General features: G+C 65.2%; 51 protein-coding genes, 2 tRNA genes and 1 riboswitch (2 of these 54 cut by a window edge). Of the genes, 21 read left to right on the top strand and 32 right to left on the bottom strand.

Going from position 1 to position 56,358, the window contains the following annotated elements; genetic code table 11:
* Nucleotides 1–389 carry the 5' portion of a L,D-transpeptidase family protein gene (locus tag K408_RS0111155; RefSeq protein WP_035698006.1) on the bottom strand. It extends 181 nt beyond the left edge of the window, so only the first 389 of its 570 coding nucleotides appear in the window; its start codon is at nt 387–389; its stop codon lies off the left edge, out of view.
* A 203-nt stretch (nt 390–592) separates the two neighbouring features.
* Here K408_RS0111155 and K408_RS0111150 point away from each other — a divergent pair, with 203 nt between their 5' ends.
* Together K408_RS0111150 and K408_RS0111145 are read left to right on the top strand one after the other, a co-directional pair.
* Nucleotides 593–1,279, top strand: coding sequence for a response regulator transcription factor (locus tag K408_RS0111150; protein ID WP_024338712.1), 687 nt, complete (start codon nt 593–595; stop codon nt 1,277–1,279).
* 60 nt (nt 1,280–1,339) lie between these two features.
* Complete coding sequence (locus K408_RS0111145) at nt 1,340–1,783, top strand: cyclic nucleotide-binding domain-containing protein (protein ID WP_024338713.1); 444 nt, start codon at nt 1,340–1,342, stop codon at nt 1,781–1,783.
* 58 nt (nt 1,784–1,841) lie between these two features.
* Here K408_RS0111145 and xth read toward each other — a convergent pair whose 3' ends face one another.
* The 8 genes from xth to K408_RS0111105 all read right to left on the bottom strand — a co-directional run bounded on the left by xth (nt 1,842) and on the right by K408_RS0111105 (nt 11,608).
* Nucleotides 1,842–2,657: an exodeoxyribonuclease III gene (gene xth / locus K408_RS0111140; RefSeq protein ID WP_024338714.1), complete on the bottom strand. Its 816-nt coding sequence runs from the start codon at nt 2,655–2,657 to the stop codon at nt 1,842–1,844.
* 130 nt (nt 2,658–2,787) lie between these two features.
* Nucleotides 2,788–3,543, bottom strand: a complete 756-nt coding sequence (locus tag K408_RS0111135; protein WP_024338715.1) for an outer membrane lipoprotein carrier protein LolA — start codon at nt 3,541–3,543, stop codon at nt 2,788–2,790.
* 152 nt (nt 3,544–3,695) lie between these two features.
* Nucleotides 3,696–6,167, bottom strand: coding sequence for a DNA translocase FtsK (locus K408_RS0111130; protein WP_024338716.1), 2,472 nt, complete (start codon nt 6,165–6,167; stop codon nt 3,696–3,698).
* 8 nt (nt 6,168–6,175) lie between these two features.
* On the bottom strand, nt 6,176–7,390 hold the full coding sequence (locus K408_RS0111125) for an aminotransferase class I/II-fold pyridoxal phosphate-dependent enzyme (protein WP_024338717.1): 1,215 nt from the start codon (nt 7,388–7,390) through the stop codon (nt 6,176–6,178).
* 311 nt (nt 7,391–7,701) lie between these two features.
* On the bottom strand, nt 7,702–9,150 hold the full coding sequence (locus K408_RS0111120) for an ammonium transporter (RefSeq protein ID WP_024338718.1): 1,449 nt from the start codon (nt 9,148–9,150) through the stop codon (nt 7,702–7,704).
* 37 nt (nt 9,151–9,187) lie between these two features.
* Nucleotides 9,188–9,526, bottom strand: coding sequence for a P-II family nitrogen regulator (locus tag K408_RS0111115; protein ID WP_008142813.1), 339 nt, complete (start codon nt 9,524–9,526; stop codon nt 9,188–9,190).
* 307 nt (nt 9,527–9,833) lie between these two features.
* On the bottom strand, nt 9,834–11,135 hold the full coding sequence (locus K408_RS0111110) for an ammonium transporter (RefSeq protein ID WP_024338719.1): 1,302 nt from the start codon (nt 11,133–11,135) through the stop codon (nt 9,834–9,836).
* 134 nt (nt 11,136–11,269) lie between these two features.
* A complete protein-coding gene (locus K408_RS0111105) occupies nt 11,270–11,608 on the bottom strand; it encodes a P-II family nitrogen regulator (RefSeq protein WP_024338720.1) in 339 nt (112 codons plus the stop codon).
* Nucleotides 11,609–11,846: 238 nt separating this feature from the next.
* Between K408_RS0111105 and K408_RS0111100 the strand changes: the two genes are divergently transcribed.
* Nucleotides 11,847–12,749: a DUF4339 domain-containing protein gene (locus K408_RS0111100; protein WP_024338721.1), complete on the top strand. Its 903-nt coding sequence runs from the start codon at nt 11,847–11,849 to the stop codon at nt 12,747–12,749.
* 83 nt (nt 12,750–12,832) lie between these two features.
* Here the strand turns inward: K408_RS0111100 and tesB are convergent, their stop codons facing one another.
* A complete protein-coding gene (gene tesB, locus K408_RS0111095) occupies nt 12,833–13,696 on the bottom strand; it encodes an acyl-CoA thioesterase II (protein WP_024338722.1) in 864 nt (287 codons plus the stop codon).
* A gap of 203 nt (nt 13,697–13,899) precedes the next feature.
* Here tesB and K408_RS0111090 point away from each other — a divergent pair, with 203 nt between their 5' ends.
* Nucleotides 13,900–15,120 (top strand): ubiquinone biosynthesis hydroxylase, encoded by a 1,221-nt coding sequence (locus tag K408_RS0111090; protein WP_024338723.1) that lies wholly within the window; start codon nt 13,900–13,902, stop codon nt 15,118–15,120.
* A 70-nt stretch (nt 15,121–15,190) separates the two neighbouring features.
* Here K408_RS0111090 and K408_RS0111085 read toward each other — a convergent pair whose 3' ends face one another.
* From K408_RS0111085 to trxA, 3 genes are all read right to left on the bottom strand, one after another.
* The gene (locus K408_RS0111085; RefSeq protein WP_024338724.1) at nt 15,191–15,388 is read right to left on the bottom strand and encodes a Trm112 family protein; all 198 of its coding nucleotides are present in this window, start codon (nt 15,386–15,388) and stop codon (nt 15,191–15,193) included.
* Between the two features lie 106 nt (nt 15,389–15,494).
* Nucleotides 15,495–16,172, bottom strand: a complete 678-nt coding sequence (locus K408_RS0111080) for an LON peptidase substrate-binding domain-containing protein (RefSeq protein ID WP_024338725.1) — start codon at nt 16,170–16,172, stop codon at nt 15,495–15,497.
* Nucleotides 16,173–16,206: 34 nt separating this feature from the next.
* Nucleotides 16,207–17,130, bottom strand: a complete 924-nt coding sequence (trxA, locus tag K408_RS0111075; protein ID WP_024338726.1) for a thioredoxin — start codon at nt 17,128–17,130, stop codon at nt 16,207–16,209.
* A 271-nt stretch (nt 17,131–17,401) separates the two neighbouring features.
* Here trxA and K408_RS0111070 point away from each other — a divergent pair.
* From K408_RS0111070 to K408_RS0111055, 4 genes are all read left to right on the top strand, one after another.
* A tRNA-Gly gene (locus tag K408_RS0111070) sits at nt 17,402–17,476 on the top strand.
* A 78-nt stretch (nt 17,477–17,554) separates the two neighbouring features.
* Nucleotides 17,555–18,541, top strand: a complete 987-nt coding sequence (locus K408_RS0111065) for an NAD-dependent epimerase/dehydratase family protein (protein ID WP_024338727.1) — start codon at nt 17,555–17,557, stop codon at nt 18,539–18,541.
* A 380-nt stretch (nt 18,542–18,921) separates the two neighbouring features.
* Nucleotides 18,922–20,196 carry a PQQ-dependent sugar dehydrogenase gene (locus K408_RS0111060; protein ID WP_024338728.1) on the top strand — a complete coding sequence of 425 codons (1,275 nt, stop codon included), beginning with the start codon at nt 18,922–18,924 and terminating at the stop codon, nt 20,194–20,196.
* Nucleotides 20,197–20,386: 190 nt separating this feature from the next.
* Nucleotides 20,387–20,980 (top strand): c-type cytochrome, encoded by a 594-nt coding sequence (locus K408_RS0111055; RefSeq protein ID WP_024338729.1) that lies wholly within the window; start codon nt 20,387–20,389, stop codon nt 20,978–20,980.
* A 78-nt stretch (nt 20,981–21,058) separates the two neighbouring features.
* Here the strand turns inward: K408_RS0111055 and panE are convergent, their stop codons facing one another.
* The 4 genes from panE to K408_RS0111035 form a co-directional block, all read right to left on the bottom strand.
* Nucleotides 21,059–21,982, bottom strand: a complete 924-nt coding sequence (panE, locus tag K408_RS0111050) for a 2-dehydropantoate 2-reductase (protein ID WP_024338730.1) — start codon at nt 21,980–21,982, stop codon at nt 21,059–21,061.
* 98 nt (nt 21,983–22,080) lie between these two features.
* Nucleotides 22,081–22,689 carry a 2-hydroxychromene-2-carboxylate isomerase gene (locus tag K408_RS0111045; RefSeq protein WP_024338731.1) on the bottom strand — a complete coding sequence of 203 codons (609 nt, stop codon included), beginning with the start codon at nt 22,687–22,689 and terminating at the stop codon, nt 22,081–22,083.
* 89 nt (nt 22,690–22,778) lie between these two features.
* Nucleotides 22,779–24,128, bottom strand: a complete 1,350-nt coding sequence (locus K408_RS0111040) for an MATE family efflux transporter (protein ID WP_024338732.1) — start codon at nt 24,126–24,128, stop codon at nt 22,779–22,781.
* 87 nt (nt 24,129–24,215) lie between these two features.
* Nucleotides 24,216–24,794, bottom strand: a complete 579-nt coding sequence (locus K408_RS0111035) for a DUF2239 family protein (protein WP_028145866.1) — start codon at nt 24,792–24,794, stop codon at nt 24,216–24,218.
* Between the two features lie 166 nt (nt 24,795–24,960).
* Between K408_RS0111035 and K408_RS0111030 the strand changes: the two genes are divergently transcribed.
* Nucleotides 24,961–25,626: a glutathione S-transferase family protein gene (locus K408_RS0111030; RefSeq protein ID WP_024338734.1), complete on the top strand. Its 666-nt coding sequence runs from the start codon at nt 24,961–24,963 to the stop codon at nt 25,624–25,626.
* 118 nt (nt 25,627–25,744) lie between these two features.
* On the opposite strand, the gene K408_RS0111025 is transcribed toward K408_RS0111030, so the two are convergent.
* Entirely contained in the window at nt 25,745–27,040 is a 1,296-nt protein-coding gene (locus K408_RS0111025) for an MFS transporter (RefSeq protein WP_024338735.1), read from the bottom strand.
* Nucleotides 27,041–27,137: 97 nt separating this feature from the next.
* Nucleotides 27,138–28,886, bottom strand: coding sequence for a gamma-glutamyltransferase (gene ggt, locus K408_RS0111020; RefSeq protein WP_024338736.1), 1,749 nt, complete (start codon nt 28,884–28,886; stop codon nt 27,138–27,140).
* Nucleotides 28,887–29,015: 129 nt separating this feature from the next.
* On the opposite strand from ggt, the gene K408_RS0111015 reads away from it, so the two are divergent.
* Nucleotides 29,016–30,374, top strand: coding sequence for an MFS transporter (locus K408_RS0111015; protein ID WP_028145865.1), 1,359 nt, complete (start codon nt 29,016–29,018; stop codon nt 30,372–30,374).
* A gap of 154 nt (nt 30,375–30,528) precedes the next feature.
* Here the strand turns inward: K408_RS0111015 and purH are convergent, their stop codons facing one another.
* The 3 genes from purH to K408_RS0111000 form a co-directional block, all read right to left on the bottom strand.
* Nucleotides 30,529–32,121, bottom strand: a complete 1,593-nt coding sequence (purH, locus tag K408_RS0111010) for a bifunctional phosphoribosylaminoimidazolecarboxamide formyltransferase/IMP cyclohydrolase (protein ID WP_024338738.1) — start codon at nt 32,119–32,121, stop codon at nt 30,529–30,531.
* 24 nt (nt 32,122–32,145) lie between these two features.
* Nucleotides 32,146–32,227: riboswitch (ZMP/ZTP riboswitch) on the bottom strand.
* Between the two features lie 56 nt (nt 32,228–32,283).
* Nucleotides 32,284–34,002 (bottom strand): heparinase II/III family protein, encoded by a 1,719-nt coding sequence (locus K408_RS0111005; RefSeq protein ID WP_024338739.1) that lies wholly within the window; start codon nt 34,000–34,002, stop codon nt 32,284–32,286.
* 156 nt (nt 34,003–34,158) lie between these two features.
* On the bottom strand, nt 34,159–35,505 hold the full coding sequence (locus K408_RS0111000; protein WP_024338740.1) for an RsmB/NOP family class I SAM-dependent RNA methyltransferase: 1,347 nt from the start codon (nt 35,503–35,505) through the stop codon (nt 34,159–34,161).
* Nucleotides 35,506–35,694: 189 nt separating this feature from the next.
* Here K408_RS0111000 and K408_RS0110995 point away from each other — a divergent pair, with 189 nt between their 5' ends.
* Nucleotides 35,695–35,898 carry a DUF1674 domain-containing protein gene (locus K408_RS0110995; RefSeq protein WP_024338741.1) on the top strand — a complete coding sequence of 68 codons (204 nt, stop codon included), beginning with the start codon at nt 35,695–35,697 and terminating at the stop codon, nt 35,896–35,898.
* Nucleotides 35,899–35,945: 47 nt separating this feature from the next.
* Here the strand turns inward: K408_RS0110995 and cysN are convergent, their stop codons facing one another.
* From cysN to K408_RS0110975, 4 genes are all read right to left on the bottom strand, one after another.
* The gene (gene cysN / locus K408_RS0110990) at nt 35,946–37,841 is read right to left on the bottom strand and encodes a sulfate adenylyltransferase subunit CysN (protein WP_024338742.1); all 1,896 of its coding nucleotides are present in this window, start codon (nt 37,839–37,841) and stop codon (nt 35,946–35,948) included.
* Nucleotides 37,841–38,803 (bottom strand): sulfate adenylyltransferase subunit CysD, encoded by a 963-nt coding sequence (gene cysD / locus K408_RS0110985; RefSeq protein WP_028145864.1) that lies wholly within the window; start codon nt 38,801–38,803, stop codon nt 37,841–37,843. Before cysD ends, cysN begins: the two co-directional genes overlap by 1 nt.
* A 5-nt stretch (nt 38,804–38,808) precedes the next feature.
* Complete coding sequence (locus K408_RS0110980; protein ID WP_024338744.1) at nt 38,809–39,828, bottom strand: sulfotransferase family protein; 1,020 nt, start codon at nt 39,826–39,828, stop codon at nt 38,809–38,811.
* Nucleotides 39,829–39,982: 154 nt separating this feature from the next.
* On the bottom strand, nt 39,983–41,701 hold the full coding sequence (locus tag K408_RS0110975; protein WP_028145863.1) for a methyl-accepting chemotaxis protein: 1,719 nt from the start codon (nt 41,699–41,701) through the stop codon (nt 39,983–39,985).
* Nucleotides 41,702–41,951: 250 nt separating this feature from the next.
* Here K408_RS0110975 and K408_RS0110970 point away from each other — a divergent pair, with 250 nt between their 5' ends.
* Nucleotides 41,952–42,545: a thermonuclease family protein gene (locus K408_RS0110970; RefSeq protein WP_024338746.1), complete on the top strand. Its 594-nt coding sequence runs from the start codon at nt 41,952–41,954 to the stop codon at nt 42,543–42,545.
* Nucleotides 42,546–42,594: 49 nt separating this feature from the next.
* Here the strand turns inward: K408_RS0110970 and K408_RS0110965 are convergent, their stop codons facing one another.
* Together K408_RS0110965 and acs are read right to left on the bottom strand one after the other, a co-directional pair.
* Nucleotides 42,595–43,110, bottom strand: a complete 516-nt coding sequence (locus K408_RS0110965; protein ID WP_024338747.1) for a L,D-transpeptidase — start codon at nt 43,108–43,110, stop codon at nt 42,595–42,597.
* A 337-nt stretch (nt 43,111–43,447) separates the two neighbouring features.
* Nucleotides 43,448–45,394, bottom strand: a complete 1,947-nt coding sequence (gene acs, locus K408_RS0110960) for an acetate--CoA ligase (RefSeq protein ID WP_024338748.1) — start codon at nt 45,392–45,394, stop codon at nt 43,448–43,450.
* 398 nt (nt 45,395–45,792) lie between these two features.
* On the opposite strand from acs, the gene K408_RS0110955 reads away from it, so the two are divergent.
* On the top strand, nt 45,793–46,959 hold the full coding sequence (locus tag K408_RS0110955) for a DNA topoisomerase IB (protein ID WP_024338749.1): 1,167 nt from the start codon (nt 45,793–45,795) through the stop codon (nt 46,957–46,959).
* Nucleotides 46,960–47,087: 128 nt separating this feature from the next.
* On the opposite strand, the gene K408_RS0110950 is transcribed toward K408_RS0110955, so the two are convergent.
* The 3 genes from K408_RS0110950 to tsaD are packed head-to-tail and all read right to left on the bottom strand — an operon-like array spanning nt 47,088 to nt 49,560.
* Entirely contained in the window at nt 47,088–47,501 is a 414-nt protein-coding gene (locus K408_RS0110950) for an EVE domain-containing protein (protein ID WP_024338750.1), read from the bottom strand.
* 2 nt (nt 47,502–47,503) lie between these two features.
* Nucleotides 47,504–48,484, bottom strand: coding sequence for an NAD(P)H-dependent glycerol-3-phosphate dehydrogenase (locus K408_RS0110945; protein ID WP_024338751.1), 981 nt, complete (start codon nt 48,482–48,484; stop codon nt 47,504–47,506).
* Nucleotides 48,485–48,486: 2 nt separating this feature from the next.
* On the bottom strand, nt 48,487–49,560 hold the full coding sequence (gene tsaD / locus K408_RS0110940; RefSeq protein ID WP_024338752.1) for a tRNA (adenosine(37)-N6)-threonylcarbamoyltransferase complex transferase subunit TsaD: 1,074 nt from the start codon (nt 49,558–49,560) through the stop codon (nt 48,487–48,489).
* 152 nt (nt 49,561–49,712) lie between these two features.
* On the opposite strand from tsaD, the gene K408_RS0110935 reads away from it, so the two are divergent.
* From K408_RS0110935 to K408_RS0110910, 6 genes are all read left to right on the top strand, one after another.
* Nucleotides 49,713–50,459 (top strand): uroporphyrinogen-III synthase, encoded by a 747-nt coding sequence (locus K408_RS0110935; protein WP_024338753.1) that lies wholly within the window; start codon nt 49,713–49,715, stop codon nt 50,457–50,459.
* 77 nt (nt 50,460–50,536) lie between these two features.
* Entirely contained in the window at nt 50,537–51,799 is a 1,263-nt protein-coding gene (locus K408_RS0110930; protein WP_024338754.1) for a COG4223 family protein, read from the top strand.
* A gap of 36 nt (nt 51,800–51,835) precedes the next feature.
* Nucleotides 51,836–53,599, top strand: coding sequence for a heme biosynthesis protein HemY (locus tag K408_RS0110925; RefSeq protein WP_024338755.1), 1,764 nt, complete (start codon nt 51,836–51,838; stop codon nt 53,597–53,599).
* Between the two features lie 99 nt (nt 53,600–53,698).
* Nucleotides 53,699–53,774, top strand: a tRNA-Thr gene (locus K408_RS0110920).
* A 51-nt stretch (nt 53,775–53,825) separates the two neighbouring features.
* Nucleotides 53,826–53,951: a hypothetical protein gene (locus tag K408_RS43880; RefSeq protein ID WP_283805268.1), complete on the top strand. Its 126-nt coding sequence runs from the start codon at nt 53,826–53,828 to the stop codon at nt 53,949–53,951.
* Between the two features lie 52 nt (nt 53,952–54,003).
* Complete coding sequence (locus K408_RS0110910; RefSeq protein WP_024338756.1) at nt 54,004–54,399, top strand: hypothetical protein; 396 nt, start codon at nt 54,004–54,006, stop codon at nt 54,397–54,399.
* 134 nt (nt 54,400–54,533) lie between these two features.
* Here the strand turns inward: K408_RS0110910 and K408_RS0110905 are convergent, their stop codons facing one another.
* Entirely contained in the window at nt 54,534–55,589 is a 1,056-nt protein-coding gene (locus tag K408_RS0110905) for a polysaccharide deacetylase family protein (RefSeq protein WP_024338757.1), read from the bottom strand.
* A 253-nt stretch (nt 55,590–55,842) separates the two neighbouring features.
* Between K408_RS0110905 and K408_RS0110900 the strand changes: the two genes are divergently transcribed.
* Nucleotides 55,843–56,136 (top strand): hypothetical protein, encoded by a 294-nt coding sequence (locus tag K408_RS0110900; RefSeq protein WP_024338758.1) that lies wholly within the window; start codon nt 55,843–55,845, stop codon nt 56,134–56,136.
* A gap of 170 nt (nt 56,137–56,306) precedes the next feature.
* Nucleotides 56,307–56,358 carry the 5' end (the start) of a cysteine rich repeat-containing protein gene (locus K408_RS0110895; RefSeq protein WP_024338759.1) on the top strand. Its footprint extends 161 nt past the window's final position, so the window shows 52 of its 213 coding nt (coding positions 1–52); its start codon is at nt 56,307–56,309; its stop codon lies off the right edge, out of view.

The raw sequence follows: 56,358 nt of genomic DNA, 5'->3' as shown, positions 1-56,358 counted from the left end.
TCGTAGAGATGGTCGGCCCGCTTGAGCCGGTCACCGCCCTGTCCCTCGCCGAGCCGGATGCTCTGGTTGTAGTGACGGTCGCCTGGATCCTCGCACCAGGCATCCGCCGCTGTGATCATCCGGGTCGGCAGGAATGTCTGGGGGCGGCTGTGCCGGTCGCCCCGCCACCACAGCCGCCTGGGACGGAAGCTGCCTCTCGGGGTGCCGCCATCGCCCTCGCGCTTGTTGGCGAGAATACCGCCCCGCCCCAGCGCAACCGGGATGGTCAACGCTCCGGCCGTCAGCCAGCCCCGGCGCGGATTACCTGCAGCAGGCCTAACACGGATCGCAGAGAGCGGCCCAGCGCTGCGAGTCTCGTTGTAACCAACTGAAACTGCTTTATTTTTCATGTGAACGTGCAATGTCGAATTCATTACAGGACATTCATCAAAACGGCCTGCTATTCTGAGTTAGAGTAGTTCTGGCTTGTGAATCGGTAACAGCCCACTACTTCAACACGAACAACAAAAATAACGGCGACCCCTAAACTTCCCCTCGCGGCTGGGCGCGGCATGGATGCGCGCCGAGCCGGACTCCAAAAGGATGACTTCCCATGCCCAACGCCCGCAAGATCCTGATCGTGGATGACGATACCGATCTGCGCGACACGCTGGTGGAGCAATTATCGCTGCACGAAGAATTCGAAGCCTCCGCCGTGGATACCGGCGCGAAGGGCGCGAGCGCCGCGAAGGCGAATTCTCCCGATCTCGTCCTGATGGACGTCGGCCTGCCCGACACCGATGGCCGCGAAGTGGTCCGCTCCCTGCGCAAGGGCGGCTTCAAGGCCCCGATCATCATGCTGACCGGGCACGACACCGATTCCGATACGATCTTGGGGCTGGAATCCGGCGCCAACGACTATGTGGCCAAGCCCTTCCGCTTCGCGGTTCTGTTGGCCCGCATCCGCGCGCAGCTCCGCCAGCACGAAGCCAGCGAGGACGCGGTGTTCTCGGTCGGCCCCTACTCCTTCCGTCCCGGCTCCAAGATGCTGACCGCGGCCAATGCGCGCAAGGTCCGGCTCACCGAGAAGGAGACCGCGATTCTCCGCTTCCTCTACCGCGCCGGCCAGATGCCGGTGTCGCGTGAGACCCTGCTCCAGGAGGTCTGGGGCTATAATTCCGGCGTCACCACCCACACGCTGGAAACCCACATCTACCGCCTGCGCCAGAAGATCGAGAAGGACGCGGCCAACCCGGAAATCCTGGTCACCGAAGCCGGTGGATACAAGCTGGTGCCGTGATACGTTCCGGAAACGCGCGATTCGTCGTAAATTGGCGCGTTCCTCGAGCCACGGACCGGAATGTCAATCGACGACGACGTAGCGCTTCTCGAGCGTGTCCCGACACTGCGCCTGTTGGGGGACGCCTCGTTGCGCATGCTGGCGATCGGCTCCGAGCAGCGCGACTTCGTCCGCGGTGACGTCCTCTTCAATCTCGGCGATGACGCCGATGCCGGCTTCGTGGTCCAGCGCGGCGCCTTCAGGGTCGAAGACGGTGCCGGTGCCGAGATGATCGCCGGGCCCGGCGCACTGATCGGCGAGCTCGCGCTGGTGGTGCCGATGAAGCGGCCATCGAGCGCAATCGCGCTGGAGCACGCCTCCGTCATCCGCATCGCACGCAGCCTGTTCCAGCGCGTGCTCGAAAGCGACCCTGCCGCTGCGGTTCGCCTTCGCGACGAGTTCGCGGTGCGTTCGAGTCAAATCGCGAGTGATATCCTCATGGCCGGTGCGAAGCTGACGTCCTGAGTGTCTCTGTTGTCATTCCGGGCTCGCGCTGCGCGCGCCCCGGAATGACAGGTGACGGTCATAGATCGAGCGTCACCGTGACCGGGACATGGTCCGACGGCCGCTCCCAGCTCCGCGCATCACGCAGAATTCTAAAATCCTGCACCGAGTCCTTCAGCGCCCGCGAGACCCAGATGTGGTCGAGCCGGCGGCCGCGGTCGCCGACGGTCCAGTCGGGGGAGCGGTAGCTCCACCACGTATAGACCTTCTCCGACATCGGGATGCGCTCCCGCGCGACATCGACCCATTCGCCCGCCTCGAGTGCCGCCTTCAGCTTCTCGGTTTCGACAGGCGTGTGCGAGACGACCTTCAGAAGCTGCTTGTGCGACCAGACGTCGTTCTCGTGCGGGGCAACGTTGAGGTCGCCGACCAGGATGTGACGGTCCTCGCCGCGCGGATGCAGCGGCTCGCACGCCTTCATCTCGTCGAGGAAGCGAAGCTTGTGATCGAACTTCTCGTTCAGCACGGGATCGGGAATGTCGCCGCCGGCGGGCACGTAGAAATTATGCAGCACCAGCGGCTTTGCGATGCCGGCCTTCTCGCCGAACGACACCGAGATGTGACGCGAATCAACCTTGTCGCAGAAGGTGCGGATGTCCTTCGTCTCGAACGGGATCTTCGAGACGATGGCAACGCCGTGATAGCCCTTCTGCCCGTTCAGCGCCACGTGCTCATAGCCGAGCCGCTTGAATCGCTTTAGCGGAAAGGCGTCATCGATGCACTTGGTCTCCTGCAGGCACAGCACCTCCGGCCGCGCGCTCTTCAAGAATTTCGCGACCAGGTCGATGCGCAGCCGCACCGAATTGATGTTCCAGGTGGTCAGGGAAAGTCGCATGGCGACGGTCTAACAAACTCCATCAGTCATGGCCGGGCTTCACCCGGCCATCCACGCCTTTTTATAAGGCCCAAGACGTGGATGCCCGGGCAAGCCCGGGCATGACGACCGTCGCAGACGCCATCAGCCATCAACCCGGCGATGGTCCGTAATTGGTGAAATCGATCTTGAACATGCCGGGGTCGAGCTTCTTGCTCGAGTCCAGATTGTAGACCGCGATCGTGGTGTCGTAGCCCTGCGGGTCGGTGACGGTCCACTGCTTGAGCTGGCCGTCCTTGGCGCCGAACATCAGGAGCAGCCGGCTGGTGCCGACCAGCGCCTGCTTCTCCTCGATGGTGACGCTGACATAGACGTCGTCGGCCGAGACGTTGACGACGTTGGTGTCCTTCATCAGGTCGATACGGTCGGACAGCAGGAAGCGCAGCGGCGTCTGCGACAGCGGATAGACGTCCTGGGTCGCGAGCTTGCGGTCGCGCACCACGAGCGAGGATCCGTCCGCGACGATGTCGATCGGGCTCGGCGCGTCATATTCGAAGCGCACCTTGCCGGGCTTCTGGATGTAGAATTCTCCCTGCGTCTTGCTGCCGTCGGGGCCGACCTGGACGAAATTCCCGACCAGCGTCTGAAGCGACGACAGATAGGCGCTGACCTTGGCGGCCTGCGCCTTCTGATTGGCGTCGAAGGTCTGGAAGATGCTGCTCGGCACGTTGCGACGCGGATCGGGGATGACCGGGTTCGGCGGCGTCTGCATCGCGCCGGTGACGGTTGGCCCACCGCCGGCTGGAGCACCTTCGCGGCCTTTCGGTGCGGGCTTCGGCACCGGCACGGTTTGCGCGAACGATGCAGCGGTCACCATCGCGGCGGTGACGAGAAGCACGCCGGCCACGCGCGCGCTTCGCGCAGCGATGGAGGCAGCGTATCGAGTGTCCGGATGTCTGATCAACGCCTCGTCCTGTATTGCTGGGCGCCCTTTTAGCGTGATTTCGGGCAAAAGCAGATATCGATTCTGCGTGAAATGATGTTCAGAGGCGCCTCGCCTCACATATGGCTGTCTTCTTCCTCGACCAGGATCTCGCGCTTGCCGGCGTGGTTGGCGGGACCGACGATGCCCTCCAGTTCCATGCGCTCCATCAGCGATGCGGCGCGGTTGTAGCCGATCTGCAGGCGGCGCTGGATGTAGCTGGTCGAAGCCTTGCGATCGCGCTTGACGATGGCAACCGCCTGCTGGAACAGATCGCCGCCGCCATCGCCGCCCATGCCGGTGGCGTCGAACACGGCGCCATCCTCGTCCTCGGTGGGCTCTTCGGCCGTAACCGCCTCGAGATATTCCGGCTGTCCCTGCGTCTTGAGATGACGCACCACCTTCTCGACTTCCTCGTCGGAGGCAAACGGTCCGTGCACGCGGCTGATGCGGCCACCGCCCGCCATGTAGAGCATGTCGCCCTGACCGAGCAGCTGCTCGGCGCCCATCTCGCCGAGGATGGTGCGGCTGTCGATCTTGGAGGTGACCTGGAAGGCGATGCGGGTCGGGAAGTTCGCCTTGATGGTGCCGGTGATGACGTCGACCGACGGGCGCTGCGTGGCGAGGATGACGTGCAGGCCGGCGGCGCGCGCCATCTGCGCCAGACGCTGCACCGCGCCTTCGATGTCCTTGCCGGCGACCATCATCAGGTCGGCCATCTCGTCGACGATGATGACGATATAGGGCAGCGGGTCGAGCGAGAGCTTCTCTTCCTCGTAGATCGCCTTGCCGGTTTCCTTGTCGAAGCCGGTATGGACCGTGCGTGTCGGCTCCTCGCCCTTGGCCTTCAATTCGAGCAGGCGCGTGTTGTAGCCGTCGATGTTGCGGACGCCGAGCTTGGCCATGTTCTTGTAACGCTCTTCCATCTCGCGCACGGCCCATTTCAGCGCGACAACCGCCTTCTTCGGATCGGTCACGACGGGCGTGAGCAGATGGGGAATGCCGTCATAGACGGAGAGCTCGAGCATCTTCGGATCGACCATGATCAGCCGGCACTGGTCCGGACGCAGCCGGTAGACCAGGCTGAGGATCATGGTGTTGATGGCAACCGACTTGCCCGAGCCGGTGGTGCCGGCGATCAGCATGTGCGGCGTGCGCGCGAGGTCGATGATGACGGGGTCGCCGCCGATGGTCTTGCCGAGGCACAGCGGCAGCTTTGCCACCGTGTCGGTCGCCTCCTTTGCGACGAGCAATTCGCGCAGATAGACCTTCTCGCGATGCGCGTTCGGCAGCTCGATGCCGATCGCGTTGCGGCCGGGCACGACGGCGACGCGCGCGGACAGCGCGCTCATCGAGCGGGCGATGTCGTCGGCAAGCCCGATCACGCGCGAGGACTTGATGCCGGGCGCCGGCTCCAGTTCGTACAGCGTGACCACGGGGCCCGGATTGGCCTTCACGATCTCGCCGCGCACGCCGAAATCCTGCAGCACGCCTTCGAGCGAACGGGAATTGGCCTCAAGCTCGGCCTTGCTGAGCGGCTGGCGATCGCCGGCCTTCGGAGCGGCCAGCATGGAGACGGACGGAAGGTCGAACTTGTCGGAGGACTTCTTGGCCGCAGTCTTCGGCGCCGCCTTCTTGCGCGGGGCGCGCGCGGCGGGCTGCTCCTCCTCCTCGCCTTCCTCCTCTTCGTGCTCGTCCTCGGTGTCCTCGTCTTCGGACTGCGGCGAGATGGAAGGCGCGGCGCGGCCACCGCCCAGATTGGGCTCCTGGCGGCTGAACTGCGTGGCCTTGGTCTTCGGTCCACTCGATACCAGTGAGCGGTACGCGGCGCCAAGCAGCCAGCCCAGCCGAGCCTTGGTGCTCATCAGGGCATGGAACAGCCAGCCCAGCGACACCGAGCCACGATCGCTCTCCTCGTCTTCGTCGAGCGGCTTGTCCTCGTCCTCGATCGCCGAGAGCTCTTCGTCACGCTCGCGCGCGCCGAGACCGCAGGCGATCAGGAAGGTCGCCGTCATCGCGACGAACAGGATCGTGCCCAGCACGATGCGGTAGATGGTGCCGGCCGGCCCGAAGATCACCGCCGGTGCGCGCACCAGCGCGTCGCCGACCACGCCGCCGAGTCCGGTCGGCAGCGGCCAGGCGCCGCCATGCCGCCAGCAGCTGGCGAAGCCCGCTGCGATCACCGTGCAGAGAATCCAGGAACCGAGCCGCAACGCCTCGCGGTCGAACGGGCGATGCGTCATCATCCGCCAGCCCCAGACCGCGACGGTCAGGACCAGCATGATCGCGCCGAGCCCGAGGATCTGCATGGCAAGATCGGCGCCGATCGCGCCGGCATAGCCGAGGATGTTCCGGATTGGCCGCGAGGTGGCATGGCTGAGGCTGGGATCCTGCACCGACCATGTCATCAGCGCGGCCGAGGCGACGCCTGCCAGCGCGATCAGGCCGAGCCCGGTGAGCTCGCGCATGCGACGCGCCAGCCCCTCTCGGATCGAGGGCGGCAGATGCCCGACCAGTGGAATGACACGTTCGATTGCCGACATGCTCATGGGCCCGCCTAACCCAGAGTCTCGACCAGGCGGTGCAGCGCCTGCGCCGTGGTCTCGCCGTCCTGCACCAGCGCGAGCCGGATGTAGCCCGCACCTGGATTGAAGCCGTCGGGCTGAACGCGGGCCAGATAGCTGCCGGGCACCACGCGCACGCCTGCTTCCTTGAAGAGTCTCAGCGTCACCGACACGTCGTCGCCGACTGCGGATGTGTTGAGCCAGACGCAGAAGCCGGCGTCGGGCCGGCGGTAGCCGTAACGATTGCCGATGATCTGGTCGGCGAGATCGAACTTGATCCGATAGAGCCTGCGGTTCTCCTCCACATGCGCCTCGTCGCCATAGGCGACGGTCGCCACGTGCTGGAGCGGCACCGGCACCTGGGGCGCTGCGATGTTACGCAGCTCGAGGAACATGCCGATGAACCTCTTGTCGCCGGCGGCGAAGCCGACGCGCAGGCCCGGCAGGTTGGAGCGCTTCGACAGCGACTGGAACGCGACCACGCGGGTGTAGTCGGGGCCGGCGCATTCCAGCGCGCTGCCCGGGGCCTCGCGCGTGTAGATCTCGGAATAGCACTCGTCGCTGAGAATCACGAAGCCGTAGCGGTCGGCGAGCTGCTTCAAGCGCCTGAAATAGTCAGGCTTGGCGACCGAGCCTTGCGGATTTGCGGGCGAGGCCAGGTAGATCGCGACCGTGCGCGCCAGCGTCGTCTCGTCGATGGCGTCGAGGTCGGGCAGGAAGCCGTTCTCGACCGTGGTCGGCAGATGAACCGGCTCGCAAGCCGCTGCGAGGGCGCCTGCGCCATAGACCGGATAGAACGGGTTCGGCATCAGGATGGCGGGCTTGCCGGGACGCGGGCCGACATATCGCGCAGCCGCGATCGCAGCGAGGAACAGGCCTTCGCGGCTGCCATTGAGGACGAGAATCTCGTCCTCTGGGTCGAGCGGTCGCGGCAGCTTGAAGCGCGACGACAGCCAGGCGCCTGCAGCCTTGCGGAACGGGTCGGTGCCCTTGTTCGCGGGGTAACGGCCGAAATCTGCGATGTGCTTGGCCAGGACCGGGCCGACGAAGTCGGGCACGGGATGCTGGGGTTCGCCGACCGCGAGCGAAATCAAAGGCTTGCCGGGCTGATGCGGCGCCAGCAGCTCGTTCAGCCGGACGAAGGGCGAGCGTTCGCTGTCGGAGCTTCCACTGGCCTGCGGCGCACGGGATGAAGCGGTCATGACCATTCTGGGCGCCAGCACTCTTGGAACAGCCGGTCGCGCGAAGGCACCGGCGGGAAGCGGTTCAGTTCACCATAGATAGGGCGAGGTTAAGACGCGATTAACCATCGGCCGGCGCCTGCGTCCAGAGCAGGAATAATGAAGCCGGATAACAGCGGGTGCACGGCCGTTCAACCTCTCCCCCGCAAGGGAACCGACCAAAAGAAAGGGGCTCCAGCTTGCGCTGGAGCCCCTCAACGGTCAGGGCATTGCCGGGTATGTGCCCGAACCGTAGTTGTGGACGCGGTTTCCGGGGAGACCGCGCCCGGGAGGAGGGCTTACATGTTGTAGGCGCGCTCGGTGTGCTCGGTGATGTCGAGGCCTTCGCGCTCACTCTCGATGTTGGTGCGCAGACCGACGATCACATCGACCACCTTGTAGAGGATCGCCGAACCGATGCCCGACCACACCAGCGTGGTGACGACGGCCTTGATCTGGGCGAGCATCTGCGTGGCGAAGTCGTAATCGGCGACCTTCGGCGGGATGGCCGAGTAGTCGATGATGCCGGCGCCGCCGAGCGCGGGGTTGACGAGAATGCCGGTGCCGATGGCGCCGACGATGCCGCCGACGCAGTGCACGCCGAACACGTCGAGCGAGTCATCGTAGCCGAGCGCGTTCTTCACGACGGTGCAGAAGAACAGGCAGACCACGCCGGCCACGAGGCCGAGCACGATTGCTCCCATGATCCCGGAGAAGCCCGCTGCAGGGGTGACGGCAACGAGGCCCGCGACCGCGCCGGAAATGACGCCGAGCACGGAAGGATGACCCTTGACGATCCACTCCGCGAACATCCACGACAGCGCGGCGGCTGCGGTGGCGACGAAGGAGTTGGTCATGGCGAGTGCAGCGCCGCCGCTGGCTTCGAGGTTGGAGCCGGCGTTGAAGCCGAACCAGCCGACCCAGAGCAGCGAGGCGCCGATCATCGACATGGTCAGCGAGTGCGGGGCCATCAGCTCCTTGCCGTAACCGACGCGCTTGCCGATCAGGAGAGCGCCGACGAGGCCCGCGATGCCGGCGTTGATGTGCACCACGGTGCCGCCCGCGAAGTCGATCGCGCCCATCTTGAAGATCCAGCCGGCGTCGGCATTGAGCTCGTCGAGCTTGGCCTGCGCCGCGGTCTTTGCCGCCGCGTCAGTGGCGGCAGCGAGCGCCTTGGCCGCATCCTGGATCAGGTCCGGACCCTGCCAGTACCAGACCATGTGCGCGATCGGGAAATACACCAGCGTGACCCAGAGGGGGACGAACAGCGCGATCGCGGCGAACTTCATGCGCTCGGCGAAGGCGCCGACGATGAGGGCGGGCGTGATCGCCGCGAAGGTCATCTGGAAGCACACATAGATGAGCTCCGTGATGTTGGTGTCGACCGAGAAGGTCGCAGCCTTCGTCTCGGGGGTGACGCCCATCATGAACGCCTTGGAGAAGCCGCCAATGAAGTCGGAGCCGCCGGTGAAGGTCAGGCTGTAGCCGTACACGGCCCAGATCACGGTGACGACGCAGACGGTGTAGAACACCTGCATCAGGACGGAGAGCATGTTCTTGGAACGGACGAGACCGCCGTAGAACAGCGCGAGGCCGGGGATCGTCATCAACAGCACCAGCACTGTCGATGTCATCATCCAGGCGTTGTCTCCCTTGTTGACCGTTGGCTCGGCATAGGCCGCGGTCGCAGCGAACAGGCCGACTGCGAGAGCCGCCAATCCCGCGCCATGGGGACGCTTGAACGTCATATCATTCACTCCTGATTGGATAAGGTTGAGCGCGAAATCAAAGGGCCGCGGCATCGGCCTCGCCGGTGCGGATGCGCACCGCATGGTCGAGGTTGATGACGAAGATCTTGCCGTCGCCGATCTGTCCGGTTTTCGCCGCGGACGTGATGGCGTCGATGGTCTTGTCGACCTGGTCGGATGCGACAGCGACCTCGATCTTGATCTTGGGCAGAAAGCTCACGGCGTATTCGGCGCCGCGATAGATTTCCGTATGGCCCTTCTGGCGGCCATATCCCTTGACTTCCGTCACCGTGAGACCGTGAACGCCGATGGCGGTCAGGGCGTCACGGACTTCTTCCAGCTTGAATGGCTTGATGATCGCCATAACAATTTTCATGGGTCCTATCCCCGCTTGGGCCCGGTCCGGACGTGGCCGGGCGTTCTCGACTGGTTCGCCACGAGGGAGAGTTCACTACGCGGGCACAGCCAGGACCCTTAGAATCAAATGCCGTGCCAGATCGGCATATTGCCTAATGGACTATGAAACCGCGGGTTTTCACGTCGGGCGGGTACTGCGGTGCGGTGCGCTATTCCGTCGCGCCCAAATCGTGACCATGTCTGCCCAAAATACGGGCATGACAGGCTGCCGACACAATGTTGCTCACGTGTCGGGCAGGATAGTGGTAATTCAGTAGTGTGTGCGCCTATTGCAGCGCTTCTCCGTGCTGCGAAATATCCAGCCCCTCGAGCTCCTGCTCACGGGATACGCGCAGCGGCACGAACAGGCCGACGAGCTTGAGCAGGATGAAACTGACGCCCGCCGACCAGACGAAGGTGACCGCAACACCGTAGAGCTGGATCAGGAGCTGTTGAGGATTGCCCTCCAGCAGGCCGGCGGTGCCGCCGATGGCGCTGGTCGCGAACACGCCGCCAAGCAGGGTGCCGGTCAGGCCGCCGATGCCGTGGACGCCGAACACGTCGAGCGAATCGTCATAGTTGAAGCGGTGCTTCAGCCAGGTGCAGGCCCAATAGCAGACCGCCCCGGCGACGATGCCGATGACGATGCCATGCCAGGGCGCGACGAAGCCCGAGGCTGGCGTGATGGTGCCGAGGCCCGCGACCGCGCCGGAGATCATGCCGAGCACCGAGGGCTTGCGCCGCGTCGACCATTCGATCACGGCCCAGGTCAGCGCGCCGGCGCAGGCCGCAAGATGGGTCGCGGTGATCGCCATCACTGCGCGTGAGTTCGCCGCCAGCGCCGAGCCGCCGTTGAAGCCGAACCAGCCGACCCACAACAGGCCGGTGCCCATCACCGCGAGCGAGAGGTCGAACGGCGAGAGATTCTCGGTGCCGTAGCCGTGACGGCGTCCCAGCACCTTGGCCGCAACCAGGCCGCCGGTGCCGGCCGACAGATGCACCACGAGGCCGCCGGCGAAATCCAGGACGCCCATGCTGGCGAGGAAGCCGCCGCCCCACACCCAATGCGCCAGCGGAATGTAGACGAAGATGAACCAGGCGACCGAGAACAGGAGATAGGCGGAGAACCGCATCCGATCGGCCACCGAGCCCGCGACCAGCGCCACCGTGATGATGGCAAAGGTCATCTGGTACAGCATGAACAGCGATTCCGGGATGGTCTTCGCAGCCGGATTGACGCTGTCCATGGTCATGCCGGCGAGAAACCAGCGATCGAGCGTGCCGATCCATGGGCCATCGCCGACGAAGCATAGCGAATAGCCGAACGCCACCCAGAGAATGGAGATCAGCGCCACCGCGGCAAGGCTCTGCGCCATGGTCGCAAGCACGTTCTTCTTGCGCACCATGCCGGAGTAGAACAGCGCAAGTCCCGGGATCGTCATCATCAGGACCAGCGCCGTGGCAACGATCATCCAGGCGGTGTCCGCGGTGTTGATCTCGGAGCCTGCGGCGTACGCCGACGATGTTGCAGCCGACGCAAATCCGATTCCCGCAGCCATGGCAGCTGCGCGGCGCAAATATCCCGCCATCTCGTTTCCCCCAGCGTAGAAATTACGTCGCACGCTGTGGCGTATTGCCCGGTGCGATCGACGAAGACGTTATCGGAGCGCTTTCGAGCGGAGTGGATACCCGGCTCGCGGCAAGAAAGCGCGTCAAACCAAGCCTAGAGCGCGTCGCTGTCGGTTTCGCCGGTGCGGATGCGCAGCGCATGATCGATCGGCGTGACGAAGATCTTGCCGTCGCCGATCTGCCCGGTGCGCGCGGTCGCGGTGATCACGCTGACGGCCTTGTCGGCGAGGTCGGAGGCGACCGCGATCTCGATGCGGAGCTTCGGCAGGAAATTCACGACATATTCGGCGCCGCGATAGATCTCGGTGTGGCCCTTCTGGCGGCCGTAGCCCTTCACCTCGGTCACGGTCATGCCGTGGATGCCGATTGCGGTCAGGGCCTGGCGGACCTCATCGAGCTTGAAGGGTTTGATGATCGCGACGACGAGTTTCATGGTCAGCCCTATTCCCCGGGATGCGCTGCGGCGTATGTCCCCGGCGCAGCGTCAATCTGGCATCTTTCCGGGCAGATGGCATAAAAAAGTTGCAGATTGAAGCGGAAAAACACCTGACCACGTCAACGGGCGCCTCTGTACAGGGCAACCGTTCATCCTTCACAATGCATTTTTGGCATGGATGCGGTGAACCCAGGCGTTCCGGCTGGTACAAAAGTATGTTTGAGGGGGACTCTACATGGCGAGTTGGTTCTACGCATCCGAGGGCAAGCAGCAGGGGCCCTTTCCGGAAGGGCAATTCCGCGACCTGATCGCCCAAGGGGTCGTGCGCCCGGACACCCTGGTCTGGACCGAAGGCATGGTCGGCTGGCAAAAGGCTGCCGAAATCCCCGGCCTGATCGGAGGCGGCGGCGCCCCGCCGATGATGCCTGGCGGCCCGCCGATGATGGGCTCGGGCGGTTATGCCGGCGCGGGCGGCTATGGCGGCCCGGGTGGAGCATCGCTCGCGGTCGATTTCGGCATCCTCGAGTTCACCTGGCGCACGCTCGCGCTGGTGATCGGCTCGTTCTTCATCATCCCGGTGCCGTGGCTGTTCGTCTGGTACACGCAATGGATCGTGTCCTGCGTGAAGGTCCCGGGCCGGCCGAATCTCAGCTTCACCGGCAATGCAATGACGTTGGTGCCCTGGTTTTTCGGCTTCATCGTTCTGGCGATCGCGATCGGCTATATCGGCAGCGAGATCCTGAGCAATCTGCTGTTCATCGTGCAGATCGTTCTCTACTGGCTCCTGATCAAATGGATGATTGCGAACCTCGCCTCCAACGGTCAGCCGCTGGGCCTGAGCTTCACCGGCTCGATCTGGGCCTATATCGGCTGGAATCTGCTGTTTGCGATCTCCATCATCACCATCATCGGCTGGGCCTGGGTGGCCGCGGCGCAGATGCGCTGGTTCTGCCGCAGCATCGAAGGGACCCGGCGCGAGATCGTGTTCAAGGGCAGCGGTCTCGACATTCTCTGGCGGGGTATCGTGGCCGTGATCCTGTGCAGCCTGATCATCCCGATCCCGTGGGTGTATCGCTGGATCATGAACTGGTTCGCCTCGCAAACCGAGCTCGTTGCGCGAGGCTCCGTTACAGCGTGACCTGAAGGCTCCTGTTGCGCGATGAGATCAGGATGATGTTCATCGCGCCTTCGGCCGTTGTTTGCCCGGTGCGCCTGGAGCGATCAGGACTTCCGCTCGCGCACAGAACCTTCCTGTGCGACGGAGGCGACCAGCGTGCCGTCGGGCTTGAAGATCGAGCCGCGCGTCAGGCCGCGGCCGCCGCGCGCGCTCGGCGAATCCTGCGCATAGAGCAGCCATTCGTCGGCGCGGAACGGGCGGTGAAACCACATCGCGTGGTCGAGGCTCGCCGGCATCATGCGCTTGTCGAACAGCGTGCGGCCGTAGCGCGCCATGATCGCATCGAGCAGCGAAAAGTCCGAGGCGTAGGCGAGCGCGCACATGTGCAGGGCCGGATCGTCCGGCAGCGTCGCTGCCGTCTTGATCCAGACGTGAATGCGGCCATCGTCGATCTTCTGGCCGAAGTAGCGTCCCAGCTCGACCGGACGCAATTCGATCGGACGATCGGATTCATAATACCGGCGGATGAACTCCGGCATTTCCTTGAACATCGGCTGCTTCGCCACCTCCTCCGCCGTCAGCTTCTCCGGCGGCGGCACGTCGGGCATCGTATCCTGATGATCAAACGCGCTCTCTTCCTCGGTGTGGAAGGACACCATGATCGAGAAGATCGCGTTGCCGTGCTGGATCGCGGTGACGCGCCGTGTCGAATAGCTCTTGCCGTCGCGCAGGCGCTCGACCTGGTAGATGATCGGGATCTGCGGATCGCCCGGCAGGATGAAATAGCAATGCAGCGAATGCGGCAGCCGTCCCTCGACGGTGCGGCAGGCCGCAACCATCGCCTGCCCGATCACCTGACCGCCAAACACGCGCTGCCAGCTCGTCTTCGGGCTGTTGCCGCGGAACAGGTTCACCTCGAGCTGCTCGAGCTCGAGGATCGCAATGAGGTCGATCAGGCTTTTGGACATGATGGTGCTTTCGAGATCTCGTCATTCCGGGGCATCGCGATAGCGATGAACCCGGAATCCCGAGCTGACAACCTCTGGATTCCGGGTTCGCGCGTCGCGACCCCGGAATGACGGAACGAGGGGCTAGCCGCCCTTGTTTCACCGCACTGTTTCGCCCAGCTCAAGTCTGCTAGCAAGACCGAGAATTGGCCGGGAAACTTGGTATGTCGGTACAGGGTAGCATTGTCATCGGCGGCGGCGCATTTGCGGGCCTGGCCCTGGCCCTGGCATTGCGCCAGGGGCTCGGGCCCGAGATCCCCGTCATCGTCGCCGACCCCGCGCTTGGCGCACGGCCGAGCCGCGATCCTCGCGCCACCGCGATCGTGGCTGCCTGCCGCCGCCTGTTCGAGGTGATCGGCGCCTGGGACGCCGTTAGGGGCGAAGCACAGCCGATCCTCGACATGGTCGTGACTGATTCCAGGCTGGAGGACGCCACCCGTCCGGTGTTCCTGAACTTCGCCGGCGACGTCGCGCCGGGCGAGCCCTTTGCACACATGGTCGAGAACCGCCGCCTGATCGATGCACTGGTGGCACGCGCGGAAGCCGAGGGCATCGATCTCCGCGCCACCACCGTTGCGTCCTACGACGCGCGTTCCGAAGGCATCGACGTGACGCTCGGCGACGGCAGCGTGATCGCCGCGAGCCTCTTGGTCGCCGCCGACGGCGCGCGCTCGAAGCTGCGCGAGCGCGCGGGCATCGCTACCCATGGCTGGGAGTACGACCAGTCCGGCATCGTCGTCACCGTCGGCCATGAGCGCGATCACGAGGGCCGCGCCGAGGAGCACTTCCTGCCGGCCGGCCCGTTCGCGATCCTGCCGCTTTCGGGCAGGCGTTCCTCGCTGGTGTGGACCGAGCGCCGGGCCGAAGCCGCGCGCATCGTCGCGCTCAGTGACGAGGAGTTTCACGCCGAGCTCGAGCGGCGTTTCGGCCTGCATCTCGGCGAGGTCAAGGCGCTCGACAAGCCGCGCGCGTTTCCGCTGTCCTATTTCGTTGCGCGCTCCTTTATCGCAGAGCGCCTCGCGCTGGTCGGCGATGCCGCCCACGTCATCCATCCGATCGCGGGCCAGGGCCTGAACATGGGGCTGAAGGACGTCGCAGCGCTGGCCGAAGTGGTGGTCGATGCTGCACGGCTTGGCATGGACATCGGCGGGGCGGACGTGCTCGAACGCTATCAGCGCTGGCGTCGCTTCGACACGATGGCGATGGGGGTTGCCACCAACTCGCTGAACTTCCTGTTCTCCAACGAATCGACGCTGCTGCGCACGGTGCGCGACATCGGTCTCGGCCTCGTCGACCGTGCCCCGCCGCTGAAGAATCTCTTCATCCGCCAGGCAGCGGGGCTCACGGGCGAGGTGCCGCGGCTGTTGAAGGGCGAGGCTCTGTGAGGGACGAATGGTGAGTAGCGAACAGCGAGTGATTTTCCATTCGCCATTCGCCGCTCCCTACTCGCCATCCTCAATCGATCTTGCGCGCTTCTTCCGGCAGCATGATCGGGATGCCGTCGCGGATGGGATAGGCCAGCTTGGCGCTGCGCGAGATCAGCTCCTGCTTGGCGGAATCGAACTCCAGCGGACCCTTGGTCAGCGGGCAGACCAGAATCTCCAGCAATTTGGGATCGACGCTGGCTTCGGGACGTTCGGTGGCGGCGTTCATTGAAGTCTCCGGCAATGCCTTGCCTGTAGCACAGAAATTCCCGGCTGCCATCGCGGGGCGGATGCGGGGGAAGAGGGACGCAGGGTCCTCGCGGAAGCCTGCTCCCTCACTGCAGCGGCGGATCGCCGCTGGTGCGCTTCTTGGCGAGATCCATCTCGGTGACGGCGATAAGGATCTCGGCCCGGGTCTTCAGGTCAGGCGCCTCCAGCATGGCCTGCTTCTCCGCCGGGCCATAGGGTGACATCATCGCCAGCGCGTTGACGAGTGCCTCGTTGGGCGCGCTTTCGACGCCTTCCCAGTCGACCTTGAGATTGTTGGCTTTGAGGAAGTCAGCCAGCACCGCCAGCAGCGCCTCGCGGTCGACGTCGTCCTCGCCCATCCGCGCGGTGAAGTCGTCGACGAAGGCGAAGAAATCCACCTTGCACTGCCGATAGGGGGTGAGCACCTCGAGCTCCTCGACCACCTTGAAGCGCGACACGCCGGTGAGCTCGAGGATGTAGCGGCCGTCGCCGGACTCGGCGAGCTGGGTGATGCGGCCGACGCAGCCGACCCGAAACAGCGCCGGCTTGTCGGAATTCTTCGGCGTGTGCGCCACGTCGGGCTGGATCATGCCGATCAGGCGATGTCCGTCGCGGAAGGAATCGTCGACCATCGCGAGATAGCGCGGCTCGAAGATGTTGAGCGGCATCTGGCCGCGGGGCAGCAGCAGCGCGCCCGGCAACGGAAAGACCGGAATGATCTCCGGGAGGTCGGCGGGCCCGCGATATTCGATGTTGATTGGCATCTGCCCGGTCCCCTTGGCGTCGCCAGCAAGTCCCTTATGAAAATAGGATCGTCGACAAACGCTTGCGTCCCTCGACGGTTGCATCATCCGTGCCGCCCCAGGCCTCGAAGAATTGCACCAGCTGCTTGCGGGCGCCATCATCGTTCCATTTGCGGTCGCGCTTGATGATCTCGAGCAGCTGCTCGGTCGCCGCCGCGCGATTGCCTTGCGCGTTGAGCGCGGTGGCGAGGTCGAATCGGGCCTGATGATCGAGCGGGTTTGCGGCGACTTTCTGTTCCAGCTCGGCGACCGGTCCGAGCGATTTTGCCTGCTCGGCGAGATCGATCGCGGTCTGCACCGCCTTCACGGCAGGGTCATTGCGCTTGGATTCCGGCACCATGGCCAGCGTCTGCTTGGCCTGCTCCATCGCCCCGGAGACGGCGTAGCACTTCGCGAGGCCCGCAAGTGCCGCGATATTGGTCGACTCGTGCTGCAGCGCCTCGGCATAGATCTGCGCCGCTGCCGCCGCGTCGCCCTCGGCGAGCACCGCTTCGGCCTCCTGCACGATCTCGGCGACGTTGACCTCGCCCGGCGCGGTGACGCCCTTGGTCAGCCGCTCGATGAAGGCATTGACCTGGCTCTCCGGCACCGCACCCATGAAGCCGTCGGCCGGCTGGCCGTTGACGAAGGCGATCACGGCGGGGATCGACTGGATGCCCATCTGGCCCGGGATCGCCGGATGGTGGTCGATGTTCATCTTGACCAGCTTGACCTTGCCCTTGGCCGCCTTCACCGCCTTTTCCAGCACGGGGGTGAGCTGCTTGCAGGGGCCGCACCACTCCGCCCAGAAATCGATCAGCACCGGCTGGCGCTTCGATTCCTCGATCACGTCCTTCACGAAGGCTTGGGTGGTGGTGTCCTTGATCAGGTCGGCCGCAACCGGGCCCGCCGCTCCGTTACCCTGGTCGATGATCGTCACGGGATCCCCTCGTCATGTCTGGAATGGCGGCTCTTAGCACGCCGCCATATCATATGCTTGCTGTTGGCTCCTAAATTGGGCCGAATGGGCCGAATTTCAATCCAGGCGACCCGATTCGCCGGTTCCGGGGCACTTTCGCGCGGTTTGGCCGCATCCGGGGTCCATATAGGGCCTCCGATTGCGCATTGATGCCGCCGGTAGCTGTTGCATTCCCTGTCCGCTTTTGGCATACGACAGCCGTTGCCGGCGCGTCACGCGACCGACACAGGATGCGGGTGTAGCTCAGTGGTAGAGCACGACCTTGCCAAGGTCGGGGTCGAGGGTTCGAGCCCCTTCGCCCGCTCCAGTTTTTCCCAAGCGTCCAGCTAAGCCAGGGTCGGGCCGTGGTTTCCACGCCGCTGACGGCTGAATTGTTGGGTTCGACATGACCATTTTGATCACCGGCAGCGCCGGCCACCTCGGGGAGGCCATCCTGCGGACGCTCCGTGAGCGCGGGTCGCCTGCCCGCGGGATCGATCTAAAGCCCTCCCCCTTCACTGATGCTGTCGGCTCCATCGTCGATCCCGCCTTCATGCGGCGCCAGATGGACGGCGTCACCGCCGTCATCCACACCGCGACGCTGCACAAGCCGCATGTGGCGACGCACTCCAAGCAGGACTTTGTCGACACTAACGTCACGGGCACGCTCAACCTGCTTGAGGCGGCCGCGGCGGCGGGCGTGAGGAGCTTCGTCTTCACCAGCACCACCAGCGCGTTCGGTTCGCAGCTTCGTCCCGAGGCGGGAGAGGCGGCCGTGTGGGTTACCGAGGACCTGGCGCCGGTGCCGAAGAACATCTACGGCACGACCAAGCTGATGGCCGAGACTCTCTGCGAGCTGTTCTTTCGCGAACGCCGCTTGCCCGTCGTCGTGTTGCGGACCTCGCGCTTCTTCCCCGAGGAGGACGACGATCCTTTGATGCGGTCGGCCTACGCGCTCGATAACGCGCAGGCCAACGAGCTGCTCTATCGCCGGCTCGATATCGCGGATGCGGTGAGCGCGCATCTGCTCGCCGTCGAGCGCGCACCGAAGATCGGCTTTGGCCGCTACATCGTCTCGGCGACGAGCCCGTTCGAGCAACGTCATCTGGCGGCGCTGGCGCGCGATGCGGCGAGCGTCGTGCGCGAGCTCCATCCGGAGTGCGCGCGGCTCTACGCGGCGCGTGGCTGGCGCCTCTTCCCCGCGATCGACCGCGTCTATGTCAACGACCGCGCGCGGCGCGAGCTCGGCTGGCGGCCTGAATTCGACTTCGCGCATGTGCTGCGCAGCCTGCGGGATGACCGCGATTTCCGCAGCGCACTGGCGCGCGAGGTCGGATCGAAAGGCTATCACGACAGGCTGTTTGACGGCGGGCCCTACCCCGTCGCCCCGTGAGCCCGCGCTCGTCATTTCTCTCGGTGCATCAAGTGTCTGTCCGGCGTCACCGCGCGCGGAGCGGCCTGCGCCGTTCTACTGTGCATGGGGTTGTTTTCGCAGTTTGGGTGTTGGCCCCTCTCTTGCGCTGTCCGAAGGCGAGCTCCTGTCCGTCGGATTCCGCGTTGCAGCGAGAGCGCTGCCGACGCGGTGCTCGTGCCTCATCGACACTCCGTCTCAATTTTGAACGAGCGCAACTGCAGCACACGCGATGCTCTTCTCAGCGCTCGCAGATGTGCTAGCCTTTTTGCGTCTGCCTCCAGCAGACTCCGAACCTCGCCTCTCGACTAGCAAAACAAGATAAATCGCAGCCTTGCCGGCTGCCTTAGGGGAGTGACGCGATGACATCGATGTTCCATCGATCCGTGTTGGCGCTTGCGGCCGTGGCCATTCTCGCCGGGACCAGCGCCGGCAATGCGCAACAGCAGGACAAGAACCGGGCGCTGAAGAAATACGAATCCGGCACCAAGGAATTCTGGACCCATCCGCCGGACGATTGGTTTCTCGGCGACGAGACCGAGGCGCAGAAGGGCCTCGCTCCGCCCTCGGGCCCGCCGACCGGCGCCTCCGACGCCGAGCTCGCCAACATCGTCAAGAAGATCAAGCTGCCGTCCGGCTTCAAGATCGAGGTCTACGCCTCGGGCGTGCTGGCGGCGCGGCAGATGGCCTGGGGTGACAAGGGCACGCTGTTCGTCGGCTCGTTCGGCCTCGGCAACGTCTATGCCATCAAGGACAACAACGGGAAGAAGGAGGTCAAGACCGTCCTCAAGGGCCTCAACATGCCCACCGGTCTCGCCTTCAGGGACGGCGCGCTCTACGTCATCGCCGTCGACAAGCTGATCCGCTACGACAACGCCGAAGCCAATCTCGACAATCTCGGGCAAGGCAAGGTCGTCTATGACGACATGCCCTCCTATGCCGCGCATGGCTGGAAATACATTGCGGTCGACAAGGAAGGCTGGTTCTTCCTGCCGTTCGGACCGCCGTTCAACATCGGCATTCCGCCGACCAGCGTGTCGCAGATCCGCCGCGTCGATCCCAAGACCGGCAACGCCGAAATCTGGGCGCTTGGCGTCCGCAACTCGGTCGGCGGCGACGTCGATCCGCGCACCGGCAAGCTCTGGTTCACCGAGAATGCCCGCGACTGGATCAGCGACGATCTGCCCTCGGACAAGCTGAACATGATCAACCGGATCGGCGAGCATTTCGGCTATCCCTATTGCCACCAGGGCAATTTGCCCGACGACAAGTTTGCGATGGGCCACAAGTGCTCGGAGTTCACGCCCCCCGTGCTGAATCTCGGCGCGCACGTCGCTCCGCTCGGCATGAAATTCTACACCGGCGATCAATTCCCCGCCGAGTACAAGAACAATATCCTCATCGCCGAGCACGGCTCCTGGAATCGTCACAAGTACCAGGGCGCGCGCATCGTGCGCGTGATCGTCGGGCCCGACGGCAAGAATCCCAAGCGGGAGATCTTCGCCTCCGGTTGGCTCGAGGGTGACCAGGGCTATCTCGGCCGTCCCAACGACATCATCATCGCCAAGGACGGCTCGATCCTGGTCGCCGACGATTGGGCCGGCGCGATCTATCGCATCAGCTACAGCAAGAAGTAGCGCGTACGACATGGGGCTGCGGTGGCCGCAAGGCGCTGCAGCCCCTTCCGTCTGATTCATTGTCGTTCCGGATTGCGCCACTTGCGCGCAAGTCCGGAACCCATAGCCGCGATCCGTGGTTATGGAGTCCCGGCCAGCGCCAAGGGCGCGCCCCCGGAATGACGACATCGCTAGATCGGAATCTTCCCTCATGCGCCGACAAGTCCTCTCGCACGCAATGGGCGCGGTTGCGCTCCTGGCGCTCGGCGCATTCTCCGCGAGCGGCGCCGACAATGCCGCGATCAAGGAGAAAGCCTCCGCCTGCGCCGGCTGCCACGGCGCGAACGGCATCTCGCAGACGGAGAACATTCCCTCGCTCGCCGGCCAGCCCGATCAATTCCTGCAGTGGCAGCTGGTGTTCTTCCGCGCCGGTGCGCGCAAGAACGAGCAGATGCAGCCGATCGTCGAGCAGATGACCAACGAGGATATCCGCAATTTCGGCGCTTACTTCTCGCAGCTCACGCCGCCGAAAGGTCCGGAGGACAAGGATCCGGACCTGTCGAAAAAGGGCGCGCAGGTGGCTGCCGGTCGCCGCTGCGCCTCATGCCACACGGACAGCTATGCCGGCACCAAGGGCGTCGCCCGGCTCGCCGGCCAGCGCCAGGAATATCTCGTCAAGGCATTGCACGACTACAAGGCCGGCCAGCGCATCGGCAACGGCGTCGCTGCGATGGTCGATGTGGCCTATCGCATGAGCGACGAGGAGATCACTGCCGTCTCGCACTATCTCGCTCATCTGAAATAGCAGCTGAGCTGCTGCCGCAAACTCCATTGTTGTCCCGGACAGGCGAGGCGCCGATCCGGACGACATTGGAGAATGAGATCAGCTCCCCCGCTGCCTCTCATACGCCTTCAGATGCGTATAGGCGATGCGCAGCTTCGGCACGGGCACCTTGGCGGCATCGGCGCGCGCAATGAGATCGCCGATCACGTGGTCGGCCTCGACCGGCAGGCCTGCCTTGATGTCGCGGAACATCGAGGCCGTCATCGGCGAGCCCTCGGCGGTGAGGTTGCCTTTCACGCGTTCGAAGAAAGGGCCACCCGGCGGATAACCCGACGCGGTGGCGACCGCGCTGGTCTCGTCCAGCATGCCGAGCAGGAAATCCCGGCCACCGGGAGCGGCAAGGATGTCGCCGACCGAGGCGCGCATGAGGCTGGTGGATGCCGCGAGCGAGGAGAGGAACACCCACTTCTCCCACATGTCCTGCATGATGTTCTCGCTCGCGGTGGCGCCAGTGATGCCGCTCTTGAAGGCCTCGTCGATCGCCTTCACCCGGTCCGACATCTTGCCGTCGCGCTCGCCGTAATTGATCGACTGCATCGGCTGCAGCTGCACCACCTCGCGCTTCTCGTTCAAGGTTGCGGCGATGGCGCAGAGGCCGCCGAGCACGCGCTCCGAACCGAACCTCGCGTCCAGCGTATCGAGATGCCTCATGCCGTTGAGCATGGGGATGATCGCGGTGTTCGGCCCGACCGCCGCGGCGAACGACTTGATGGCGTCGTCGAGGTCGAACGCCTTGCAGCTCAAGAGCACCACGTCGAACTTGTCCTTGAGCGCGTCCGCCTGCACGGTCGGTGGGTTTTTCAGGGTCACATCGCCATTCGGGCTTTTGATGACGAGGCCCGCGCTCGCAAGCTCGTTGGCGCGCCGTGGTCGGACCAGGAAGGTGACATCGCGGCCGGCCTGCAACAGCCTGCCGCCAAAATAGCCGCCGATGGCGCCGGCGCCGACGACGAGGATACGCATGGAAATGCTCCGTTCCATTCCTGGCGAGTGGTGAACAGGGAGTAGCGAATAGCAGGCCCGATTTCCACCCGCTATTCGCTACGCGCCTCTCGCGCGCTTCACTTTCCCGACACCATCTCCTCGACCTCGCGCAGCTGCTCCTTGCCGAAGAACATCTCGTCACCGACGAAGAAGGTCGGCGAGCCGAACGCGCCGCGCGCCACCGCTTCCTCGGTGTTCTTGATCAGTCTGCCCTTCACGTCGGGTTCCTGGGCCCGGGCGAACAGCTTTTGCGCGTCGAGCCCGGAGGACGCCAGCGCCTTCGCGGCGATCTCAGGGTCGTCCATCTTCTTGGGCTCGCGCCACATGTGATGGAAGGCGGCCTCGACGTATTGCTCGAACACGCCCTCGAGCTCGGCCGCGATCGCCGTGCGCATCAGGTTCAGCGTGTTGACCGGGAAGTGCGGATTCCAGACATAGGGCTGGACATGGAAGCGCTTGATGAAGCGCTCGGTCTCGACCCGATGGAACTCGCGCTTGTTCTTGATGCCGGCGAGCGTCTCGGCCGGCGACTTGTTATTGGTCGATTTGAAGATCCCGCCGAGCAGGATCGGCACATAGTCGAACTTGACCCCGATCCGCTGCTCGATCGCCGGAATCGCCAGATGACTGAGATAGGCGTTGGGACTGCCGAAATCGAACAGGAATTGCGGGGCGGTACGGGTCAAGATCATTCTCCCTGAGGTCGCTTTTGTCCATTGTGGCGCAGGGCGTGCCACAGGTCCACCGTTTAATGATGGTCATAATACTTTGGCGGTCAGATCAGACGGCGGATCGCCCGCTTGCGCCACACCAGGAGGTAATAGCCCATCTGCAAAACGAACATGGCGCAGAACACGATCGGATAGGCAGCCCATACGCCGTCGATGCCGATCGTGCGGCTCAGGATGACCGCGGCTGGCAGCTCGATCACGACGATCGCGAAGATCGACAGCAACATCGGCGTGAAGGCGACGCCGCCAGCACGCATCGCACCCGAAAACACCGTCGCCAGGCCGAACGGCACCGAGCTCCACAAGGCGATGTACAACAGCCCTTTTGCCAGATCGAGGACGGCGCCGTCCGTGATGAAGATGCCAAGCACCGCGCGCGGCGCGAGATAGATCAGCGCCACCAGCCCGCCGGTCAGCACGAGGTTGAACGCAAGACCGGCGCGCACGATGCCGTCGAGGCGCGCTCTGTCACCGCCGCCAATCGCCTGCGCACCGAGGATCGAAACCGCGATCGAAATCGACATCGCCGTGAACTGTGTGTAGCCCATCACCTGGTTGACGGCACCGTACGCGGCCGTGGCGTTCGAGCCGAAGCTGTTGACGAGCCCCAGCAGCACCAGCTCGGCGATTGCCACGGCCATCATGCCGATGGCGCTCGGCAACCCGATGCCGAGTATGTTTCGCAGTACGGCGCCGTTAAGCCGAAGATGGCGCATCATGACAGCGTCCGGTGCGAGCGCGTGCTTCCTTCGCAGCAGATGGATCGCGAGCACGATCAGCGTCGCCGCGTTGGCGATCGCCGATGCCCATGCCGGACTGATGATTCCGGCCGCCGGCAGTCCTGACGTGCCGCGGATCAGCAATGGCGTCAGGATCAGGCCGATCGCAGTCGACAATGCCAGCGCCAGCAGCGGCGTCAGCACATCGCCGACGCCGCGAATCATCGCCGTGATCAGCAGGAAGACGAAGCCGAGCGGCATGGTCAGCAGCATGACCTTCGCATAGGCGCTGGCCTGATCGAGAATGTCCGGCGGCGTGGCGAGCACCATCATCAGTTCACGGCTGCAGAGCCCGCCAATCAGTGCGATCGGAATCGACAGCAGCAGGCCGACTGCGAGCGTCGTGCCCGCGATGATCTTGATCCGGCCGTGCTCGCCTGCGCCAAAGGCCTGGCCGATCAACACGGTGGCGCCGGTGCTGAGGCCCATGACGAAGGCGAAGAGAAAGAACATCACCGGAAAGAAGGCCGAGACCGCGGCGAGCGCGTCGACGCCGATCATCTGGCCGAGATAGACGTTGCTGACGGTGCCGAACAGCGATTGCAGCGCGTTGCTCAGCATCAGGGGTGCGAGGAAGCGGACGAACGTGGTCCAGAGCGGCTTCGGGGCGGACATGGATCGGCCTTTCATCAGGACGTGCGAAGCCGTTGCCACGCGAAGCACGCGTGGCCCGGCCGTCGATGGGGTTATGAGAACGGTGCCTTAAGCGCGGTCGCTGTAGGCGAGCTTGACGATGTGGTCGCGGATATCAGCCGGCCAGTCGGCTATCAGTCCGGTGAAGCGCCGCCGGTCGTCCGCGAACAGCGCGCGCGAGGCCTCCTCGAACTGCGGCAGATCGCCGGCCATGGCCGACATGAAGCGATAAGCCGCATCACGCGCCTGACGCTCGCGATCCTTGTCGCCGCTGGCGCGCCGCGCCTCTTCGACAAGCTTGCGCAGCGCGACCGAGGCGCCGCCGGGTCGGGCGTTGAGCCACTCCCAGTGCCGCGGCAGCAACGTCACCTCCCGCGCGACCACGCCGAGTTTCGGCCGGCCGCGGCCGCGTGGCTCGCTGGGTGCTTCAGCCGTCTCGGCCGGCGGCATGAGCTGCGCCAGCCGCGCCAGCACCTCACGATCGTCGCCGCGCAGGTCGAAGTCGATCGACCGGCCCGTGCCGTCGTCGAAGATGATGATCGGATGGTCCAGCGGCTGTGTCGCCCGCTTGACCGCGAGCGCGACATCGCCCGCCGTACCGGAGGCCAGCCGGCACTGGCCGGCAAAAGCTGTGTAGGTCCCGTGCATTGGAATCATGACCCTATTGATCGTATTACCAACTTTAATACCCGGGTAAATTAACGACGTCAATATATCCGGGTGAAAATACCCGCAGCGGTGGCTCGACAATGTGTTCCCGGGCTGGCACGAACGGCGCGGCGGATCGACCACGTCCAAGCCTTGAGGATCCACGATGCTGACCGTTCACCACCTCAACAATTCCCGCTCGCAGCGCGTGCTGTGGCTGCTCGAGGAGCTGGGCGTTCCTTACGAGATCGTGCGCTATCAGCGCCAGCCGGACATGCGCGCGCCGAAGGAGCTGCGCGCCATCCATCCGCTCGGCAAGTCGCCCGTCATCACCGACAACGGCAACACCATTGCCGAGTCGGGCGCGATCATCGAATACATCATCGCCACCTACGGCAATGGCCGGCTGATCCCCCCACCGAACACGCCGGAGCGGCTGCGCTACACCTATTGGCTGCACTATGCGGAAGGATCCGCGATGCAGCCGCTGCTGCTCAAGCTCCTATTCACGCTGATGCCGAAGCGCGCGCCGGCACTGCTGCGTCCGCTGGTGCGCAAGGTCTGCAACCAGGCGCTGACCGCGCTGGTCAATCCGCAGCTCAAGCAGCACATGGACTATTGGGAAGGCGAGCTTGGCAAAGCCGAGTGGTTCGCCGGCAGCGAATTCACCGCGGCCGACATCCAGATGAGCTTTCCGCTGGAAGCAGCCCAAGCGCGTGGTGGGCTCGAGCAGGGCCATCCCAAGGCGATGGCATTCCTGGAGCGAATCCATGCGCGGCCAGCCTACAAGCGCGCGCTGGAGAAGGGCGGACCGTATCAGGTCGGGCGGTGATTGTTTCCATCGTCATCTCGGGGCGGTGCCGAGCACCGAACCCGGAATTCCGAGGTTCTCAGGTGCGCAGTCGCGCACCATGGTTCGCGTTCGAGCGCCCCGGAACGGCGCCTCTCGATCAATCCGCGTACAGCACGCGTCCGCGCGTCTCCGGCAGCGCGAACGCGGCGATGAAGAACACGGCGTAAGCCACCACCGCAAAAATCGCGATCGCATTTGCCAGCGACGTCGTCGCCGATAGCGCGCCGACCAGGAACGGAAACAGCGCGCCGATGCCACGACCGAAATTGTAGCAAAAACCCTGGCCGGAGCCACGCAGCCGTGTCGGGTAGAGCTCGGTCAGGAACGCGCCGATCCCTGAGAAATAGCCCGAAGCGAAGAAGCCGAGCGGGAAACCGAGCACCCAGAGAATCTCGTTCGTCAGCGGCAGTTGCGTATAAAGCAGCACGACCGCCATCGCGCCAATCGAGAAGATCAGAAACAGATTGCGTCGTCCGATCCGGTCGGCGAGCCACGCACCGACGAGATAACCGATAAAGGAGCCGATGATCAGCGTCGCCAGATACCCAGTCGAGCCGACGATCGAGAGATGCCGCTCCTTGGTCAGGAACTGCGGTACCCAGAAGGTGACGGCGTAGTAGCCGCCCTGGCAGCCCGTGGCCATCAGAGACGCCAGGATCGTGGTCTTGAGGATCGGGCCGGAGAAGATTTCCCAGAGTGCCGGCCGATCGCCGCTCGCAGCCTGTCTTGCGCGGGTCTCTGCCGAGATCTGGGGCTCAGTGACCGACCGGCGGATGTAGAACACGAGCAGCGCCGGCAGCGCGCCGATCACGAACATCCAGCGCCACGCCGTCTCCGCCGGCATCAGTGAGAACAGGACCGCCTGCGACAGCACGGCGAGGCCCCAGCCGACCGCCCATCCCGATTGCACCGAGCCGACGGCGCGTCCGCGATATTGCGGCCGGATCGCCTCGCCCATCAGCACCGCACCGGCGGCCCACTCGCCGCCGAAGCCGAGACCGAGCAAGGCGCGGGCAATCAGCAGCTGGTCGAAACTCTGCACGAACGCGCAGATCAGCGAGAAGAACGAGAACCAGATGATCGTGATCTGGAGCGTCCTGACCCGCCCTATATGATCGGACAGATAACCGCCGAGCCAGCCTCCGATGGCGGAGGCGAGCAGCGTGACCGTGCCGGCAAGGCCGGCCGAGGCCGCATCGACCTTCCACAGGGCGATGATGGTGCCGATCACCAGCGGATAGATCATGAAGTCCATGCCGTCGAGTGCCCAGCCCGCGGCGCAGGCCCAGAACGTCCGCCGCTCCGGCATGTTCATGTCGCGATAGAAGGCGAGCAGGCTGGTGTCCTCGATCTCAGCACGTTCGATGCGCTGGTTCGGATCCGAGGTGGTCATGTGCGTTTCCCGGCAGTTTCTCGAAGGCTGCGCATTGGTAGCACGCATGGCAGCGAGAGCTAGCGGGCCTGCGCTCCCGTGCCATGCAATGACGCGGCTACTGCCCCGCCGCTTCCGCGCCGCGCGTCCGCGGATCGGCCGCGCCGAGCGGTCCCTCCGCTGTCACGCAAATCGAATTGGCCGATGTCTGCCCCATCGGTTCGACGATGTGGTGACCCATCGCCTTCAGTTCGCCCAGAACATCGCTGGGGAACCCGCGCTCGACGCGCACCTCGTCCGGGAGCCATTGGTGATGCAGCCGTGGTGCTGCGACTGCGGCCGCGACATCCATTTTGTAGTCGAGGACGTTCACGATCACCTGGAGCACGGTCGAGATGATGCGGCTGCCGCCGGGCGAGCCCGTCACCAGCACCGGCTTGCCCTCCTTCAGCACGATCGTCGGAGACATCGAGGAGAGCGGCCGTTTTCCCGGCCCTGGCAGGTTGGCCTCGAAGCCGATGAGGCCATAGGCATTGGAGGCGCCGACTGCCGCGGTGAAATCGTCGAGTTCGTTGTTGAGCAGTACGCCGGTGCCATCGGCGACGAGGCCGACGCCGTAGCTGAAGTTCAGCGTGTAGGTGTTGCTGACGGCGTTGCCGCGGGCATCGACGACGGAGAAATGTGTGGTGTTGCTGCCCTCGCGCGGCCCAGCAGAAGCGGACACGAGTTCCTTCGACGGCGTGGCGCGTTCGGAAGAGATGCCTGCGCGCAGCTTGGACGCATAATCTTTCGCGATCAGCGTCTCGATCGGTGCGTTGACGAAGGCGGGATCGCCGAGATAGCGCGCGCGGTCGGCATAGGCACGCTTCATGGCCTCGATCAAGAGATGCAGGGATGCCGCCGATCCCTGCTTCAGATCGGCAAGCTGATAGCCTTCGAGGATATTGAGCGTCTCGACGAGCACCACGCCGCCGGACGACGGCAGCGGCATCGAGACGATGTCATAGCCCCGATAGCTGCCGCGCACCGGTGCGCGGATCACCGGCTGATAGGCCTTGAGGTCGGCCGGCGTCATGATGCCGCCGGCGTCAGTCACCGCCTTGGCGAGTTTCTCCGCGACTGGTCCCTCGTAGAAGCCGCGTGGTCCCTGTGCGGCGACGGCCGACAGTGTTTCGGCGAGATCGGCTTGCACCAGTCGGTCGCCTTCGCCCAGCGGCGTGCCGTCCGGCCGCGAGAAGATCCTGGCCGAGGCAGGCCAGCGCGCCAGCCGCCGGTGCCAGCTCGGCAGCGTATCGGCGATGTCGTCGTTGACGATGATGCCGTCGCGGGCGAGCGCGATGGCGGGCGCGAGCAATTGTGCCAGCGTGAACCGGCCCGAGCCGTACTTGTCCAGTGCCAGCGCGAGGCCCGCGACCGTGCCGGGTATGCCGATGCCGAGCGCGGAATCGCGTGATTTTGCAGCATCGGGTGTGCCGTCAGCGCCGAGGAAGATCTGCGGCGTGGCGGCGGCCGGCGCCGTCTCGCGATAGTCGATCGTGATGTCCTCGTTGCGATCGGCGGAATGGATCACCATGAAGCCGCCGCCGCCGATATTGCCCGCGCGCGGGTAGGTCACCGCCATGGCAAAGCCGGTCGCGACCGCAGCGTCGACCGCATTGCCGCCGCGCCGCAGGATGTCGGCGCCGATCTGCGCGGACAGCTTCTCCTGCGCCACCACCATGCCGTGCTCGGCGGCGACGGCGCGCACCATGTCGCGCGCGGGCGGGACATAGCCCTGCCGCGCATCCTGTGCGGTCGCGGGAGCGAAACCAAACGCCAGAGTGGCAATGAAGGCGAAAAATGTCCGCCGTGTCGAATACGATGACATATCAAACTTCCGCCGCGGCCTCGGGCCAGTTCACACGCCTCGCTGCAATGCTATACGGTTTGCTCCAACAGAGGCAAAACTGTTCGTGATGAGGATTGCGTGACCACGACGATCGTTCCCGACGTGCGCATGGCCGGCGCAGCGCCGACCTATCCGCCGCGTGCCGCCGTCGTCAGCTGGATCTTCTTCGATTGGGCGGCGCAGCCCTATTTCACGCTGATCACGACCTTCGTGTTCGCTCCCTATTTCGCCACCAGCGTCGCGCCAAATCCGGCCACCGGCCAATCGCTGTGGGCCTTTGCAATGGCCGCGGCAGGCCTTTCGATCGCGCTGCTGTCGCCGGTGCTCGGGGCTATCGCGGATGCATCTGGCCGCAGGAAGCCATGGATCGCAGGTTTCGGCGCGGTATTGGTGGTGGCGTCCTGCACGCTATGGATCGGCAGACCCGGCGATCACGCCATCATTCCGTTGCTGCTCACCGCGGTCGCGCTCGCCAGCGTCGGAGCGGAGTTCGCCACGGTCTTCAACAATGCGATGATGCCGACCCTGGTGCCTCCGGAACGGATGGGCCGGCTCTCCGGCACCGGCTGGGCCACGGGCTACATCGGTGGCATCGTCAGTCTGATCATCGTGCTCGGCCTTTTCGCGGCCAATCCCGAGACCGGTCGCACGCTGCTCGGACTCTCGCCATTGTTCGGGCTCGATCCCGTCATGCGCCAGGGTGACCGTGCCGCCGGGCCGTTGACCGGCCTGTGGTTCATCATCTTCGTCACGCCGATGTTCCTGTTCACGCCGGATTATCCGGCGAAACGACCGCTGGGCGAAGCGCTGCGCGAAGGTCTGTCCGAGCTGAAGCAATCGATCAAGCGGCTGCCGAAGCAGAAGTCGCTCGCAGCGTTCCTGCTCGCCAACATGATCTACACCGATGGTCTGGTGTCGCTGTTCGCGTTCGGGGGCATCTATGCCGCGGGTACGTTCGGATGGCACACGATCCAGATCGGCACCTTCGGCATCATGCTCGCGATCGCCGGCGCGTTCGGCGCATGGCTCGGCGGCAAGTTGGATGATCGTCTCGGGCCGAAGCGCGTCATTGCCGGCAGTCTGCTCGTCCTGCTGCTGGCGGTGGCCGCGATCCTTCTGGTCGACAAGGAAAGTGTCCTGTTCGTCAAGGTCGCGCCGCCGCAAGCAGGCGCTCCTCTGTTCTCGAGCGCGGCCGAGCGCGCCTATCTCTTGCTGGGCTGCCTCATCGGTGCGGCTGGCGGCCCGCTCCAGGCTGCCTCGCGCACGCTGCTGATCCACCTCGCACCGAAGGATCGCATCGCGCAGTATTTCGGCCTGTTCGCGCTGACCGGAAAGGTGACGTCCTTCATCGGCCCGCTGTTGATCGGCACGATCACCGCGGTGACCGCCAGCCAGAAGGCCGGCATGGCCGTGCTGGTGGTGTTCTTCGTTGCGGGACTGGGGCTGCTGATGCGGGTGCGGAAGTAGCTGCGGGCCGCTATCAACCCCGTCGTTGCGAGCGCAACTCTCTCCACGTCATTGCGAGGAGCGCAGCGACGAAGCAATCCAGACTTCCTCTGCGGGAAAATTCCGGATTGCTTCGCTGCGCGCGCCATGACGAAGTCGGTGAGTTCGTCCTAGCTCAATGCCTGAAGTGCCGCGTCCCCGTGAACACCATGGCGATGCCGTGCTCGTCGGCGGCCTTGATCACCTCGTCGTCGCGCATCGAGCCGCCGGGCTGCACCACGGCGGTGGCGCCGGCTTCGATGCAGGCGAGCATGCCGTCGGCGAACGGGAAGAATGCGTCCGAGGCCACGACCGATCCCTTGGTGAGCGGCTCGGCGAGCTTCAGCTCGTTGGCCGCATCCTGCGCCTTGCGCGCGGCGATCCGCGCCGAGTCCACCCGGCTCATCTGGCCCGCGCCGATGCCGACGGTGGCGAGATCCTTGGCATAGATGATGGTATTGGATTTGACGTGCTTGGCCACCCGGAATGCGAATTTCAGGTCGCGCATCTCGGCCTCCGTCGGCGCACGCTTCGTCACGACCTTGAAGGTCATGTCGTCGACCACGGCGTTGTCGCGGCTCTGCACGAGGAGACCGCCAGCCACCGTCTTGGCGGTGAGGCCCGGCGCACGCGGATCGGGCAGGCTGCCGGCGAGCAACAGGCGGAGGTTCTTCTTGCCGCCGATGATGGCGATCGCCTCCTCGCTGGCATCGGGCGCGATGATGACTTCGGTGAAGATCTTGGTGATCTCGCGCGCGGTGTCGGCGTCGAGCGGACGGTTCATCGCGATGATGCCGCCGAACGCGGATGTGGAATCGCAGGCCAGCGCCCGGCGATAGGCCTCGACGAGGTTCGATCCTTCGGCGACGCCGCAGGGGTTGGCATGCTTGACGATGACGCAGGCCGCGGTGCGCTTGGCGTCGAACTCGCCGATGCATTCATAGGCCGCATCCGTGTCGTTGATGTTGTTGTAGGAAAGCTCCTTGCCCTGGAGCTGCCGTGCCGTGGAGACGCCCGGACGCTTGTCGGGCGTCGCGTAGAACGCCGCGGTCTGATGCGGGTTCTCGCCATAGCGCAGCGACTGGATCAGCCGACCGCCGAAGGCGCGGAAGTCGGGTGCATCGATCTCGAGCTGGCGGTTGAACCAGTTCGAGATTGCGGAGTCATACGCCGAGGTGCGGGCATAGGCCTTCGCGGCAAGGCGCCGGCGCAGTTTCAGCGTGGTCGCGCCCTTGTTGGCGGCGAGCTCGTCGAGCACGGACTGATAATCCTGCGCTTCGACCACCACGGCAACGTCGTCATGGTTCTTGGCGGCCGCGCGGATCATCGCGGGACCGCCGATGTCGATGTTCTCGATGCAATCCTCGAAGCCGGCGCCCTTCTCGACCGTCGCTTCGAACGGATAGAGATTGACGACCAGAAGGTCGATCGGCGCGATGCCGTGCGCCTTCATCGCCTCCGCATGCTCCTTGTTGTCGCGGATGGCGAGCAGGCCGCCGTGGACCTTGGGATGCAGCGTCTTGACGCGGCCGTCCATCATCTCGGGAAAGCCGGTGAGGTCGGAGACGTCCTTCACCTTGAGGCCGGCCGCGGCAATCGCTTTTGCAGTGCCGCCGGTCGAGACCAGCTCGACACCTTGCGCGGCAAGCGCCTTGGCGAACTCGATCAGGCCGGTCTTGTCGGAAACGGATAGCAGGGCGCGGGTGACGCGGCGGGGATGGTCAGTCATGAGCAAGATCCTCTGTTGAGGGAGTGTCTATGCCCAGGCGCGCGGCTTCTATGTCCCGCGCTTCCCGATGGTGCTCCATCCAAGGTCGCCAGTCGCGCGAGCGCGCGTTCGTTAGCAGCTTTCGCCCGTTTTCACAACGACGAGATGCGTAGAATTCTCGCGTTACAGCGGAAGTTCCGGCTCGCGGCGAGCGTTGCGGCGGGCATTGGTCACGGCCGGCGAGGCGGTGGAACGGACAAAACTCCAGCGGATCGAGGGGGCCTGGCGGGCATTCTGACGGATCACGATCTGGGCGGTCCGCCGCGGCCCATCGTTGCCGGCCAGGAATACGCTGTCCTCGAGATCGACCTTGTCGTCCAATGCTTCGAAGGTCCAGACGTCGCGGTTCGGCAGCACCAGCATGACGCCGCGCGCGTCCGACAACCGGCTCGCCTTGACCGCCGGATGCAGATGGAAGCGCAGCGCGAAATCGGCGTCCGCGCCCTTGAAGCGTCCGCCCTGCGGCGGCGACAGCGTGTCCTCGCCGTCGATGCGCGCGCCGTCATCGGCGATCATCAGCACGCGGCGATGGATCGCTCCGAACCTGGCGAGATAGCCGTCGTGTGAGGTCGTGAGCAGCGTGCCGTTCTGCACGACCTCGCGATAGCTCTCCACCTCGACCGGGCCACTGGTGACGGGCGCGCCGTGGAGCAGCCGCTTCATCGCCGACATCTCCACGAACTGACATGATGAGGTGTCGTGGTAGGTCAGCGTCGAATGCGCCGCCGTGCTGCGTGCGAAAGGCCGCCAATTGTCGCGGCCCGTGGTCGGCATGCCGCAATTGGTGACGATCCGGCTGGTGCCGGAAGACAGTTCAAACGAGAGGCAGCCGGCATGGGCGTCGTGGCTGACGCCCGCGGGCGGCGGCGGCCCAGTGTCGATGATCACCGTGGTCTGGCCGGCGTCGAGGCGCTGGAAGCCGGTATGCGGCATGTTCGCCATCGGCACGCCGTGGGTGTCGTCATAGGCGAGCAGCGTGGCGAGCAGATCCGAAGATGTCGCGCTCATGCCGTTGAACAGCGCGAAATTGCCATCGCCGTGCCGAAAGAACCGCAGCATCGGCATCATGCGGTCGATCGCATTGAGCAGCGCCGGCGGCGGCGCGATGTTGCGCGCGGCAAAGGTCTGCCGCAGCGGCAGCAGGTCGATCAAGAGTTCGATCAGCGCGCCCGGGTTGCGGGAAATGTGTCCGCCGTCGGGCAGGATCTGCCGCTGCAATTCGTCTGACAGCTTCTTCGATGCGCTGCGGATGTGACGCGTCTGGTTGGCGAGACACAGGGATGCGTAGCACAGCGCGATCAGCACCTGGAGCTTCGGCACCCCGTCCGGAATGTCGACCATGGTATAGCGCAGGAAGCGGATCTCGCGTGCCAGGGCACGCAGATAGCGGCGATAGAACTTGTTGTCGGTCTCGCTAAGCACCAAGGGCGCCTGCGACAGCAGCGAGATCACGCGTCGGGCCAGCACGTCGGCACGGCGCGCGACGGGACGGCGCTTGTTGGCGGGGTTGGCGATCCAGTCCTCGATCAACGCGCGCGCATTCGCCCGCGTCAGCGCCGTGTCGGCGGCGCGAAGATGGCGCAACCAGCCGAAGCCGAGCAGCGCAACCTCCCAATCCTCCGATGGGGGCTCGAGATCGAAGATCGAACGGCCGTGGCAATTGACGATCTTGCCGGCGAAAACGAAGCGGCCGGCGTAGATTTCGGCGGCCCGGGTCGCGTCCGCGGTGCGTAGATCGTGTGGCGCGATGATGAGGCGATCGGTGCGGCCCGGCCAGACTCGCGACACCGCAACGGAACCGCCGCTCGCGCGCGCGAGCACGTTCCGCGCGAAGCGGTTCATGACCAGCGCCGAGATATGTCTGCGTTGAGCGACCGACACGCCTTGCCTTGATGGGGAGAGGATCAGCAACGAATCCTTATTAATCCCAAAATCGGACGCCCGACACCACCTTGATTGGCGCGAATCAGGGTCGTGGTCGCAAAATCCAGTGCAAAATCAGGATTTAACGAGCCGGGCCGCGAAAAATCCGTCGAGGCCGCCGAGCTTGGGATCGGCGTTCGGCAGATGGCAGGGCAGGGTGCGAAGATCGCCGTCCCGGCTGAGGATTTCGTCGAGGCCCGCAACCTCCGACGCCTCAATCGGGACGCGCCGAAGCGCGGGCTCCGCGGCGAGCAGCGCCGCCACGGCCTGCTCGCCCTCCTCGGGCTCCAACGAGCAGGTGCAATAGACCAGCGTCCCGCCGGGCTTGAGCAGCGACAACGATTTTCTGAGCAGCCGCTGCTGGAGCGCGGCCAGGGCGGCGATATCGGATTCCTGCCGCAGCCATGCCACGTCGGGATGACGGCGGATCGTACCGGTCGAGGTGCAGGGCGCATCGATCAGAATGCCGTCGAAGGCCTCGGCCGGCCCGGCCCATTCCACGGCGTCAGCGACGACAGTCTCGGCCTGGAGCGACAGTCGCGCCAGGTTCTCGCGCAAGCGTGCCACTCGCGCCGGCGAGCGGTCGACGGCCGTGACATGCGCGCCGGCATGTGCCAGCTGCGCGGTCTTGCCGCCCGGCGCGGCGCAGAGATCGGCAATGGACTTGCCTTTCACGTCGCCGAACAGCCGGGCCGGCAGCGAGGCGGCGGCGTCCTGCACCCACCATTGTCCTTCGGCGAAGCCAGGCAGCATGGTCACCGACCCGTGCAGCAGCATGCGCACGGTTCCCGTCGGCAGTGTCTCGCCATGCAGGCGGCTCGCCCATTGTGCGGGGTCGGACTTCATCGTCAGATCGAGCGAGGGCTCGTGGCCGAGCGCGAGTGCCATCTCTCGCGCGGTCGTCTCGCCGTAATGCGCGCTCCAGCGCGCGAGCAGCCACGGCGGCAGGTCCTGCGATTGCGTCGCGACTTCATCGATCAGCGCCTTGCCCTCGCGCGCGCAGCGGCGCAGCACGGCGTTGACGAGGCCGGCATAGCGCGCGGCGCGGCGGTCGGACTGCACGAGGCGAACGGAGAGATCGACCGCGGCGTGGTCCGGCACGTCCATCCAGAGGATCTGCGCGGCGCCGATCAGAAGCGCGCTCTGCGCGCGCGGCGCATCGGAGGGAATGCCCTTGTCGAGCAGGCGTGACAGCACATGGCCGAGCGTGCCGAGCCGGCGCAGCACAGTCGCAACGAGGCGGCGCATCAGCGCGCGATCGCGATCGGGCAGCGTCTTCAATCCGGGATGGGCGCCGCTGCCGTCGAGCTGATCGTCGAGCGTACGGTGCTTGTGCAGCACGCCGTCGACGATGTCGGCGGCGATCCGCCGTGCTGCAAGACCAGGCACTTCGGATGGAGGAGCGAAACGTTGAGATGGCATGCGGAAGCAAGGTTCTGAGCGAGCGGCAGTTCCGCCGCAATGGGCGCATGCCTGGAGAGCCCGATCTCTGACACGCGAATATGCCAAATGTAAGAATCGCTTGCGGGTTTTTTCAGCCCTTGGGCCCGATTTCAGGAATGCGTTATTGGGGATCGCATTGCACCTGATCCTGCGCTAGAAAGCTGGGCGATGAGTGACCAGCCTCCCGTTCCCGATCGCAAGCCACTATCCCCGGCCGCCCAGCGCGCGCTGGCGGAAGCCGAGGCTCGTCGGCAGGCTGCGGCTGCGCTGGCCAAGGATGAGGCCAGGGCAAAGGAGTTGCAGGGGCCGAAAGGGCCCGAGCCCACACGCTATGGCGACTGGGAGCGCAAGGGCATCGCTTCCGACTTCTGAACATCTGCCGAAGAGGCAGGGCAGCGTTGGCAGGCTCGTTCCGGTCGCTACAGGTAATTGTGCTCTCGCAGGTAGCTGATGATGCGCTCGCACGCCGCCTCGCTCGACAGTTCCGACGTATCGATGGTGATCTCCGGTGCCGGCGGCGCCTCGTAGGGCTGCGCGATGCCGGTGAATGCCGGCAAGTCGCCCGCTCGTGCCTTGCGATAAAGTCCTTTCGGATCGCGGCGCTCGCATTCGGCAAGCGGAGTCGCGACATGGATCTCGATGAACTCCCCGGCCTCGAGCCGCTGGCGTGCCAGCTCTCGCTCGCTGCGGAACGGCGAGATCAGCGCGACCAGCGCGATCAAGCCGGCATCGACGAACAGCGCCGCGATCTCGGCCACGCGCCGGACGTTTTCAATCCTTTCTGCGTTCGAAAAACCGAGGTCGCGGTTGATGCCGTGGCGGAGATTGTCGCCGTCGAGCAGTGCTGCATGGCGTCCGAGCTCGGCAAGCCGTCGGTCGACGAGATCGGCGATCGTCGATTTGCCGGCACCGCTCAGCCCCGTGAACCACAGCACGCAGGGCCGTTGCTGCTTCAGCCGCGCCCTCACCGATTTGTCGACGGCACGCTGCTGCCAATGAATGTTGGTGGCGCGGCGAAGCGAAACGTCGATCATTCCTGCCGCGGCCGTGCGATGGCTGATAGGATCGATCAGAATGAAGCTGCCGATGTCACGGTCATCGCGATAGGACTCGAACACCAGGGGACGATCGAGATCGATATGAACGTAGCCTATCTCGTTGACATCGAGCCTGGTGGCGCCTTCCTTCGCCATGGTGTCGATGGCGATCCGGTGCTTCAGCGTCGTGATCACGGCGCCGGTCGAGGCGGTGCCGCATTTTAGCAAATAGCGCCGGCCCGCCACCATGGGTTCCTCGTCGAACCAGACGAGATGCGCCGCGAGCTGATCCGAGACCGGCGCGGCAGATCCGCCGGTCAGCACGTCGCCGCGGCTGACGTCGATCTCGTCGACCAGCGTAAGCGTGATGGATTCGCCTGCCCCTGCGCAATTGCATTCGCCGGCGGGCGTTAGAATGCGTGCGACGTGGGTCTGGTGTCCCGATGGTTGCGCGCGTACCGCGTCTCCGACTGCGATCGTTCCGCTCGCGATGCGTCCGCAGAAGCCGCGAAACTCAGCGTTCGGCCGGTTGACCCATTGCACCGGCAACCGGAACGGCCGCTGCGAGACGTCGCCGGCCACGTCCACGGCTTCCAGATAGGCGGTAACGGTCGGCCCCGTGTACCAGGGCATCCGCGCGCTCGCGGCAACGATGTTGTCGCCATCGGGTGCCACGACGGGGATGCACTGGACCTCGGAGATCCCGAGCTGCCCGGCGAGCGTCAGGTATTCGGCGGCGATGGCCGAGAAGCGGTCGCCGTCGAATCCGATCAGGTCCATCTTGTTCACGGCGAGCACGACGCGACGGATGCCCAGGAGCGACAGGATGTGGCTATGGCGCCGCGTCTGCGTGATCACGCCCCTGCGCGCGTCGACCAGCACCACGGCTAGATCGGCGTTAGAGGCGCCGGTCGCCATGTTGCGCGTGTATTGCGCATGCCCCGGCGTATCAGCGACGATGAAGCGGCGTAGCCGCGTGGCGAAGAACCGGTACGCGACGTCGATGGTGATGCCCTGCTCGCGCTCGGCCTGCAATCCGTCGACCAGCAGCGCGAAATCGAGATCGCCCCCGGTGGTGCCGGCGGTCTTGCTCTCGGAGGCGAGCGCGTCGAGCTGGTCGTCGAGCAGCGTCTTCGAATCGTAGAGCAGGCGACCGACCAGCGTGCTCTTGCCGTCGTCGACACTGCCGCAGGTAACGAAGCGCAGCGTCGGCCGATCGTCCTGCCCGAGCCGCGGCGCATCGGTCACAGCGATCGTCGGTGCCTCGTGATAGGACATCAGAAATAGCCTTCCGCCTTCTTGCGCTCCATCGATGCAGGACTGTCCCGGTCGATCACGCGCCCCTGTCGTTCGGAGCTGCGCGACGCCATCATTTCCCGCACGATCGCTGGCAGGGTTGCCGCCGTCGAACTCGTCGCGCCGGTGAGAGGATAGCAACCCAGGGTGCGGAACCTGACGGATCGCCATTGCGGTTCTTCGCCGGGCCGCATCGGCATCCGGGCATCGTCCACCATGATCAGCGCGCCGTCGCGCTCGACTACGGGCCGCGAAGCGGCGAGATAGAGCGGTACGATCGGGATGTCCTCGAGCAGGATGTAGTCCCAGACGTCGAGCTCGGTCCAGTTCGATAGCGGAAACACCCGCATGCTCTCGCCGGGCGCGAGCACCGTGTTGTACAGGCCCCAGAGCTCTGGACGCTGGTTCTTCGGATCCCAGCGATGTGCCGCGCTCCGGTGCGAGAACACGCGCTCCTTGGCGCGCGACTTCTCCTCGTCGCGCCGCGCCCCTCCGATCGCCGCGTCGAAGCCGTGGAGGTCCAGCGCCTGTCGCAGAGCCTGCGTCTTCATCACGTCGGTGTAGCGGGCCGAGCCGTGGGTGAAGGGGTCGATGCCCTGGCTCAATCCGTCGTTGTTGGTGTGGATGATGAGGTCGAGGCCGAGTTCGCGTGCGCGGCGGTCGCGAAACGCGATCATCTCGCGAAACTTCCAGGTCGTATCGACGTGCAGCAGCGGAAACGGCGGCTTTCCAGGATGAAACGCCTTCATCGCCAGATGCAGCAGCACCGAAGAGTCTTTCCCGACGGAATACAGCATGACGGGTTTGCGGAACTCGGCTGCCGTCTCCCGCAGGATGTGGATGCTTTCAGCCTCCAGGCGTCGAAGATGGCTGGCGGCGTGAAGCTGTTTGCCGCCGGCGCGTCCAGGGAGGGCGGATTCGGCGGTCCTGGGAATGTCCAGCATGCTGATCACGCGGCCGCAGCAAACCAGTCGCCGAACAGGCGTGCCGACGTTGCGGCGCTCAGGCCGAGATCGCGAACGCAGGCTGCAACCGAGGCGCGGTAGGCATCGTTGACCCCGCAACGCTCCAGAACCGCGAGCTGGGCTTCGCCCAGCGAGGCCGTGGTCCGGCGCTGGTATCGATAGGCGCTATCGGAGGTGTGCAGATTGGGCACCTTGTAGATGGTCGCCTCGCTCGGGAAGATGACGCGTGCATTGCTTGCTGACGCGTCTCCCGGCTCCCGCCATGACGTCACGGCACTCTCCGTGAAGCTGCTCGAAAGGCCGAGGCGGTCGAACAAGACCCGGATCGACGCCAGCGCTTCCTTGCTGACCTCGTAGACATAATGAGTGACGGGAATGCCCTGTCGCTGGGCGTAGATCGCGACACGGGACGCGCTGAGAGCGGCGACGACATAGTGCCGCAGCAAGGTATCTGCAGGCGCGCGCGAGATCAGCTTGTCGAGCCACGACGCCAGCGAGCTCGCCGGCTCGCGATCGAGCATGATGAGATGCAGCCGGTGACGCGGATAGCCGGCCTCGACCAGGAGCTGCAGTGGATTGAACAGGCTCTCGGCAAGCACGTAGGGCCCGATCGTTTCCTTGCTGAAGATGTGCGGCTCGTCCTTCGCCGAGGGCACGATCCAGGGCGTCAGCGGGCGGTCGACGAGCGCGTCGCGCAAGATCGCCTTCAGCGGTTGATAATATGAGGGCATCCCCGTCATGCCGAAGAGATTGCTCAGAGCCGTCGAGCCGACCCGAGCCTTGCCGCATGCAAAGTAAAGTATCGGAAAGTCTTCCGCCGGGCGATCCCGGAAGTTCTGCGCAAGGCATTCGGTGACCTCACGCGTCAAGGTCTCGAGCGTGACGGTCCTGGTCTGGAACTCGCCTACGGGCGAAAGCGGCAAGCTGTCGAGGGCGCTGGGCTGTTGTCGAAGCAGATCGGCGATTCGTTCGCACGAATCGGGGGAAGTCCCGTCAATATTCATGTGGGGAGCTCACTGCAGCATCTTCAGCAAGCAAAGTTGCTTGCTCGATCATATGCAGCTTAGAGTTGTCAATCGGGGCGGTCAAACCCGGGAAACTCCGGGGTACCGTGCACATCGGCGAGCGCTGCGAGCACTCGCCGACGTGGTCGTGGGATCAAGCCGCGCGCACCGTGTTGAGGAACTTCTCGACCTCCACCTTCAGGAGGCTGCTCTCGCTCGATAGCGACCGCGCCGATGCGAGGACTTGTCCCGACGCCGCGCCGGTGGCGCTCGCACCTTGACTGACATGCGAGATCTTGTCCGCGACTTCCACGGTACCCTTGGCGGCTTCGCTGACGTTACGCGCAATCTCGGCCGTCGCGGCACCCTGCTGTTCGATGGTGGCTGCGATGGTCGTCGAGATGTCCGAGATGCGGGCGATGGTCGCGCCGATCTCCTTGATCGCGCCGACGGAGTCCTCCGTCGCCGATTGCATCCCCGCGATCTGAGCGCTGATCTCCTCAGTCGCTCGCGCGGTCTGCGCGGCCAGCGCCTTGACTTCGCTCGCAACAACGGCAAAGCCGCGGCCCGATTCGCCGGCGCGCGCCGCCTCGATCGTTGCGTTCAGCGCCAGGAGGTTGGTCTGCTCGGCTATCGCGGTGATCAATTTGACGACGTCGCCAATTCGGCCTGCCGCCTTGAGCAATTCGTTGATCCGCATGTCGGTTCGCTCGGCCTGCTTGACTGCATCGCTGGCGATACGGCTGGAATCATGCACCTGGCGGCCGATCTCGACGACCGATGTGCTCATCTCCTCGGCGGCGGACGCCACGGCTCCGACGTTGGTAGATGCTTCCTCCGAGGCAGCCGCGACCATTCCCGAGAGCTGCTGGGTCTGTTCCGCCGTCTCGGACAATGTGCCGGCCGCGGCCTCGAGTTGTTGCGAAGCTGCGGATACAGAGGCGATGATGCCGCCGACTGCAGCCTCGAACGCGCCGGCGAGCCGGGTCATCTCTTCCTTGCGCTGAGCGGCCGCAGCGGTTTGCTGTTCCTTCTGCTCCGCTTCCATCTGCTCGATGCGGATCAGATTCTCCTTGAAGGTCTGAGCTGCGCGGGCGTTGTCGCCGACTTCGTCGCCGCGGCCGGTGTAGGGAATCTCGACCGCCTTGTTGCCGCGGGCGAGATCCAGGAGCACGTCGCCGATGCGCCGGATCGGCCGGGCGATGCTCAACACGGAAAAGACCGCGGAGCCGATCAACGTCAGGACGACGAACATGCCGACGATCAATGCGAAATTGGCGACGCGATCCAGTTCGGCCAGCATCTCGCCCTTGCGGCGCGCGGCGAATTCGTTGGCAACGCCGACCAGGTCGTCGATGCGCTTGCTGACCTCCAGGGCTGCTGGACGCATGCGCTCTGCAAGGATGCTGGCCTTGGCCGATTCCGCAGCAATCCTGGCGCCTCCGGCAGCGGCGCCGATGATGGCCTTTTGCGCTGCCGCCAGTTCGATGCCGCTGGCCAGATATGCATCGACGAACTTCCTTGTCTCACGGTAGGCGTCTTGAGTGACTTTCCGCGTTGCCCGCTCCGTCGCGGCATCGATTTCCGTGCCGGCTTCACCGGCCCGGGCGCGGAGAATCTCGAGGAGCCTGTCGACCTCTCCGCCTGAGGGCGCCGCGCCGATTTCGAGAGCTGCGATCTGTGCCCGCGCCATCGCCGTCTGGGCCGCCTGGGCATTACCCTTGTTGAGATAGTTGATCGTGACCAGACGATTGGATTCGGCAATCGATCGGTTGCCGAGCATCTGGTTCGTCAGCATACCGCCGACGAGCACGACGCTTATACCCGTCACGATGCCGAGCTTGGTTCCAATGCGAAACCTGAATGATCCCACCGCCGCCTCCTTGGACTGTGACCGCACCTCAAAGGTCTTCGCAACCAAAGATTGAGATTTGGAAAACATTCAATGGTGACCGTAGAAGTACGGCCGGATCACGAATGTCACGTGACGATATCGACCCGTACAACTACAGGGAGTATCTGCCGGAGAGCGCTTGGAACGCCGTCTTGAGTGACGTAATCGGAGTTGCAGTTTGGATGAGACACGCTTGCGGGATTGGCCGACTCAGCTCTAGCGTGAAACAATGCGTTCTCGCGCCCGGATCAATGCTCGTCAATCGTCGTTCAGCGGCTCCCCGTTCGGCCGCCGCTTCTCGGGCCTCATACCGTGGATGTTCGTGGTCGGCGTGGTGGCGGCGATCGTGCTCACCTTTCGTGACGGAACAGGCTGGCTCCTGCCGCATGCGGCAGACGACCGGGCCCAGGACGCCGAGATCATCCTGCAGCAGATCGGCAATCCGGATCTCCTCCGCCCGGTCGACGTCATCCGCACCATTGACGGCGACACCTTTCTAGCTCGTATTCGTCAGCGCGAGGGGCGCGACCCCGTCGTTCGCATTCGGCTGCGGGGCATCGATGCACCTGAGCTGAAGGCGTCCTGCCAGCAGGAGCTGGACAAGGCCGAAGCTGCGGCCCGCGCATTGCGCGATCTGCTCGGCCAGGGCGGCGTGACCATCGCCAATCTCGGCCCGGACAAATACGGCCGGGTTCTGGCCGACGTGGCGACCCGACAGACTGCGAGTGTTGCGGCGGCGTTGCTCTCCGGCGGCTTTGTGCGCAGCTACAATGGAGGCCATCGCGACGGCTGGTGCGCTCGCGGCTGGCGCTTCTGGCAATAAAAAAGCCGCGTCGCAAGACGCGGCTGCTTGTCTCGGCGGATGCGGGCGGTCAGCGCGTCACGACCACCGTCGTGCCGACGGAAACGCGACCATAGAGATCCGTGATGTCGTCGTTGAGCATGCGGATGCAGCCATAAGAGACGAAGCCGCCGATCGAGCCCGGCACGTTCGTGCCGTGGATCGCATATTCGCCGCCGGCGAGCGTCATCGCCGCAACGCCCATCGGGTTGCGCGGCGAGCCGCCCGGAATGACGTCGGGGATGTTCGGCTTGTCGCGCTTCACCTCGGCGGGTGGCGCCCAGGCGGGGTTGCGATACTTGCCGTCGATCTTCGTCGTGCCGGCCCATTGCTTGCCGGCCTTGCCGACGCCGACCGGATAGCGGACGGCGTGGCCGTTATCGAGGATGAGATACAGCCGCCGCTCGCTGGTCCTGACCACGATCGTGCCGGGCGAATAGTCGGGCAGGTGTGCACCCACCAGCTCCGGCCGCGCCTCGGCCGCCGTCGACATCATGACTCCAACCCCGATGGTGGCGGCCAGCGCCACCGCAATCCTCATCGACATCGATGCTTCCCCTCGCCCTGAAACGGATCGTCCAGAATGACGCAGAACCCGGCAATTGCAGCGCCAAGCCCTCGGTGAGTCATTCTTAACCGCGCCCATTAACTGGAGAGTTTCCACGCGCGGCCGCCGAAAGCCAGCCAGCAGCGGGAACAAAGGAAATGTTCGAAACAAAGTAAATGACCTGAAAACAACACTCGACGGGAAAGATGCGGGGCGCACTGACGCGAGCGCGAGAGCTGTGAACGGGCGTTGTTCCGGGCGGCTGACAGCATGGGCCGGAACTCGAGACTTCCGGGTCGGTCCTGCGGACCGACCCGGAATGACGATGTCCTGGAGCCTACGCCGACTTCCGGTTCTGCCGGTTCTTGACGAGATCGTCGACCACGGTGGGATCTGCGAGCGTCGACGTGTCGCCGAGGCTGCCCGGCTCGTCTTCGGCAATCTTGCGCAGGATGCGGCGCATGATCTTGCCGGAGCGGGTCTTGGGCAGGCCCGGCGCGAACTGGATCTGGTCGGGCGAAGCGATCGGGCCGATCTCCTTGCGCACCCAGGTCACGAGCTCCTTGCGCAGATCCTCTGTCGGCTGGACGCCGGCCATCAGGGTGACATAGGCGTAGATGCCCTGGCCCTTGATGTCGTGGGGGAAGCCGACCACGGCCGCTTCCGACACCTTCTCGTGTGCCACCAGCGCGCTCTCGACCTCTGCGGTGCCCATGCGATGGCCGGAGACGTTGATGACGTCGTCGACGCGGCCGGTGATCCAATAATACCCGTCCGCATCGCGGCGGCAGCCGTCGCCGGTGAAGTACTTGCCCTTGTAGGTCGAGAAATAGGTCTGCTCGAAGCGGGCGTGGTCGCCATAGACCGTGCGCATCTGGCCCGGCCACGACCGCGCCAGGCAGAGATTGCCGGTGGTCTCGCCTTCCAGCACCTTGCCGTCGGCATCGACGATCTCCGGCACCACGCCGAAGAACGGCTGTGTCGCCGAGCCCGGCTTCAGCTTGGTCGCGCCCGGCAGCGGCGTGATCAAAATGCCGCCGGTCTCGGTCTGCCACCAGGTATCGACGATCGGGCAGCGACCGTCGCCGACGACGCGGTGATACCATTCCCAGGCTTCCGGATTGATGGGTTCGCCGACCGAGCCGAGCAGACGCAGGCTCGCGCGCGAGGTCTTCTTCACCGGCTCGTCGCCGCCTTGCATCAGCGCGCGGATCGCGGTCGGCGCGGTGTAGAAGATGTTGACCTTGTGCTTGTCGATGACGTTCCAGAACCGCGAGTTGTCCGGATAGTTCGGCACGCCCTCGAACATCAGCGTGGTCGCGCCGTTCGCCAGCGGTCCGTACAGGATATAGCTGTGGCCGGTGACCCAGCCGACGTCGGCAGTGCACCAGTAGATGTCGCCGTCGTGATAATCGAAGACGTATTGATGCGTCATCGAGGCGAACACGAGATAGCCGCCCGAGGTGTGCAGCACGCCCTTGGGCTGGCCGGTCGAGCCCGAGGTGTAGAGGATGAACAGCGGATCCTCGGCGTGCATGTGCTCGACCGGGCATTCGGTCGTCACCATCGCCGCGGCTTCGTGGTACCAGAGGTCGCGCGTCGGGTTCATGTCGACCTTGCCGCCGGTGCGCTTGACGACAACGACCCAGTCGACGCCATCGGCCTTGGCGAGCGCCGCGTCGACATTGGCCTTCAGCGGCACTTTCTTTCCGCCGCGCAGGCCTTCGTCCGCGGTGATGATCACCTTGGATTGGCAGTCGTTGATGCGCTGGGCAAGACTGTCCGGCGAGAAGCCCGCGAACACCACGGAATGGATCGCGCCAATGCGTGCGCAGGCGAGCATCGCATAGGCGGCTTCCGGAATCATCGGCAGGTAGATGGTGACGCGGTCGCCCTTCCCGACGTTGCGGGTGCGCAGGATGTTGGCCATCCGGCAGACCTCGTCGTGCAGCTCCTGATAGGTGATGTGCCTGGACTGCGAGGGATCGTCGCCTTCCCAGATGATCGCGGTCTGATTGCCGCGCGTGCGAAGATGGCGGTCGATGCAATTGTGAGCGACATTGAGGACGCCGTCCTCGAACCATTTGATCGAGATGTTGCCGGGCGCGAACGAGACGTTCTCGATTTTCGTCGGCGCCTTCATCCAGTCGATGCGCTCGGCCTGCTCCGCCCAGAAACCGTTCGGGTCCGAGATCGAGCGAGCGTACATCTCCTTGTACTTGGCCTGGTCGACCCAGGCGCGCTTCGCCCACTCCGCGGGGACGTCGTAGATCTTCTCGGACATGCTTCCCTCCACATGCGGCAGGCCGAACGCCAGCGAACGGCGGGCCGACCGGTCATTGACTGATTATGCGTCGGGCTAACCGGACCCGACAAGGAGCACAAGCTGGACCTTCGGCGGGTCGCCGGCCATGCGGAGGATCAAGCTGCGCGGGCCGGCTGTCGCAAATCTGAAACAGGCGAGGACGGGCTTTCGGCCTCTTAACCCCGACCTTCAGAACAGGCCAATGCGGGGCGCCCATGCGACGTCGATGGTATCTGGGAACCGTCTGTCACTGATTCGGGACTCGCAATAGGGTTCGGAACACCCTAAATGGCCAATCCGGGTCCAACGAGGCCCCAAGGAACAAAACTCAGAACAGCGGCATTGAACGGTAACAGACAGGGTCAAGGCATAACACTATGATGGATCAGCAGAATCTCGGGACGATGCGGCCCGCTTCAGCCGATCCTGCGGCAGTCGCCCTCGCCAAAGCCCTGGGACAATGGCCGAAACCGACTGGCTTCAGGCGCCCCAGCCCCAAAAAGACCTTCGACACGGCCCCCGTGACGGTCGAAGCGCTCGCCAAGGAGCTCGGTCTGCGGCTCGGCGACCAGAACGAGCTGACCATCCGCCGTATCAAGCGCGGCAAGGGCTACTCCTTCGTGCGTCCGAATGGCGCGCATATCCGCGATGCCCGCACCATCCGCCGACTGCACTCCATGGCAGTGCCGCCGGCCTACCGCGAGGTACGCTACTCGGCCGATCCCAACTCGCACCTGCAGGCCGTCGGCCGCGATGCCGCGGGCCGGCTGCAATATCGCTATCACGCCGACTGGGAGAAGGTCCGCGAGCAACGCAAGGCGCATCGCCTAGCCAAGCTGGTCGGCGCGCTGCCGAAAATCCGGCGCAAGGTCTCGGCGTTCCTGTCTGGTGACGAGCCGACGCGCGAATTCGCGCTCTCGGCCGTGATCGAGCTGATCGCGCGCACCGCGATCCGTCCCGGCAATGAATCCTATGCCCGCCTCAATGGCACCCGCGGCGCCACCACGCTGCTCAAGTCCAACGTCACACTGGAAGACGATTGCTTCGTGCTGACCTTCAAGGCCAAGGGCGGCAAGGCGGTGCGCAAGGAGTGCGATGCGGCCAAGCTGGTGCGCGCCATCGGCATTCTGCAGGGCGTTCCCGGCAAGCGCATGTTCCAGTATCGCGACGCCTACGGCATCGTGCGCGCCGTCAACACGACGCAGGTGAATGCGTTCTTGCGCGAGATCGCCGGCATCAAGATCTCGCTGAAGGATTTCCGCACGCTGATGGCCTCTGCCGTCGTCGTGGAATCGCTGTCGCGAATCACGCCGGCCACCAGCCAGCGCGGCCGCAAGAAGCAGGTGCTGGACGCGATCCGTGCCGCGGCCGACCAGCTTTCCAACACGCCGGCGATCTGCCGCAGGAGCTACGTGCACGACACCATCGTCACCGCGTTCGAGGACGGCATCCTCGAGCGCTTCGCTGCGACCATGAAGGGCCAGCGCTCCCAGGCAAGGCGCGAGCAGCTTCTGGCCCAGGTGGTGGCGACTGCGGCGGTCTGACGGACGTTCGCGTGTCGCAGCCCGCATGAGCGTAGCGATCTGCGGGAAGCGATCCTGGATGTCGCTTCCGTCTTCACGGTGCGAGCGACGCAGGACAAGTCGCTCATCCGGACTGCGCACGGGGTGATCTACATCCCGCCCATCTTGCAGACGAGCTTCCACTCATCTGCCGTCACCGGCTGCACCGACAGGCGCGAATACTTCACCAGCGCCATGTCCGCGAGCTTCTTCTCGGCCTTGATCGCCGCCATCGTCACCGGTGTCTTCAAGGGCTTGTCGGCCTTGATGTCGACGCAGACGAACTTGCCGGTCTTGTCGGTCGGGTCGGGATAGGCTTCCTTGATGATCTCGGCGATGCCGACGATCTCCTTGCCCTCGTTGGAATGATAATAGAACGCCTTGTCGCCCTTCTTCATGGCGACGAGGTTCTGGCGCGCGGTGTAATTGCGTACGCCGGTCCAGGCCTCGCCCTTGGCGCCCTTCGCCACCTGCTGGTCCCACGACCACACCGACGGTTCGGATTTCACCAGCCAGTACGCCATGCTCATTCCTCTGACTTGAAGGGGCGCGTCATCAGCGCCGAGATTGCGGCATCGATCGTGCTTTTGCCGCTCAGGATCGATGCGACCGCTTCCGATACCGGCATCTCGACGCGTTGCGAAGCTGCGAGTTCGATGAGCACCGGCGCCGTGAACTCGCCTTCGGCCAGCTTGCCGGCCGGAGGCTGCTCCCCGCGTCCGAGCGAGAGTCCGAGCGCGAAGTTGCGCGACTGCGGGCTGGAGCAGGTCAGGATCAGATCGCCGAGGCCGGACAATCCGGAGAGCGTCTCGCGGCGCGCGCCGAGCGCGCGGCCAAGACGCGCCAGCTCGGCAAAGCCGCGGGTCGTTAGGGCGGCCTGGGCGGAGGCGCCGAGCTTGCGCCCGACCGCGATGCCGACCGCGATCGCCAGCACGTTCTTGGCCGCACCGCCGATCTCGACGCCCCGGATGTCCGTGGAGTGGTAGGGGCGGAATGTCGGCGAGCCCAGCGCCTGTACCAGTGCACTCGAGAGCCTCTCCTCGCTTGCGGCCAGGGTGACTGCCGTCGGCAGTCCGCGCGCAACGTCGTCGGCAAAGCTCGGGCCCGACAGGATCGCCGGCTGCGCGTGCGGCGCGGCCTCGGCGATCACGTCGGTCATGAATTTGTGGGTGCCGTGCTCGATACCCTTGGCGCAGGCGACGATCGGGACCGGCTTTGCCAGATGCGACGCCAGCATGTTGACGGCGCCGCGCAAATGCTGCGCCGGTGTTGCAATCAGCAGCATGTCCGCACGTGCGGCGAGCGCCAGATCGTTCGTCACCACGATATCAGGCGCAAGCGGGACGCCCGGCAGCCGCGGATTGTCGCGCATTGAAGCGATCCGCGTGGCATGCTCGGCGTTGCGCGCCCACAATATGACGCTTCGTCCGGCTCGCGCCGCGACCGTCGCAAGCGCCGTACCCCACGCGCCCGCGCCGATGACCCCGACGGATTGCAGCGCCGTCATCGCTAGTATCCCGCCCGCGTGTTGCCGTAGCCTGCGGGAGCCGTCGCGTTGGCGTCGAGCAACCACCGTGCGCGCGGTTGCGCGTCCATCGTGTCGGACAAGCCGAGCGCGAGGCGTTCGGCGCCGGCCCAGGCGATCATCGCACCGTTGTCGGTGCAGAGCGCGGGCGGCGGAATGATCAGTTGCGTCTGAGCCTGCTGCGCGACGTCATGGAGTGCGCCGCGAATCGCCTGATTGGCGGCGACGCCGCCGGCGGCGACAAGCGCACGCGGGGCACCGAACTTCTCGCGGAAAATCCTGAGGCCGACGCTCAGCCGGTCGGCGGTCGAGTCGAGCACGGCGGCCTGGAAGCTCGCGCAGAGATCGCTGATGTCCTGCGATGTGATCTCTGCCAGCCGGCTCGCTTCGGTGCGGACCGCCGTCTTCAATCCCGAAAGCGAGAAATTGGCATCGGGGCGTCCCTGCATCGGTCGCGGAAATGCAAAGCGCGCGGCGTCGCCGCCTGCGGCGGCCCGTTCGACCTGCGGGCCGCCGGGATATGGCAGGCCCAGCATCTTGGCGACCTTGTCGAAAGCCTCGCCGATCGCGTCGTCGACCGTGGTGCCGAGCCGCACATATTGGCCGACGCCGGCAACTGCGACGATCTGGGTATGCCCGCCGGAGGCGAGAAACAGACAATAGGGAAATTCGATGCGGTCAGTGAGGCGCGGCGTCAGCGCGTGCGCTTCGAGATGGTTCACCGCGACCAATGGTGTATCGTGCACCATCGCGATCGCCTTCGCGGTGGTGAGCCCGACGATGACGCCGCCGATCAGGCCCGGGCCCGCGGCGGCCGCGACGCCATTGAGCCGGGCGAATCCGATGCCGGCCTCGCGCATGGCGCGCTCGATGATGCCGTCGAGCAGATCGACATGCGCGCGCGCCGCGATCTCCGGCACCACGCCGCCGAAGCGGGCATGTTCCTCGATCTGCGACCGCACGATGTTGGACAGGATCTTGCCGCTGCCATCGCCCGCGCGCTCGATCACGGCCGCGGCGGTCTCGTCGCAGGTGGTTTCGATCCCCAGCACCAGCATTGGCGAATTGTTATCCAATTTGCGCCCTTGCGCTCATCCGTAAAGCAGAGTTCTGGTACGTCCGGTAGCATTCCGGGGCCGGATTGCGCAATCGTCACGCGCGGCCGTTTCTGATCAATGCGTCACCGCCACGTGGTTCGGGAACACCAGCGATGTCCATTCTTGTCACACGGCCACATCCCGACAATGAGGCGACGGCGGAAAGTCTGCGCGCGCGAGGGCACGCGGTGCTGCTTGCGCCGGTGCTCAAGTTCGAGCCCGTCGCCTTCCACGACGCGCGTGAGGCTCCCTACGGTGCCGTTCTCGTCACGTCCGCCAATGCGATCCGCGCCGTTGCGCCGCAATTGCCGGAGCTCGGCCTCCTGCAGCTGCCGTTGTTTGCGGTTGGCGAGCATACAGCTGCGGTGGCGCGCGAGGCCGGTTTCGCCGAGGTGATCGTCGCCGATGGCGATGCCGCTTCCTTGCGCGACAAGGTGATGCAGAGCGCGCGCGAGAAGGTGCTGAAGAAAAAGAGCACGCTGCTGTATCTCGCCGGCGCTGATCTGTCGCGCGACCTCGGCGGCGAGCTCGGTGCGGAGGGGTTCCGCGTGGTGACGCAGACGACCTACCGCATGGCCCCTGTCAAGCATCTTCCGCGCGAGGTCTGCGACGGCTTTGCGACGCATGGCGTCGAGGCGGTGCTGCACTACTCCCGGCGCAGCGCGCGCGCGTTCCTGGATGCGGCGAGGGAGGAAGGCGTCGAGATCTCGGCGCTGGCGATCCCCCATTGCTGCCTGTCCGAGACCGTTGCGAGCGTGCTGCGCGACGCCGGCGCATCACAGGTTCTGGTGGCGGCGACGCCGGACGAAAGTGCCTTGTTCGACACCTTGGAGCGTGCGTTGCGCACCCGTTTGGCGTAAGAGGTCGGGCCGAATCCGACGCAGTCTGGTCCGCTCAAGGGCCTATGCAACGTATGGAAGTGTGAGGAACCGTCACGATGGCCGACGACAAGCCTGAAGACGCTGGACTGGCGCCCGACACGGGTCGTGCCAAGCGCGCCCCGCCCACCATCGACCTCCAGGCGACGGAAGTCTCGACCCAGCCGCAGCAGGTTGCGGGCGAGCCTGAGGCTCAGCCCACACCGGAACACGCCGCGAGCGAACCGGCACAATCCGGGCAGGCCAAATTCGAGGAGAGTGAGCCCGTGCAGGCCGAGCCCGAGCCCGAGCACGTTGACACAGAGCCGAAGCGCGATGAGGCGGAAGCGGCCGTCGCGCCTGCTGCCGCGCCGCCACCGATTTCGCCCTGGGTCATTGCGCCGTTCTCCGGAGCTGCCGCAGCGGCGGTCGTGATCGCGGTTGGCTGGATGCTGGGCTGGCCCGCAGTGCAGGCACCTTCGGCCGCGCCGCAGGTGAGCAGTGCGACGATCGATGCGCTGAGCGCGCGTGTTGCTGCGGTTGAGGTCAAGGCCGGCAAGCCCGGAGGCGATCCGGCCATGGCAGCGCGAATCGACGCGCTGGAGAAATCCGCAAGCAGCTTGCGCAGCGACATTGGCAATCTTCGTGCGCAGTCGGAAAAGACCGCGAGCGCCCTGAGCGAGGCGAGGACAGCGTCGCCTGCTGCAGCGCCTGATCTTGCCGCGCTCAACGACCGCATCGCTCAGCTCGAGCGCGCCAGCAAGACCGAGCGCGCCGAACTTGCGCAGCAGAGCGAGAGGATCGCCGAGGTCAAGGCGATGGACGACAAGCCGCTCCGCCACGTGGTGGCGGCGTCCCTGCTCGACGTTGCCGTTCGCCACGGCGATCCCTATCAGTCGCAGTTGGCCGCGGCACGGTCGCTGGCGGCCAAGCCCGACATGCTGAAGCCGCTTGAGGCATTTGCGTCTTCCGGCATCCCGACGTCGGCGGCGCTGAGCCGGGAGCTCCTCAATATCGTGCCGAAGCTGTCGCCGCCGGCGGAAGCTCCGGCCAGCAACGCCGGCATCGTCGAGCGTCTGCAGGCCGGCGCGTCAAAACTCGTCCGCATCGAGCGCACCGACGCCGTCGGCAACGATCGCGGCGCCATCGTTGCGCGCGTGACGGCGGCTGCGCTCCGCAACGATTTCGCGGAAGCGCGGCGCGAGCTGAAGACTCTGCCGGAGGCGGATCGTGCGCCAGCGCAGGCGTGGCTCGACAAGGCCGATGCCCGCGACGCTGCGCTCGCTGCGTCCCGCAAATTCGCCGACGGTGCCATGGCGGATCTCGTCAAGCCTCTTCAGTAAAGGTTCGCGCAACAATCGGCGCGTATAGGGATCGTCATGCTTCGCATCGTCCTCTTTCTCGTCCTGATCGCGCTGGCAGCGGCCGGCGCGGCCTGGGTTGCCGACCAGCCCGGCGATCTCGTCCTGACCGCGGGTGGTTTCCGCATCTCGACGACACTTCCCAGGTTCGTGTTCCTGCTCGGGCTTTTTGCCGCGGCCGTCGTGCTGGTCTGGAGCATTCTCACGATGATCTGGCGCACGCCGGGGCGTTTGCGCCGCCGCCGCCAGGACAAGCGCCAGGCCCGCGGCCGCCATGCCATCACCCACGGCCTGCTCGCGGTCGGCCAGGGCGATCCTGCGCTCGCCCGCCGTCACACCGAGGCGGCGCGGCGGCACGCGCCGAACGATCCGCTTGCCCTGCTGCTGCACGCGCAGTCGGCGCAGCTCGAAGGCAATCGCGAGGAGGCGCAGCGCGTTTTCCGAGTCATGGCCGAACGCGAGGACACGCGGCTGCTGGGCCTGCGCGGCCTGTTCATCGAGGCGCAGCGCGCGGATGACGCCGTCGGGGCGGTGATGATCGCGGAAGAAGCAATCAAGCTGTCGCCGTCTTCGACCTGGGCTTCGCATGCGGTGCTCGGCTTCCGCTGCGCGCGCGGCGACTGGGCCGGCGCACTCGCGATCCTCGATTCGAATCTGTCCGCAGGCCTGATCGACAAGCAGACCTACCGCCGACAGCGCGGCGTGCTGCTCACCGCACGCGCGCTGGAGCTGGAGACGATGGACCGGGACGTCGCGCGCGAGAGCGCGATGGAGGCGGTCAAGCTCGCGCCGACCCTGGTGCCGGCGGCCGTGCTCGCGGCAAAATTCGAGAGCGAGGCGCATCAGGTGCGCCGTGCCATGAAGCGGATCGAAGCCGCCTGGCTCGCCAATCCGCATCCCGATCTCGCGGACGCCTATGCCCATGTGAAGCTCGGCGATACCGCTTGGCACCGCTTGCAGCGGGTGGAGACGCTCGCCGCCAAGACGCCCGCCGACAGGCCCGGCCATATCGAAGGCCAGCTCGCGATCGCACGCGCTGCGATCGACGCCTCGGAGTTCGCACGCGCGCGTGAGGCGCTCGCACCTTATCTCAGCGATCCCACCCAGCGCGTTGCGCTGCTGATGGCCGAGCTCGAGCGCACCGAGCATGGCGACGGCGGCCGCGCCCGCGCCTGGACCCTGCGCGCGGTGCGCGCCCGGCTCGATCCGGCCTGGACGGCAGACGGCTATGTCAGTGAGCGCTGGCGCCCGGTCTCCCCGGTCACCGGCCGCCTCGATGCGTTCCAATGGCAGACGCCGGTCGCGAGCTTGCCCTCGGACAGGGGGACCACGATCGAGTCCTCGGCTTTCGAGGAAGCCATGCTGGCTGCCCCGCCGCCAAAGCGGGTGACCGCGGCTCCCAGCGAAGCCCCGGTGGAACCGGCGGCGTCGGTGGCCCCAGTGGCGGCTCCAGCCGCTCAGGACAATTCGCCCCCTCAGGCCCAAGAGGTTGCCAAGGAACCTGCGAAGGAGGAGCCGGCGACCGCGCCCGCCGAGCCGGCCGATCCCGCTCCGGCGCCCGCCGAATCGTCGCCGCCAGCGCCAACACCGGTCTTCCGAACCCGGGCCGACCTCGGGAAGCCGGCAGCGGCGCCGATCCAGGCCGTCATTCCGATCGTCCGTGCGCCGGATGACCCCGGAATCGACGACGACGCCCCGACCGATGAATTTACGGAACAAATCGGCACGCCGAAGGCCCAAGCGGGCGGCTGGCGTGGATTCTGGTCGCGCTGGGGCGCGTGAGCCGCATTTCGCCTCCCGCTTGTCCTTGCCAATTCAGGCCATGCCCGATATCAGGAGCGCGCGTATCGGGACCGGCATTGCCTGGGCCCGGCAGGGGTCGCCGCAATAGCTCAGTCGGTAGAGCACGTCATTCGTAATGACGGGGTCGGGGGTTCGAATCCCTCTTGCGGCACCAGCGCCCCGATTGTCCTGCCCGAACACATAGGCAACAGATCGCACCTGAGACATGGGTGACAACCTCGCGCCGAGCGGTGTTGCGCGGCTTCCAGGTCATCTGCTCAGCGGCGCGGCCAATGCTGAGCGCATCAGCCTGCATGAAGGCCCGTTTGGCTGGGTGATCGCGATCACATAACCTCGGACATGACTCCCCTAACATCCCGTCACGAAACACGGGGAGACTTCACATGCGCAAGATCATTCTGGTTGCCGCCATGCTGCTGGCTTCTGCGTCTGCCCAGGCAGGCGGCTCCCGCGGTCTGTCCTTGGCCGCTGCGGGCGAACAGAGCTCCGCACCGCAGACCACGACCTCGTCAACGGCCAGTGCGACGACGCGGGTCAGCGAAGCCGCGCCGGCCACCGAGGCTTCGAAATATTCCGATCGTCCACCGGCAGTGTCGCTCTCCGCGCCGCCCGCTGCGGCCGCACCGGCGGCGACCACAGCCGCGCCGGCCTCCGTGCCGGTCGCGACGACCAAGCCCGCTACCAAGAGTGCGGCAAGAGCGCACAAGCCGAAACACAAGCGCAGCTGGACCGAGCGCCGCATCATCAGCGAACTGCATCGTCACGGCATCTATTGGTAAGCCGCGGACCTGTACCCCGATCCTGCGGTCATGCCCGGTCTTGACCCCGGCATCCACGTCTTCGCGTCTGATGCAAAAACGTGGATGGCCGGGACAAGCCCGGCCATGACGCAAGAGTTCTGGATTTGGTGCGGTTACTGCGAGATCGTCTGCACGACGCTCGCGATCGGACGGGAGTTCGTGCCTGCTGTCGGCACCTTCATGTCCTTCATCAGCGCCTCGTCGTATTCCGGCAGCGTCTGAAGCTGCGCCTTGGCCTTCATCTGCACGACCTTGTAGCCGCCCGCCTTCAGCCGCGCGAGCAGCGTCGGCATGGCTATGCCGGTGTTCTTCTGGAAATCGTGCATCAGGATGATGCCCTTGCCGAGCTTGTCGAGCCTGGTCATCACGGTTTCGACGATCTTCTCCGGCGTCGCGCCCTTCCGGAAGTCGAAGGAGTCGATTTCGGTCGAGAACATCGCGACGTTGCGCGTGCCGAAATAGGCCACCATCGCCGGATTGTGCTGAAGCTGCGGGAAGCGGAAGAACGGTGCCGGATTGGTGCCGAGCGCGAACTTCACCGCGCTGAAGCCTTTCTCGACCTCGTCCTTGACCTGTTGCTCCGTCAACTTCTTGCTGTTCAGATTGACATGCGACCAGGTGTGCGTGCCGACCGTGTGGCCCTGGGCCAGCACCTGCTTCAGGATCTCCGGGTGATAAGTCGCGTGCTTGCCGACCGAGAAGAACAGGCCCCTGGTGCATTCATCCGCGAGCGCCTTCAGCACTGCGGGCGTGTTGACCGGCCACGGACCGTCGTCGAAGGTCAGCACGACCTCCTTGTCGGTGAGGAAGTCGAACTGCTTGAAATGCTCGAAACCGAAGCCGGGTCCGCCTGTCGTGTCTATCTCGACGACGCGGGACACGCCCAGCGCGTTCGGATTGGCGCAGGCCTGCTTCGGCTGCATCGGCATGGCCGGGGCGGGCGCGGGCGCCGGAGCGGCTGCCGCCGGCCTGGCCGCGACGGCCGCAGTGGTTTCGACGTCGTCCCTGGCGGCGAGCTTCGCCTGTGCCGGCAATGGATCGGCGGCACGGGCGGCAACTGTCTTGGGAGCGCCCTGATCGGCGCGCGCGGAATAATAAAACCAGCCGCCGGCGGCGATCACGACCGCCGCAACTACACTGGCCAGCATCAGGCCCAACGCATTACGCATCGCTACTCTTTCCAATTACGCAACCAAACCTGCGGAATTCCCCGCGCGACCAGCCATTAATGCGAAGTAAGAGTTAACGTGACACCAACACGATCGGGGTTGCGGAGTAATTTCAGCGGCGTGCGCAAAAGTGACTGACGTCACAGAGGGTGGGCCCCCCGTGAGCGTCATCACAGTGCAAACGGTTTTTCCGGAGCATTGTGACTCCCATCGATAACGAGCCCGCTTTGCGCGGTGCCAATGGGAGCTTCAAATGACCAAGTCGTTCATCAGCAAGATTCGTGACACCAGCCTGGCTCTGGGCTTTGCCGCCATCGTCTCCATCGTTTCGACGAGCGCGAGCTTCGCCTTCTCGGCCGAGGCGCAGCAGATGTGCACCGGCGATGCCTTCCGCCTCTGCTCGGCGGAGATCCCCAACATCCCGAAGATCACGGCGTGCATGATCAAGCATCGCTCGGATCTGAGCGCCGGCTGCCGCGCGGTCATGGACAAGACTCTCGCCAAGGGCGCCTCGCGCAAGGTCGCTGACGCCCAGGACAAGCAGTAAGAGCGCGTAAACCGATATCGCCGCATCGGCAAGCTGCTTCCGCAATGTGCCCCGGCGTCGATCCGGGGCCGCGCGGTCGGACGCTGCAGCCAGTCAACAAAGCCGTTGCGGGCCCGGGATCATCGCACTAGCTTCGCCCACGCATTGTTCCGGGTAAGAGGCATTACGCGATGTCGAGATTTCTTTTCGTTGTTTCCTTGCTCATGTGCGCGTCGGGCGCGT

This window comes from Bradyrhizobium sp. in8p8 (genome assembly GCF_000426845.1).
Lineage (GTDB): Bacteria > Pseudomonadota > Alphaproteobacteria > Rhizobiales > Xanthobacteraceae > Bradyrhizobium > Bradyrhizobium japonicum_C.
Note: the sequence above shows the minus strand (reverse complement) of the source record. Positions and strands in the feature narration are given on the sequence as shown.

Bases quoted from the DNA above. Each gene is read 5' to 3' on its own strand.
- K408_RS0111120 (WP_024338718.1), bottom strand. From the start codon at position 9,150: ATGACGTTCAAGCGTCCCCATGGCGCGGGATTGGCGGCTCTCGCAGTC.
- K408_RS0111100 (WP_024338721.1), top strand. From the start codon at position 11,847: ATGGCGAGTTGGTTCTACGCATCCGAGGGCAAGCAGCAGGGGCCCTTT.
- K408_RS0110910 (WP_024338756.1), top strand. From the start codon at position 54,004: ATGCGCAAGATCATTCTGGTTGCCGCCATGCTGCTGGCTTCTGCGTCT.
- cysN (WP_024338742.1), bottom strand. From the start codon at position 37,841: ATGTCCTATCACGAGGCACCGACGATCGCTGTGACCGATGCGCCGCGG.
- K408_RS0111085 (WP_024338724.1), bottom strand. From the start codon at position 15,388: ATGAACGCCGCCACCGAACGTCCCGAAGCCAGCGTCGATCCCAAATTG.
- tsaD (WP_024338752.1), bottom strand. From the start codon at position 49,560: ATGCTGGTGCTGGGGATCGAAACCACCTGCGACGAGACCGCCGCGGCC.
- K408_RS0110980 (WP_024338744.1), bottom strand. From the start codon at position 39,828: ATGAATATTGACGGGACTTCCCCCGATTCGTGCGAACGAATCGCCGAT.
- K408_RS0110945 (WP_024338751.1), bottom strand. From the start codon at position 48,484: ATGACGGCGCTGCAATCCGTCGGGGTCATCGGCGCGGGCGCGTGGGGT.
- K408_RS0111055 (WP_024338729.1), top strand. From the start codon at position 20,387: ATGCGCCGACAAGTCCTCTCGCACGCAATGGGCGCGGTTGCGCTCCTG.
- K408_RS0110950 (WP_024338750.1), bottom strand. From the start codon at position 47,501: ATGGCGTACTGGCTGGTGAAATCCGAACCGTCGGTGTGGTCGTGGGAC.
- K408_RS0111090 (WP_024338723.1), top strand. From the start codon at position 13,900: ATGTCGGTACAGGGTAGCATTGTCATCGGCGGCGGCGCATTTGCGGGC.
- K408_RS0110995 (WP_024338741.1), top strand. From the start codon at position 35,695: ATGAGTGACCAGCCTCCCGTTCCCGATCGCAAGCCACTATCCCCGGCC.
- K408_RS0110925 (WP_024338755.1), top strand. From the start codon at position 51,836: ATGCTTCGCATCGTCCTCTTTCTCGTCCTGATCGCGCTGGCAGCGGCC.
- K408_RS0111150 (WP_024338712.1), top strand. From the start codon at position 593: ATGCCCAACGCCCGCAAGATCCTGATCGTGGATGACGATACCGATCTG.
- K408_RS0111110 (WP_024338719.1), bottom strand. From the start codon at position 11,135: ATGGCGGGATATTTGCGCCGCGCAGCTGCCATGGCTGCGGGAATCGGA.
- K408_RS0111035 (WP_028145866.1), bottom strand. From the start codon at position 24,794: ATGCACGGGACCTACACAGCTTTTGCCGGCCAGTGCCGGCTGGCCTCC.
- acs (WP_024338748.1), bottom strand. From the start codon at position 45,394: ATGTCCGAGAAGATCTACGACGTCCCCGCGGAGTGGGCGAAGCGCGCC.
- K408_RS0111005 (WP_024338739.1), bottom strand. From the start codon at position 34,002: ATGAACCGCTTCGCGCGGAACGTGCTCGCGCGCGCGAGCGGCGGTTCC.
- K408_RS0111065 (WP_024338727.1), top strand. From the start codon at position 17,555: ATGACCATTTTGATCACCGGCAGCGCCGGCCACCTCGGGGAGGCCATC.
- K408_RS0111030 (WP_024338734.1), top strand. From the start codon at position 24,961: ATGCTGACCGTTCACCACCTCAACAATTCCCGCTCGCAGCGCGTGCTG.
- cysD (WP_028145864.1), bottom strand. From the start codon at position 38,803: ATGCTGGACATTCCCAGGACCGCCGAATCCGCCCTCCCTGGACGCGCC.
- K408_RS0111060 (WP_024338728.1), top strand. From the start codon at position 18,922: ATGACATCGATGTTCCATCGATCCGTGTTGGCGCTTGCGGCCGTGGCC.
- K408_RS0111080 (WP_024338725.1), bottom strand. From the start codon at position 16,172: ATGCCAATCAACATCGAATATCGCGGGCCCGCCGACCTCCCGGAGATC.
- K408_RS43880 (WP_283805268.1), top strand. From the start codon at position 53,826: ATGGGTGACAACCTCGCGCCGAGCGGTGTTGCGCGGCTTCCAGGTCAT.
- purH (WP_024338738.1), bottom strand. From the start codon at position 32,121: ATGACTGACCATCCCCGCCGCGTCACCCGCGCCCTGCTATCCGTTTCC.
- K408_RS0111040 (WP_024338732.1), bottom strand. From the start codon at position 24,128: ATGTCCGCCCCGAAGCCGCTCTGGACCACGTTCGTCCGCTTCCTCGCA.
- K408_RS0110935 (WP_024338753.1), top strand. From the start codon at position 49,713: ATGTCCATTCTTGTCACACGGCCACATCCCGACAATGAGGCGACGGCG.
- K408_RS0111105 (WP_024338720.1), bottom strand. From the start codon at position 11,608: ATGAAACTCGTCGTCGCGATCATCAAACCCTTCAAGCTCGATGAGGTC.
- xth (WP_024338714.1), bottom strand. From the start codon at position 2,657: ATGCGACTTTCCCTGACCACCTGGAACATCAATTCGGTGCGGCTGCGC.
- K408_RS0111015 (WP_028145865.1), top strand. From the start codon at position 29,016: ATGGCCGGCGCAGCGCCGACCTATCCGCCGCGTGCCGCCGTCGTCAGC.
- K408_RS0110955 (WP_024338749.1), top strand. From the start codon at position 45,793: ATGATGGATCAGCAGAATCTCGGGACGATGCGGCCCGCTTCAGCCGAT.
- K408_RS0111115 (WP_008142813.1), bottom strand. From the start codon at position 9,526: ATGAAAATTGTTATGGCGATCATCAAGCCATTCAAGCTGGAAGAAGTC.
- K408_RS0110900 (WP_024338758.1), top strand. From the start codon at position 55,843: ATGACCAAGTCGTTCATCAGCAAGATTCGTGACACCAGCCTGGCTCTG.
- tesB (WP_024338722.1), bottom strand. From the start codon at position 13,696: ATGTCCAAAAGCCTGATCGACCTCATTGCGATCCTCGAGCTCGAGCAG.
- K408_RS0111130 (WP_024338716.1), bottom strand. From the start codon at position 6,167: ATGAGCATGTCGGCAATCGAACGTGTCATTCCACTGGTCGGGCATCTG.
- K408_RS0110970 (WP_024338746.1), top strand. From the start codon at position 41,952: ATGCGTTCTCGCGCCCGGATCAATGCTCGTCAATCGTCGTTCAGCGGC.
- K408_RS0110905 (WP_024338757.1), bottom strand. From the start codon at position 55,589: ATGCGTAATGCGTTGGGCCTGATGCTGGCCAGTGTAGTTGCGGCGGTC.
- K408_RS0110965 (WP_024338747.1), bottom strand. From the start codon at position 43,110: ATGTCGATGAGGATTGCGGTGGCGCTGGCCGCCACCATCGGGGTTGGA.
- K408_RS0111125 (WP_024338717.1), bottom strand. From the start codon at position 7,390: ATGGTCATGACCGCTTCATCCCGTGCGCCGCAGGCCAGTGGAAGCTCC.
- ggt (WP_024338736.1), bottom strand. From the start codon at position 28,886: ATGTCATCGTATTCGACACGGCGGACATTTTTCGCCTTCATTGCCACT.
- panE (WP_024338730.1), bottom strand. From the start codon at position 21,982: ATGCGTATCCTCGTCGTCGGCGCCGGCGCCATCGGCGGCTATTTTGGC.
- K408_RS0111025 (WP_024338735.1), bottom strand. From the start codon at position 27,040: ATGACCACCTCGGATCCGAACCAGCGCATCGAACGTGCTGAGATCGAG.
- K408_RS0110930 (WP_024338754.1), top strand. From the start codon at position 50,537: ATGGCCGACGACAAGCCTGAAGACGCTGGACTGGCGCCCGACACGGGT.
- K408_RS0111000 (WP_024338740.1), bottom strand. From the start codon at position 35,505: ATGCCATCTCAACGTTTCGCTCCTCCATCCGAAGTGCCTGGTCTTGCA.
- K408_RS0111145 (WP_024338713.1), top strand. From the start codon at position 1,340: ATGTCAATCGACGACGACGTAGCGCTTCTCGAGCGTGTCCCGACACTG.